This window comes from Cyanobacteria bacterium FACHB-DQ100, from assembly GCA_014695195.1.
Classification (GTDB): Bacteria; Cyanobacteriota; Cyanobacteriia; order Leptolyngbyales; family Leptolyngbyaceae; genus Leptolyngbya.
The window spans coordinates 171,289-228,959 of the sequence record JACJNW010000022.1; the positions used below are offsets into that span (position 1 = coordinate 171,289).

Genomic DNA, 57,671 nt, shown 5'->3' on the forward strand with positions numbered 1-57,671 from the left:
GATGATGGTTGCTTCCAGTCCTACAGGATCTGAGAAAGTCCCAGTTTGGAAAATGATGGTTCGATCGATTGTGCAAGCTCCATGGACGTGGCGCATCATGATCGGGTATCTCGCCGTGATGCTGTTTGTGCCTGTTACCGCAATGTTCTTAAGGGCATCGACGGTTGGCGTGGAGAGATTTTGGCAAATTGCAACCAGTCCGATCGCGCTTGCTACGTATGACATTACGTTTACAACTTCACTGATTGCAGCATTAATCAATGGTGTGTTTGGCACATTGATTGCTTGGGTGTTAGTTCGCTATGACTTTCCGCTCAAGCGATTTATTGATGCGTCGGTTGATTTACCGTTTGCGTTGCCCACTGCGGTAGCGGGGTTAACGTTAGCCACGGTTTACAGCGAGAATGGCTGGATCGGTTCGCTGCTTACACCCTTTGGAATCAAAGTCGCATTCACACGATTAGGAGTGGGAGTTGCGATGATCTTTATCTCATTACCGTTTGTGATTCGCACCGTGCAGCCTGTACTCGCTGAAATGGAAAAAGAAATCGAGGAAGCGGCTTGGAGCTTGGGCGCGTCAGATTGGCAAACGTTTCGGTATGTGATTCTGCCGCCGTTGTTGCCTGCAATCATAACGGGTGTGGCGCTAGGATTCTCGCGTGCAGTCGGTGAATATGGCTCAACGGTGATCATTGCTTCAAATACACCGTTTAAAGATCTAATTGCGCCTGTGTTAATTTTCCAGCGTCTTGAGCAATACGATTATGCGGGCGCAACTGTGATCGGAATTGTGTTGCTGTTTATTTCGTTAGTGATGCTGTTGGGCTTGAACCTCTTGCAAGCTTGGGGTCGTCGCTACGATACAGGTTCTTCAACTCGACGAGTAGGACATTAATCATGAGTACGATCGTTTCTTCGCCCCGCTCTAAATCAGGAGCGAAAAAGAAAACTGAGTGGGTGCCGATCGTGCTGATTACGATCGCGATCGGGTTTCTCGCTCTGATTATTTACATTCCTGCGATTAACGTTTTTTACCAAGCGTTTAGGAAGGGAATGGGGCCATTTCTGGCAAATATACGGCAGCCGAATTTTATTACTGCGGTGAGATTAACGATCGCACTGGCAGCCATCTCAGTCCCGCTGAATACCATTTTTGGACTGTGTGCAGCCTGGGCACTGGCGCGGAAACAGTTTCGCGGTCGTACACTGTTGCTTAGCATCATCGATTTGCCGTTTGCCATCTCGCCTGTGGTTGCTGGGTTAATGCTGGTGTTGCTGTATGGGCGAAATGGTTGGTTTGGACCTGCCCTGCAAGCGGCAGATATCAAGATTATCTTTGCGTTTCCGGGGATGGTGTTGGCGACGATGTTTGTGAGCTTGCCGTTTGTGGCGCGGGAAGTGATCCCGGTGCTAGAGGAAATTGGTCCAGAGCAAGAAGAAGCAGCAAGCACACTGGGAGCTAGTAACTGGCAGACTTTTTGGCGGGTCACATTACCCAGTATTCGTTGGGGATTGCTTTATGGGTTGATTTTGACCAACGCAAGGGCAATGGGCGAATTTGGTGCGGTGTCGGTTGTGTCTGGGAACTTAGCTGGAAAGACGCAGAGTTTGCCGTTGTTTGTGGAAGAAGAGTACAAGCAATATGCGACTGAATCAGCTTACTCGGCGGCGGTATTGTTGGCGCTGTTAGCAGTAGTAACGTTGGTGGTGAAGGAGATTATGCAGCGTAAAACGCGGGTTCAAGATGAGCAGGAATAGGAAATCATCGCGCTAAGTGTTCTTCAATCAAGCATTGGTGCTTCGTTTTAGGCGGTCTCAGCCCCCTGGATCTTTTATTCTGGGGGATTTTGAGAAAGATGAAGAAGGCTCGATCTCTAGAACGCTCTAATCGCAAAGTTGAGAAATGCTTTCTCAAGCAGAATCGAGCCAATGAAAGTCTTAATTAATCTCCTTAAAGTTCCCCACTCGTGGGGGATTTGGGGGTACAATCCACCCAAACCGAAGCAAAAAAAATCAGGGCGTAATACCCTGATCCATGTGAAGCGTTTATCAACGGAAACCTAAAAATCTATAAAAACATCCGAGAAGCGAACTTCTCAAAATTTGCTTGTGTTTGATGAAGGAGCTGTTCTCGACTATCTGGCGTATTCGTTAAGCTAGGAACTAGATTCCGGGCTTGAAGCGCCATATGCAATTGGAGATGAGCAACATACTCGCTGAATTCTTCTTGGGAAGCTGATTGTGTCAACGAGGTTTTTAATAACTCTGATGTGCGCGAATCCAAAGTGTTCTCTCCTAGACGATCGACAAATTACCGTCGGTGGTAGTCGAACGAAGCTGAATCATCCGACAGATTGATTATTCCAGCAAAGTTAGGGTTTGCGCCACACTTCTTCAAAGATGTTTACGTTATTCATTAAATTTTCTGATCAAACCTTCGATTCCTTCAACGATCAAGATCTTCGTGCTTAACTTTTGCTCAAGTTCTTCGACGCTCATATCGTCGAGAAATACAGCCTCACCCTGCTTGAGCATCACAGACGGCAACAGAATGCCATCGCCTAAATTCTGCCCCTGAAGCGCAATCAAGATGTCTCGACCCGTGAGCAATCCGGTTACAGTAATGCTTTGCCCCCAGTAATCGCTGTTGAGGGCAACCATGCGAACGGTTAAGCCTTCGACTTGATTGAAGCGATCGAGCAGTGGCATAAAGGCTTTCTCAACTGCATTTCCCAGAACCCAAATATAACTTCGACTACGTGTAACTTTCTTTGGCAATCGTTTTGCTGCCGTCTCAAATTCTTTTAAAAACAGACGAATGGAACCGACTCCGTTTCCAATCTGCGGATAGTCTCCGTAGTCTGCTTCAGGCGGTAAGTCCATTCCCGCGATCAAAAACCACTCGTCGGCTAACCAAACGATCGTCGCTCCGTATTCTTTCCGAAATCGGGCTTGCAGTGCTTGAACTTGGGCGATCACCTCTCGCGCCTTCTCTGGTGAAACGGGAATTAATTCATCTTCAGTTGGGCGAAATCGAGTTAAACCGACCGGGACAACCGCGATCGATGCCACCGCCGGAATTTCTTCTTTATGAAACTGGGCGAGATCTTCGATCGTCCGGGTGAGATGTTCGCCGTCATTAATTCCAGGACACAATACAACTTGAGCATGAACCTGTAAAAGCCGCTCTTGGAACCAGTGCAATTGCTCCAAGATTTGCCCTGCGCGGAGGTTCTTGAGCAAGCGAATTCTCACCTCTGGCTCCGTCGCATGAACCGAAACATAGAGCGGCGAAAGCCTCATGCGCTCAATTCGACTCCATTCGCGCTGAGTCAGGTTGGTTAGGGTGAGATAGCTTCCGTAGAGAAAGCTCAGTCGATAGTCATCATCTTTGAAGTAAAGACTTTCCCGCTTTCCGGGGGGCTGTTGGTCAATAAAGCAGAATGGACAGCGATTTGTACACTGCATCAAGCCATCAAACAAGGCTGTGTCGAACTCTAAGCCCAGATCCTCATCGTAATCTTTCTCGATCTCGATGTGATGGGTTTTGCCTTTCTGATCCAGCACTTCGAGTTCTATGAATTCGTCTGCACATAGAAACTGATAATCAATCAAATCGCGGGGCTTTTCACCGTTGATCGACACAACTCGATCGCCCGCTTCAAACCCAATTTCTTCTGCGATCGACCCTGATAATACACGGGTGATTAAAGCTGGACGGATAGAAAGCTCGCTCATGACTCGAAATTACACGGCTTTTCTAGTCTAAACTTCCTTCAAAACCTTTGTGGCGATCGCAAGCAACAACGTAATACCCAACGCCAAACGATACCAAACAAAGACCCAGGTACTCTGACGCTGAAGGAATTTCAACAACCAAGCGATCGATAAATACGAAAAGATAAACGCCGATACAACGCCCACAAGCAGCGGTAAACCTTTATCGGCTTCTTGTAGCACGTCTTGCGCTTGAACGAGAGTTGCAATTGCTAGCGTTGGAATGCCTAGTAAAAATGAAAATCGTGCGGCGGTCTCTCGACGCAATCCAAGAAATAACGCTGCGGTTAAAGTCGAACCCGATCGCGAAGCTCCGGGCAGCAAAGCAATCATTTGTCCTAAACCTACGAGAATTCCATCTTTAATCTCCAGTTCATCAAAGCCGCGTTTCCGAGTTCCAATTTTCTCTGCCAATCCAAGTAAAAGCGACATGACGATCGACATCGTGGCGATAATCATCACGCTTTCTGGCAGCATATTTAATTTCTTCAGCACAAAGCCCACTCCCAGTGCTGGAATTGTGCCGATCGCAATACCGACCAAAATTTTCCATTCCTCGCGATTCCAGTCTTTGCGCTTAAATGCCGTCAATGCGCCTGACAGAATTGCCCGGATATCTTTCCAGAAGTAAATCACTACGGCAATCACGCTGCCGAATTGAATCGCATCGATCGCGGCTTTATTCCATTGATTCTGCCAGCCGAAGATGTCTGTAAAAATAATCAAATGAGCGGTACTACTAATTGGCAAAAACTCTGTAATGCCTTGAACCAAGCCCAGCACAATGCCTTGAAACAAAGCAAAAAGACCATCGACCTGATTTGCGACGAGAAAAACTGGCATCATGCGCTTCCTTAAACCTACTGAGGGACAACACTCTCGCTGTGAGTTTACAGCCTTTCTAAAAAATGCTGATGATCAATTCCGAAATTCTTCAGCGATTTCCGTAAAATTCCACTACGATTAGAGGTATCCCCCCAGGGGGTATCCGCCGAAAGGAATGATTCAGCCTTTTCGATTGACAGCCTGAAGATTTCCTATGGTAGTGTTAAGTTAAGTTAACAAAATTAACAGGTTTAAGAATCCTTGCTTACCTATCCGCCCCATTCCAAAACCACCTACTCTCCAGAGGCTGAAGTGATTGCGGTTTCTGAATCTTCTTTCGTTGAGTGCTCTGCTCCCCCCCGTGGGCTTCTCATTTTCGGTGCATCGGTCTTTTTAGTTTCGGTTCCCGTTTTTTTTGAAGCTCCCCTTGTACGATCGCTCCCTCTCCTCTGCCTGATGCTAACTTCAGTCTGGGTTTGGCTCTCGATCGCACTTTCCGCAAAACCTCACACAAAGCACTGGGGCGAACTCCTCACAGGATTTACCTGGACTTGGTTGGCTGGATCGCTCTACTGGGGCTGGATGCGCTGGGAACCGACGCTGCACCTTCCGATCGAAGCGATTGGATTACCGATCGCGATTTGGGGTCTCAGACAAAATTGGTGCAAGCTGGGAAACTTCTTCTACTTAGGCTCGCTGTTTGGGACTGCACTCACCGATCTTTACTTTTATCTTACGGATCTAATTCCCTACTGGCGCAAACTCATGCAGGTTGAACCCGATGCCGTTCAGCCTGTCTTTCAGCAAGCTCTGATTCAGATGTACACACCGTCGGGTATCTTCTGGGTGATTGTACTAGCAGCTTCATTACTCATTGTTGGTATGGCTTCGCTACGAATGAAAACAGCACCTTGGATTGCGTTTGGTGGCGCGGTGCTGAGTACAATCTTGGTTGACAGCTTATTTTGGGTTGCAGCGACCCTGGCATAGCTACTTAGAGTTCATGAATTTCTTCTAAGTAGCTACGCCAGAATTGCGGAAATTACGGGCAAAAATAATTTACCTTACTTTCATATTCCAAGCGCTACTACTGAAACATTTCCGCGTTGAGCGTTGCATCATAAGGGAGGATGCACTCTTTCCTTGTTGAGCCTGTGGTCATTCTCCAACCCATTCCCCACCTTGTGCTGCACAGCAGCGATCTGAATAGCCGCCAGCTTCCGTTGGTGGGAAACAATTGCTGGACGATCGGACGGAGCGAAGACAATACCTTTGTGATTCCCGATCGCTGGATTTCTCGAAATCACGCAATGCTGCAATCGATGGAAACCGGGGAATTTTACCTGATCGATTTGGGCAGTCGGAATGGAACTTTTGTCAATGGGCGACGAGTGAGTATCCCGGTCACTTTGCGGAATGGCGATCGTTTAACCTTTGGGCAAACTGAACTGGATTTTGTTTGCCCCCAAAATCGCCCAACCGCCAACGCTGACGATTCTGACTCTAGAGACTTCACAGCGACCGCAACCCTTCATGTCCGCCGTTTAATCTCAGTTTTGGTGATTGATATTCGAGACTTTACGGTTCTGACGCGCCAACTCGACGAGAAGGTGCTGTCTGAAGTGATCGGGACTTGGTTTCGGCAAGCAGGCAATATTATTCGGGAGTATGGAAGCTGGGTTGACAAGTATATTGGCGATGCGGTGATGGCAGTCTGGACGCACGGAGCGCAGGGAGTCGATCGAGATGAAGCACTGCGGATTTGTCAGGCGATCGCTGCACTACACCAGATGACCAGTAATCTGTATCATCAATACCCGCTACCCTTTCCGTTAAAGATTGGGGCAGGGGTGAATACGGGATTTGCGATGGTGGGCAACACTGGAAGCGGCGATCGACCAGACTATACAGCATTAGGCGACACGGTAAACGCTGCATTTCGGCTGGAATCCGCGACCAAGCAGCTTGGACTAGATATTGCTTTAGGTGAGCGAACTTATCAACATCTCGCGGAACAAATCGGCAATGTGCAGTTTTTGGAGCGCTACTGCGTTGACCTCAAAGGATATGACACGCCGACTCCGACTCATGCTTGCTCGTTTGCCGATCTCGATCGCTTCCTCCGAGCAACGCTAGGGACTGTCCGTTGATTTCGATGCAGCAAGATTCTCCGATCGTATCCGCAAGATGATAGGCTCTAATAAAAGCTGTGTATTGCGTTTGCTCGATCCAGTTGGGAGGGACTAACAATGAAACGTTTGATTCGCTTTTTGGCGGTTTTTAGTTTGGTGGTGGGCTGTCTGGGTTGGTTATCCCAAACCGCAGTCGCAGCAAACTTGAATAGAGTGACGGTGTTAGCGGCAGACTACCGCAACGTCGTGGAAGATAAAATGGCGACCGAGTTCGGTAAGAAGCTCGATTTGAACAACACGAATGTTCGTGCTTTCCGCCAACTGCCGGGATTGTATCCGACTTTGGCAGGCTTGATTGTGAAAAATGCGCCTTATGAATCGGTAGAGGATGTACTCAACATTCCAGGCTTGAGCGACAAGCAAAAGGAACTTCTAGAAGCGAATTTAGATAACTTCGTGGCGACTGAAGTGTCTAAAGAGCTAGTGGAAGGGGGCGATCGCTATAACAACGGCATTTACCGCTAATATAGTTTTCACTTTGTAGGCTGACGCTCTATGCAGGGTTTAATCTGCATAGAGCGATTTTTTATTTCAGGGAAAGCGATGTTGCAATCTGCGTATGATGTGTTGGTGGTCGGGGCAGGCGCGGCAGGGTTATACACAGCGCTCTCGCTGCCCCAGCATTACCGAGTCGGTTTGATTACGAAAGATAGTGTGGCTCGCTCTGCCAGTGATTGGGCGCAGGGTGGGATTGCGGCGGTGATCGACCCACAAGACTCGGCTTCGCTCCATATTACCGATACATTAGTTGCGGGAGCGGGCTTATGTGACGAGGATGCGGTTAAGTTTTTAGTTGAAAATGCGGCGGAATGTATTCATCATCTGGTTGATTTGGGGGTGGCGTTCGATCGTCACAATCATCAACTAGCGCTGACCTTAGAAGCAGCTCATTCCCGGCGGCGAGTGCTTCATGCGGCAGATACGACTGGGCGAGCCGTAGTGAGTGTTTTAGCCGAACGGGTGCTAGAACGACAGAATATTCAGGTTTTAGACCAAACCTTTGTGCTGGATTTGTGGTTGGATTCGGAAAATCAGTGTCAAGGCGTTTGTTTGATTTACAAATCTGAGGTGCATTGGGTTCGTGCTCAGGCAGTGATTTTGGCAACTGGGGGAGGGGGACAGGTTTTTGCTCAGACGACCAATCCGGCGGTGAGTACCGGGGATGGAGTGGCGATCGCGCATCGAGCCGGAGCGATTCTGCGCGATTTAGAATTTATGCAGTTTCATCCGACGGCGTTGACCAAACCAGGTGCGCCAAGATTTTTGATTAGTGAAGCAGTGCGGGGAGAAGGGGCGCATTTGATCGATCGCTCCGGGTATCGGTTTGCGTTTGATTATCATCCTTCGGGTGAATTGGCTCCCCGTGATGTGGTGAGCCGCGCTATTTTCAATCACATTCAAAAAACTGAAGCCGATCCTGCGACTGCTACCGTTTGGCTGGATTTGCGCCCGATTCCCACCGAAACGATTCAGCATCGATTCCCAAACATTATTCAGGTTTGCCAAAAGTGGGGAGTCGATGTGTTCAAAGAGCCGATTCCTGTTGCACCCGCAGCACATTACTGGATGGGGGGAATTGGGACGGATTTAGAGAACCAGACTTCGATCGCGCATCTCTATGCCGTAGGTGAAACTGCAAGTACCGGAGTTCATGGAGCCAATCGCTTGGCAAGCAATTCGCTGTTGGAATGTTTGGTGTTTGGAGCGCAGTTCCGATCGCTATCGCTAGACCCGATTTCCGCAGCCCCTCTAAAAGCGGTTGAAACCTTATCAGTTGAGTTCGACCCGGAGCCAATTGAGCAATTCCGTGCTGCTTTACGTCGGTTGGTTTGGCAGAGTGCAGGAATTTCGCGAGAGCAGAAAACGCTAGATGCTGCGATCGCTCAAGTTCAATCTTGGCAGCAGGAATTTCTGCAACTGCCGCTGAGCCAGCTTTTATGCAATTTCAAGCTCGATCGCGCTCTTAAGCTGAATCTTTCTGCTCAAGATCTTCGATCTTGGGGTGAACTGTACAACTTATTCGATATTGCGGTGTTGATCCTAAAAAGTGCAGCGCTCAGAACGGAAAGTCGCGGCGGACATTACCGATCGGACTTTCCTCAAACGTCTGAAACTTGGCGAGTCCATACGATCGTCAAGCAAAATCACTGGACAACTGCGCCCGTTAGAGATATTTCTGCACCACCTGCCAACCCGTGATCGATACCCAGACGAGGCTCAAACACAGCAAGAAGTTTACGCCTACATGCACTGATCGCGCCCAAGGCTGGCTCGGAATTTGCACCGCGCTCCAAGCCGAGAGAAATATGAGTTCTACCACTGCCAGCCCTGACCAAAGATGGTTAGAATGCCCTAAACTGCCGTAGTGACCTAGCGTTCCAACGATCCCAATGCCAAGCAAAACTAGAACGAGAACCGCGATCGCAATTCCCACACCGATATGGATCGATCGCAGTCGTTTCGCTCCAAACAGCAATTCTGATCCAGTCGCAACTTGAACCAGATACGCGGCGATCGTTAGACCCATTGCCCAAGCTGCAATCCGCCACAGCCAAATAAAAGAAGGTAAATCCAAAGCCTTCACCGAACTTGTCTTCTTCATTGTGCAAAAAAACAGCCACGATCGGTCATGGCGATCGTGGCTATTGATTTGAAATCAGTCTTTTAACCCGTAAGCGGTACTCTTAAGCAATGACTAATCTTAAAGAAATGTAAGTATACAAAGCTTTATGAGTCTGTCGAAGCCATTGCTAATCCTAGAGGTTTGGAAAACGGTTCGTCCTCGCCCTCCTCGCTCACCATCAAGCTTGAACAGGGAATAGTGTCCGACAAGATCGCGCTTGCCATCATTCCTGTGTGAATCTCAAGTTGAGCGTTAGCCATCGCTTCAAAAAGCAACCGTTGCCCCGGAAAAACTACACGCTCAAAATACCAATTTGGCACATTTGTAATCCGAGCAATTTGAATTTGACTTGTTGCATTCACATAACAACAAAGAATGGGATCAGATCCACCCAATGGTAGAGGATCAAGAGTTTGAGGCATGGCAGTTAAAGACCCTACGTTAAATAACAGGCTGTTTCTGAACACTAACACTGGGTGATCCCTGACGACTGTAAACGCGATTACCAATGTTGCTTTTTAAGACGATTTGTGCGTTGAAATTGAGCCATATCAAGCGATTAACAAACAATTAAGTCTGCTTAATCTCTGAATACTGAATACAACAAACTTGCATTCAATATTTAGTGAGAAGAATTAATCATGATTGACGACTGCGCTCCTGGAGATAAAACTGGCGCTTAGCCATGCAGAGAACTGAAGTCAGTGATATCGTAAAGTTATGTGAAATAAATTCAGGATCTCGATGCGGGATCTTGCCTCGGGCGACTGTGAGTAAAATGCTATGGAAACTCGAATTCTCTACGTTCGACTGCCTTGTAATCCCATTTTTCCGATCGGTGTAGTTTATCTTGCCGATCACGTTCATAAACAGTTTCCAAACATTACGCAAAAGATTTTTGATTTAGGCACGGTTCCGCCCCTGGATTATGTCTCAGCGCTGGATGCTTGCATTGATGAGTTTCAGCCTACTTTGCTGGTGTACTCTTGGCGCGATATTCAGATTTACGCTCCGGTGGGTGGGCGGGGCGGCAACCCGCTTCAGTACACCTTTGAATACTATTACGCCCTGAATCCACTTCTGAAAGCGCGAGGCGCTCTGGGCTTACTCCGAATTGCGTCGGGCTATTACGGTGAACTGTGGCGCAATTCTAATCTGATTCGACGGGGGGTAAAACGCGCTAAACGATACAATCCCGATGCGAAAGTGGTTGTAGGTGGCGGTGCGGTGAGCGTGTTTTATGAGCAAGTGGCGAAAAGCTTGCCAAAGGGCACGATCGTCTCAGTCGGTGAAGATGAAACACTGCTAGAGAAATTGCTGCGGGGTCAGGATTTTCTCGATGAACGCTGCTATATCGTGGGTGAAACGAAGCCCCGCGATCGCATGATTCATGAGTTTCCAACTCCGATCGAAAAAACTGCCTGCAACTACGGTTACATCTCTCAGATTTGGAAAGAGTTTGAATATTACTTTCAGTCTCAGGATTTCTACATCGGAGTGCAAACGAAGCGCGGCTGTCCGCATAACTGCTGCTACTGCGTTTACACGGTAATTGAAGGGAAGCAAGTGCGGATCAATCCCGCCGATGAAGTTGTTAAAGAAATGAAGCAACTTTACGACAAAGGCATTCGTAATTTCTGGTTTACCGATGCTCAGTTTATTCCAGCTCGGAAATACATGGATGATGCGATCGAACTGCTGCAAAAAATTGTCGATGCAGGCATGACGGATATTCACTGGGCAGCCTACATTAGGGCGGACAATCTCACGCCGCAGCTTGCGGATTTGATGGTCAAAACCGGAATGAATTACTTTGAAATCGGCATCACGAGCGGATCTCAAGAACTCGTTCGTAAAATGAGAATGGGCTACAACCTCAGAACCGTTCTAGAGAATTGTCGCGATCTCAAAGCCGCCGGATTTAACGATCTCGTTTCGGTGAACTATTCGTTTAACGTAATCGATGAGCGACCGGAAACGATTCGACAAACGATCGCCTATCACCGTGAACTCGAACGCATTTTTGGAGCAGATAAAGTTGAGCCTGCAATCTTCTTTATCGGTCTGCAACCGCACACCCATCTAGAAGAGTACGCCTTCAAAAGCGGCATTCTTGAGCCAGGATACGACCCAATGAACGTCAAACCCTGGACAGTCCGAAAACTGCTTTGGAATCCAGAACCGCTCGGCTCATTCTTTGGGGAAGTGTGTTTGCAAGCATGGAAACGCAATCCCAATGATTTTGGGCGCGAAGTTATGGATATTCTAGAAGAAAGACTCGGATGCGCCGACCTTGAAGAAGCGTTAACCGCGCCGATCGACAAGCCCAACTCTCAACTCGTTACCGCCTCGTAATTCCCCCGCTTTCTTACTTCTCCCACTGATATGCTGGAAGGTTCGATTCTCAATGATCTCCGAGTGGCTCACCAACCGGGAGCGCTCGGCAAGCGCCCCCTTAATTTTGGTGTGTACTACAAAAACACGCTCGTTTCGCTCTGTCACGCGCTGGAAGACTGCATTCTCAGTTGCTCTAGTGCGCCGCTAGTGGTTACTGCCTTCCAACGGGGAAAATGGTACCTCGCAGAAGCCGATCGCTACGGTGAAATCGCCGATCATGCTCAACAGATTGTGATTATGGCTTCTGGAGATACAGGCTTTGCGGAACACCCCACTAGCCAGCGATCGAATGTGGCACTGGTTGAACTGGAAAAATCCGACCCGGTGGCGCAAGAATGGCACTTGATGATTCTGGCTCCTTCGTATACTGCGATGGTGCTGTGTCAGGAGCTGACACCGGAAGATTACGGGGTGCAAGGCGTTCCAACTGAAGATCTAGAGCGGAAATTTTACGGATTCTGGACATTCGAGGCGGGGTTAGTCGAGGAGACGGTTAATATTGCGATCGCTCATATCGAGCGGTACAATCCCAGCTTGGCAAATCAACTGCGATCGCGAGTGGCTGAAATTTCTGTTCAAACTAGCGAACAAGACGAGATTTATCAAGCCGTTTCGATGGTCGTGAACTATCTTCAGGTGGGACAGGAAGATTTGCGAGCGCGCTCAAAGCACGAAGCATTGGATAACAATCTGACTTCCAATGAGCTTCAAGCCTTTCTCCGACTGGCTCAACTGATCGATCAAACCGATATCAGCAATCCAAATGCGGCGGCTGAAGTGGCAACCTTGTCTGAGGCAATGGCGCAACTGCTCGATCTTCCCGCGTGGCAGTTGAATCGATTAAAACTCTCAGCCTTGCTGCACCGATTAGCATTCCTGCGGCGAGCGGATAGTGTTTTGAGCCCAGGAAGTTTTGGACGAATTTCTGAGCAGCAAACCGAAGAAGCGCCTTGCTGCCCGATCGTTCCCGGTGCTCAAATTTTGCGGAATATGGGACGAATGAACGCGATCGCCACGATCGTCACGCACCAATCTGAGCAATGGAACGGGCAAGGACAACCCGCCGGACTTGCAGGCGATGAGATTCCCCTAGAATCAAGAATTCTCGGGTTACTGGCAGAGTTTCAGCAGCGAGTCACCCAGGAGCAATCAACGAATCCTGAGACGGCTTTGAACCATGCCCTTGCTCAATGTCAGGCAGAAGCAGGCGATCGCTGGGATAGCAAGCTGGTTGAAGCTTTGGGTCTTTTAGTCAGTGCCATGCAGCAAGGATTGAGCTTACCGATTCAAACTCCCAAAATCGCGGCTGGAATGTGGCTTCTGGATTCACACTCGGATGACGAGCTGTTAGATTTGTCTGACAAAGTAACGGAGCAGGTGTGATGGACATTGGGGCAATTCGATCGGGGAAAGTCAAACAGCTTGCAGGTGCGGATCTCCAGGATGAAGATCTCTCGAAAGCTGAATTAAGTGGTGCGAATCTTGCAGGTGCAAAGCTCTCTGGCGTAGATTTCACAAACGCAAAGTTATCTGGTGCCGTACTAGACGGTGCGAACCTAGTCGGGTGTCAATTGATTGGCACAGATTTGCGGGCGACCTTGACAGGTGCGAACTTGATGCAGGCAGATTTAACCGAGGCGGATCTGCGCGGGAGTAACTTGCGGGGTGCGAACTTGATGCGATCGCGCCTCACTCGTGCCAACTTAGCGGGTGCATTCCTCAGTGGCACAAATTTAATGGGAGTCAGTTTACAAGGCGTTGATCTGCGTGGGGCTGACCTGCGGGGTGCGAACCTGAGCGGCGTTAACTTGCACGGAGCAAACTTGTGCCAAGCCGATCTGCAAGGCGCACAACTCACCGAAGCAAACTTAGAGGAAGCTGACTTACAGGGTGCGAACCTAGCAGGCGCAAACTTGGCAGGCGCAAATTTACTTTGTGCTGACCTCCAGGACGCAAATCTTGAAGGCGTGAACTTGATCGGAGCTTGTACGGTCGGAACAGCGATCGATCAAGCGAGCAATCAAGGCGCGATCGCCTCCAAGATCTCTTAGCTATCGGTTGGTAAGCTGGTTACAGGCTGCATACTTACGAGACCAAGGTGGAATAGCGCATCTTGAATAATTAGCTCCGGAGAGATTTCTGTAAACATCTGCACGCTTTGCCGAACTTGGTCGATCGCTTTGGGATTGTCGAGCAAATCGCGAATTTCTTCACAGAACGGGAGCGATCGCCGAATCTCGTAATTTCACCCCTAAGGTGGAATCGCTTAGATGGAACGGGAAGCTTAGAACAGTTGGCAACAGTTCAGAAATGTTTATGCCTATCTCTTCCCGTCTTTTATCGATTACAGGCTGGAGCTATTTGGTGAGTCTTTTGCTGTGGTTGAGCTTTCGTTTGCTGTTTTTCGATCGCTTCTGGTGGTTAGCGCTGCTCAATACAACTGCACCATATCTGTTCTTGCCGTTAGTCATCCTTCTGCCTTTGGCGCTTTGGCATCGAAGGCGAACACTATTTTTTGGGATGATTCTGGGTTGTCTGCTGTTTGTGATGTGGGTACAACCTCGACTGCACTTTTTCTCTAAGGCTGTACCCACAACTCCAGCAGGTTCACTGCTTAAAGTGATGACGTTTAACATACTGTGGAGCAATCAAGACTACGACAAGATTGCACAGATGATTCGTCAAACAAAACCAGATTTGATTGGGGTACAGGAGCTACAACCGAATCAGCTATCCAACTTGCTCAAAGCGATCGCTCCAGACTACCCGCATCACACAATTCATCCGGTCGATCGCTTTCATACCGTTGCATTGTTTAGTCGCTTGCCCATTGAAACCGCTAAACCCTTACCTGAACCGCCGATAGAACGCGGAATTCAAGCGATAGTCCGCATCGGGGATCAGCACCTCAATGTTTTAGTCACGCATCTTGCTCCGAATAATATGCCACTATTGCCGATCGATCAATTTATTGCTGAAACTCGCGATCGCTATGCACGCCGAGCCGCAGAAGCAACTTATCTCAAAGAACTGGTACAACAGCGCTCGCTGCCCACCCTGATGTTGTGCGACTGTAATCTAACCGACACTTCTGAGGCTTACCAACAGCTACGCAAGCACCTCAAAGATAGTTTTCAGGAGCGAGGTCAGGGATTAGGACACACACTCTTTATCAGGGGTGTACCCTTTCCAGTTCAACGAATTGATTACATTTGGCACAGTAAGGAGCTTGAAGCGATCAATGCCTCTGTTGCTCCCGACGGCGGCTCGGATCATCTCCCAGTCGTCGCGACCCTAAAGATTCGCTAGGGATTATTTCAAATCAGCGTGTCTGCTGAAATGAGTTCCAACTGATGCAGTTAGCTCGCTGATTGCTTGCTTCACTTCGTTTAAGAACAATGTTTGTCGATCGTAATACCACTGCTGAGCTTCTTGAGCGGCTTCTGGTGATTGTTCAGCGTTAATCGCTGCCATCAACTGTTGAGCAAAGCTTCGCGGCAGATCCGCGATCGCCACAGTTTGCGGCGGATTAGCAATGCCTCGCAGCGCGATCGCAGTCGCCACAATATGAGATCCCGAAGCGATCGCGTCCAACGTCTTGATTTGAATTCCACCGCCGCTCAAGGTCGGAATCGCCATCACTCGCGCCTGCATCATAAACACCTGCGAATCTTCGACAAATCCTTGATAGACCAGATTCGGATAGCGATCGCTCAGCCAATCTGCTCCTCGACCCGCGACGTGAATAGTGAGCGACTCTGGAAGCAGTGGATACACCGCCTCTAAAAACCATCGCAACCCTTCTTCGTTTGGCTTCCATGCCCAGCTACCAATAATGCCAATGTCAAACATCTTCGCAACAGTTTCAGTCTGTCTGCTGACAAACCCCGAAGGCAAGCTCAGCGTTCTTGCCTTTGTGAATTGAGCAAAATAGTTCGCATCATGCTGCGTCAACGCCCAGACTTCTGCGACTGAAGCTGCCGTTTTTGCTTCTAGCGCCTCAACGGTTGCAGCTTCACGTCCGTAAACCCACTTTGCCAGCCTATTGCTCGATCGCTGATAGTGTTGGCGATACATATCATGTTCTAGATTGTGAGCCACTAAAATCACTCTGGGATGATCAATTACATCGAGCAACCAGCCAAGCTGGGCGTGATCAATCACGATCGCATCATACACCTCAGCTGACAACAGCGACTGAACTTGCTTGATATAGCGGCGTGTGAGATATTTCGCGGCAGAATAAGGCATCTGCTTGATCAGGCTCAGCGCAAACCAGCCCATTGCTTTGAACTTTGCTTTTTTCGTCTCAACAGCACGATCGGCAACGAGTACCTCATGCGCTGCCTTATGTAATGCACCATCCTCTTTTCGACCATAGCCCAGCACAGTGACCATGCATCCCGCTTGCTGCAGCGCCTCGACGATGTTTTGAGACGCAATTTCACTGCCATGCAGCTTACGAGCAGGAAGTACAGTGGTGAGAAACAGAACGTTCATGATGATTTAGCTTGGTGAATATAAAGGACAGAAAAGACGGTCAAGGCAACTACGATCGCTGAGGATAAGGGTTCGGAGACAATGCAGCCTTCTGGTCAAAGTCCGAGGAAGGACTGCCTAAACGATCGTCGATCTTGAGGCGGCGATACTGCAGCGCGATCGCGATCGCAAAAGAGACAAAGATACTCCATTCTCCCCCGGCGCTCGCCACGCTGAAGCTATCCGCGGAATTAATGCAAGCTGCAAGAATGAGCGATTGAAACACCCAAAACAGTTCTACAGTTTTGAGCCGCAACAGCAAGTAAAACGTTCTGAAAAACAGCGTACACAAGCTAATGAGATAAAGCGTGAGTCCCACAATACCTAACTGTAGAAATAGTTCAAGAAAACCATTGTGAGCATTAAAGCGAACGCCAGCCCGAAAAGAATTCACTGCCCAGGTCTGCGTCAGAATTGGATAAGCTGCACCAGAAGTCCAAAATCCGGAGTATCCATGCCCCAGCCAAAAATGCTCTAATCCCTTCTCTAGCACCATATTCCAGATGGGAAGCCGCCCGTTAAATTCAAGGTTCTTACCCAATACATCGACCACAATGAACTGCAAATTCAAGAAGATTGATAGGGCGACACCTAGACTTACGGCGAGAACGATCGCCGTTGAAGCCACGCGCAGCCTGTAATCCTGCTTGAGAATGCTGTAAAGCGGAAAGAGATACATCGTGATCAAGAGCGCTGCCAAAGCAGTTCTGCCTCGACTCAATAACAACAGCGCCACTGCAATTGCACACACGCTCCAAATCAGCCAGCGCCATCTGGAGCGCTGCAACCCCAGCAGCGTCAGCAACAGAATGGCAGATGTCATTTGAGCCGCAAACAGGTTCTTGAACCCAAAAATACCCTTCCAGGCTCCGATAAATTCACCATCTGTTTGGATGCCATACGTGGGAAAGGCAACCCCTGCGATCAAGCTCAAGACAGCAGCGATACCAAGAACTTTAGCGAGTAGCCGCATTTCACCGCCCAGACCAAAGCGCACAGCAATGTAAACACCGAAAACTCCGGCTCTTATGAATGCTTTGGTTTCGTCGCCCGTGACCTCCGGAGCCATAGACCAAAACACGGAGACAAGCGCCATGACGTGTAGCAGCAGCAGAGGAATGTCTCTGGTCATCGCGAACAAGATTTTCTTCCAACAGCCTGAGACTAAAATCAGAAATGCCAGAATTGGATAGCTTATTAGGTTGGCGATGCTCACTGCTTGCGGGGGAAGCGCGATGCCTAAGAAGTACGCAAAGAAGAGTCCAGCGAGCCAGGGTTCTAATTTCTGGATGAGCAGTAGTAGATCTTTGAGTTTCAAGGGTCTGCCTCCGGTTCTAATCTGAGTAACGGGTTTTAGTGTCGCTTGCGATCGTTGCTCTGTAGGATATCTTCAAACAGAGACTGATAGCGATAGGCTTGCTGCGCTTGGGTAAATTCGTGCTCGACTTTTTCGCGAGCACGATCGCTTAATCGACGATGACGATCGCGGTTTTCAAGTGTCCAGGCAATCCCCAGCGCTAAATCGTCGATCCAATAAGGCTGCGCCAGATAGCCCGTTTTCTGATGCTCAATCAGGTCGGGCATTCCGCCAATTTCAAATGCAACACAAGGCGTTCCACAAGCCATCGCTTCCATGATCGTATTGGCAAGATTCTCCTGCGTCGATGGCAGGATAAACACATCTGCGGCGGAGTAAATCAAAGACAGCGATAAGTCATCGCGAAAGGAACCGAGGTAATGGGTTTTCATCCCGAATTCGGGCGGATGCTGCGGACGATCGGCACCGAACACTACTAATTCCAGCGATTCACTCCATCCTGCCTGTGCCAAACTCTGGAGAGCAGGCTGCAACAGATGAAAGCCTTTACGCCGATCGCTCGTCGCTGCCATCGCCCCAAACAGCGCTAGATGCTTGTCTTGGGGCAGACCCAAGGCTTCACGGGCAAGGGTGCGGCTGATCGGTCGGTACCGGGTGATATCTAAACCGTTGGGAATCACTTCAATCCGCGAGTTGCGAAACAGTGAACTCGATCGCGCACAGTCTGCCAGCCATTGGCTCAGCGCCACGATTGTCAAGTCGATCGATTGCCAACTACGGGCTTTGCGCTGCCAGATTGAGCGCGATAAGTCCCGCGCTTTGGAACTCTGCAACTGTGGACAACTGCCGCACGATTGCGTGTAGCGATCGCAGGACAAGCCCCCTGTTGAATCACTTACACCCGTATAGTGACAGCCGCCAGTGAACGCCCACATATCATGCAGCGACCAGACGATCGGACGATTGAATCGGGCGATCGATTCAATCTGAATAAACGCATCGTTAATCCAGTGCAAATTCACCAAATCTGGATTGATCCGATTCACACGAGCAGCGACGGTTTCTGGTAGCCACTGCACCGAAAAGGTCGTGGGCTGGCGCTGGCGATAGCGTTTTAAGGGCAGTGCATCAAAGGTCAACCTCGCTTTTGCGATGCCTTGTTCAAGCTGCGTTCGAGGCGCGACGATCGACTTGTCCCCGCTCGTCTTTGCCTGCACGAGCATCTGAGACGCTACCCCAATCTGGTGCAGCCCCTGATGCAGTCGATACGCCGCTCTTGCCGCACCGCCTTCGACATCATAACTACTTGCCAGTAAAATCTTCACGCTCCCTCCATGATTGTGGCGACTTCCTGAATCGCTCGTGCTACTGCTTATCTCGGTTATTGCTGCTTGCCCAACGAAAATCTGAGCGGATTCGGGATAATTTTCAGCGTTTGATAAGTGCGAGTGCTAAAAATGGCTCCCCGGATGATGAGGCTAGTGGCAGTGGCGATCGCGGCCCCCTCTAGCCCAAAGCTTGGAATCAATAGCGCGTTCAGCACCACGTTTAAGCCCGCCGTTATCCCTGTGCCGATCGCGGTTTCTCGCTCTCGTCCTGTCATCAGTAGGAGCAATCCAGATAGCTCAAGCGGTGAACTGATTAAGTAACCGAGGCAAAGAATCGTCAGCGCGGCTTGCCCTTGAAGAAATTCTGAACCAAAAATTAGTAAGAACCAATGTCCAAGTACAATCAGCGAGGTTGAGATTGCACCGCAGGCAAGAAACAGCATTCGAGCACCGCTGTGTGCCACCTGCTCCACTTGTGATAGATTTCGCAGTGCATAAGCTTGCGCGATCGCAGGCCCGGTTGCAGCAGAAACGGCTGCTAAGCTGAACTGGATCAACTGCGCTCCTCGCCCAACCACCGTGTAAATTCCTGCCGCACTGGTTCCTTTCATCGCGCCTAGCATCAGCACATCGATTTGCTGATTGATCGTAAACATGGCAACGATCGCTAAAAACGGCAAGCTGCCCTGAAACCAAGCGTTAGTGTGATAGACCGGGGAAGCTTGCTTTGTCTCAACAGGCAATGCGGCATGAAGCTGCTGTGAGCCAATCCAATAGGCCACGCCAACCGTAAGAACATAGATGCCCATGACGGAATACACCGTGATGAACGGGCGGTGAAAGACAAACAGCAGTCCGAGCAAAACTAGGAATAGAATCGGCTTGATCAACAACTCCGGGAAGTCGCTTTTGACGACCTGATTGAGTCCCCGCATACTGCCTTGCCGGAGTGCTGTTAATGTTCCCAAGGGCAGAGAAAACAGACAAAGCCAGAACACCACCAGCGTTTCAAAACTGGCGCGGTTGAGCCACCAAGCAGTGACAGCACCGATCGCGCCAATTGTAATCGACAGCAGCAGCACCATCTCGTTCGCTCGCCGCAGCAATCCCTTGAGTGCTCCCCAGTCTGAGTTCGCGTGATAAACCGCAACCTCACGCACAAGATATTCGGGTAAGCCTAAACAGGCGGGCACTCCGAGAAAGCCGACCCAGGTAATTGCATAAATATAGTCTCCATAGCCAGAAGCCCCCAAAGCTCTCGCTAGACAGACATTCGTGATGAAGGCGATGCCGAGCGAAATGACTTTTACAGCGAACGATCCAGCGGCTCGTTTTGCGATTGAATTACGAAGCGCGATCGTTTTAACTTTTCTCAAGCCTTTGATCAGTGAGCTTTGATTCAGCACTCGTGCATCCCCATATCAGTGTCGTCAGTCAATCTGTTTTGTGTGCAACCCAGATGCTCAATCCAAGCTGCTTTAGAATTTCTTTCAATCAACGCCCCGCTCTTACCGGAGCCGCGGGTTGGCTTGCACGATTGGTTTGTTCAAGCATTGCCTGGCTCAGTTGGTGGAGCTGAGTTTTTCGATGCTGCATCTGCGGTGTTGGCGGTAAACCAACCGTTGCAAGGATCTTCTCCCAGCGATAAACCCAATCGTGCTTCTGCAAGGCGTGAGCCGCATTGTTGACGTGAATTTGATTGAGGCGATCGGGCTGAGCCTCAAGCTCCGCTAGGAACTGGGCGATATCTGGCGCATGAAACGGCATCGGAATCACTGCATCCGGCCAATCAAAAAGCTGCTGGAATTCCTTGCTCTGGGGCGCACAGCCGATCATAATTGTTCCTGCTGCCGCGCCTTCATAAAAGCGGTAGCCAATTTCCTGAGCAGATGAGGATTTATCTGGCTCATCGGCACAGGCATAGTTCGTAATGAAATAGCGACTTCGTTTCAGCAGATTGGCGTACATGCTGCGATGCTCCTGCGGCACCATGGTTCTTAGGTTTGAGCCAGTATCGTAGTAGTAAAAGAAGTTTGCGCTTTGGCTGAGTTCGAGCAGTGCTGCATGAGTAATCTCCGATCGCCGTCCTAATGAGGCGAGATCAATACTGCGCTTTGGTAGACCCAGGGACGGGGAGAATTTTAGGGTATCGAGTCCGAAGGGCATCCAAGTGCAAGGACGGCGAGTATAGTAGCTCATCGGCTCAACGCTGTTTGTTGATCCCATCAAGATGGCATCAAATTGCTTCAGGGGTTCTAATAGATGACGGCGCTTGTGCAGCCATTCATCGTTAGGCCAGGATTCGGTGATGAAGCAAATCGCAGTCTTACATCTGCTGCGCCAGTTTTTTAGAGACTTTAGCGCTTGCAGTTCAAAGATGTTTCTAAGTACGACAAAGAATAAATCGTAATCTTGCTCAAGGGTCTGAACTGCGTTGAATGCAGGCGTGATCCACTGCGATAACCGTCGCGATCGCGTAATTTTGTACGCTGCCGTGTACATCCGGCGAGAGCGATCGGGAGCACGATCATAAGTGAGTAAGTCTGCTTGATCAAAGTCGCTAATGAGATCTTCAATCTCATAAATCATGGCATCGGTGACGCGATCGCGCACATTCCGTGCGGACAACAAACAGACGCGAGACTGTTGTTCAGAGGCGGGGTGGGACAGTTTGTTTTCTACAACAAAGTTCACTGTATTTATCCTATGCTTTAAAGTTGACAGCATTTCTAGATTTGCCCACAGCCGTTGGTGACTGCTCACGCTCAGCTAATAGGCACCCGTCTTTTGCAGGACAACACTAATAGTTTGTAAGATGATTTTTAAATCCAGCCAAAGCGACCAATCTTTGATGTAAACCATGTCTAATTGCAGCACATCATCAAAATTATCGACATCTGATCGCCCTGAAACCTGCCACATTCCGGTAATTCCAGGTAAAACCGCATGGCGAATGAAGCAGTGTTCTGAAAACTTTTCTACATCCCGCACAGGCAGCGGTCGCGGCCCCACAAAGCTCATCTCGCCAAGCAACACGTTAAAGATCTGCGGGAGTTCGTCTAGGCTATAGCGGCGCAAAAACTTACCAATGCGGGTGACACGCGGATCGTCTTTGATTTTGAAGAGAACGCCATCGCGGGTTTCGTTCTGGCTCTCTAGCTGCTTCTGTAGCTCAGGTGCATTCACGACCATCGTGCGGAACTTCCAGACGCGGAAGGGACGGTTGTGCAAGCCGATGCGAGTCTGACGAAAGAAAATCGGGCCTGGGGAATCCAGCTTGATCAGCAGCGCAATCACCAGATAAACGGGGAAAGTCAGGGCGAGAAACACAACCGAGGCAAGGAAATCAAAGCAGCGCTTCACCTGAAACTCAACGCCAGCGATCGCAGGTGGCGCAAATGTCGAGCAATAAAAGTCAGGCAATTGCCAAACCCGTGAATCAGAGCAACTTTCATCCCGACCCAGTAGCACACAAACATGAAGCGTTATTCCCGCGTTCCGTAGATCCCAGTAGAGCAGCATCAGCTCTCGCGCAGGCAACTGTGAACATAAATAGACTTCAGATACTCCCATCCGCGCCAACCTACGAATGGTTGCTTCTCGCTGCTCATCGCTTAACTGCTGCGAATCATTCCAGCCTGCCACAGTGTAGTAGGATTTCTGCCCCAAAAGCGGCACAATCCGCTTTGCTTGCTCTGGCTGACAGAAGATGAACACCGTGTGCCGCCCCGCTCCGGCTTGGCGCACGCATTGGATTAAAACGCTGGTTAAGCATCGCCCTAAAACGAGGAACACTGTGCCCAAAAGCGCAAACCAAGCGAAGGGAAGCAGTAAACGGGCATCTACCGAATCGGTGAATAGGGTAGTTACTCCGATCGCGCCATCGACCAGCAGTAGCGTTCTGCCTAGCTTGCCAAAGTCCCGCCAGCCGTTGCCTTCGCAATAAAGCCCCACAACTGCAAACACCCCGACCGTCAAAATGGCGGTGGGTGTAAACGAGATGATGCGCTCCTCAACTCGCAAGGAGACGCTGAGATCTGTGCCGCTGACTTGCGCGATTCGCCAAGCGACATACAAGAGCACAAAGTCAAGTGCCATCAAGACCGAAAAGCGAAGCCAATTCATTACGCTTCTTTGATGAATCTGAAGCGAGGCGGGAGAGCGCAAGTCCCTGACTCGTTGCTCAGGTAGAGGGCGCAGAGTGCGGAGGCGCGACTCTGGTGGACGAGAAACTTGAGAGGTCATAAGTGTCTGAATCGTGCAGGAATGAGGAGCAAGAACGGGGTTATAACGCCGGGGCTGTGCTGCTAAGCAGCGAAACAACCCTTCAACAACGATCGACAGCCTTCTCCGAAGCAGCCAGCCCAGCCAGACTAAATTCAGGCAGTCTCCTGCATCAAACATCAACTCAACATTCAGTCTGTTCAAACATCCGTATTCCTATGTAACAGTGTTTAGGAGGTAGGTGCTTGAACGCTGGATTGATGCTTGTATCATTACTGAAGACTTTGCATCAGCTTTGCCTCTCGTTGCCTGGACTGCATCTTAGTACAGCGAAGACAAAGTAGCCAAGCACACGCTAGGGTGACTTCACTTAAACTTTACGCAGTCATCCGTGATATGAGGGAGTGATTAGATAAATTTACGGAAGTCGATACGGTATTCCGCTCAAAATTCAAATCGTTTTGAACATCCTTGAGGAGGTAGCCCCTGAATAGAGCTGGAGGTAGGGTACTGCTCCTTATAGCGCAGGATGAGCCAATCCGACTTGGCGTACTGAATGTCATAGCGCTTCAAACCCTCTCCAGATGAGCAATTACCGACTTTTTAATGGCTTAAACTGTCGAAACTGTAGAGGTGGACCGATCGTTAACTCAGGGTGTTACGGCTTCAAGCGATAAGAAACGCCATATTTTTTGAGCCAGTTCTTCTATAGATTGCACTATTTTACTAACTTTAAAGAAACGGTGAAATTGCGGATATTTGCTTGATTCAGGCTGAGAAAATCATCTAGATTGCGTCCATCTAGCAACGTTATCAGCAAAACGAGAATTGATTACATGAAAGTACTGGTTACTGGCTCTAGTGGCTTGATTGGTTCGGAAGCAGTGGAATATTACGATCGCGCTGGTCATCAGGTCATCGGCGTAGACAACAACATGAGAGCCAAGTTCTTCGGCGCTCAGGGTGACACCCTCTGGAACCTCAAGCGACTGCAAGGTAATACTGCTCAGTTTCAACATTACAGCATCGACATTCGCGATCGCGATCGCTTATTTGAATTGTTCCAAGAACATACATTTGACTTGATTATTCACTGTGCGGCTCAGCCCTCACACGATAAAGCTTGCCAGATCCCCCTCTTGGACTTTGAAGTGAATGCGCTTGGAACGGTCAATCTGCTCGAAGCCACTCGCCAGTTCTCCCCAGAAGCGGTGTTCATTCACATGAGTACTAACAAAGTGTATGGCGATTCCCCCAATGAGATTCCCCGCGCAGAGCTTGAAAAGCGTTACGACTACGCCAACGCAGAGGATTATCACGGTGTGGCTGAAACCTGCCGCATCGATCGTACCCTGCACTCCCTGTTTGGTGCATCGAAGACGGCAGCCGACGTGGTAGCACAGGAATACGGACAGTATTTTGGCATGAAGGTTGGCGTGTTCCGGGGCGGCTGCTTAACGGGTCCGTCGCACTCAGGAGTTGAACTGCATGGATTTCTGTCGTATTTGGTGAAAGTTGCACTGACGGGCGGCACCTACAAAGTCTTTGGCTATAAAGGTAAGCAAGTCCGCGATAATATTCACAGTTACGATGTTATCCAAGCCTTTGAAGCTTTTCGCAATGATCCGAAACCGGGCGAGGTTTATAACTTGGGCGGCGGACGCGACAATAGCGTTTCGATCCTCGAAGCCTTTGACTGGGTGGAGTCGATCAGCGGCCGGAAAGTGAACTGGGTCTATGTGGATCAAAATCGTATTGGCGATCACATTTGCTACATCTCTGACCTGCGGAAAATGAAGTCGCATTTTCCCAACTGGACAATCACGCGCAGCTTGCCGAGCATCTTCGAGGAGATGGTTGCCGCAGAGTCTGATCGCTTAGCAGCACTGGTGTAGCCTTACACCGAAAAATCGTAATGATAAACAATTGGATGCTCCAGCTTCCAGAATTTCATTGCTAGAAAGCGGCAGAGTCGCTACAGGCTGGATCTGAATATCACACACGAAAGCTTGTCTAACTACATTTAGGGTTGCATTGATTTAGTCTTAGTCAGCGTGTCAGTTGACGGGGAATTTATGACAAAAGATTTGCTCAGGACAGACCTCGCGATCGCTGCGTCGCCCCGAAACATCTATTTAACCCTTTTTCGAGTTTGAGCGATGCGTTGAATTTGCATTGCAGTGACTCATGCTTCTTGCTAGGCTTCGTTGATCAAATTAAAACGCTACGGAACTTGAGGCGCTTGGTTATGTTAGAAACACAGGCAATGTACCCCATTGCAAATCGAGGGCGAAACGGGGATCAGGAGCGGTTCCTGCTGTTTGAACTCGATACTCGCGGACATCACCCTGGCTATATTCAGCATCTCGTCAGGTACTGGTGTCAGCACAATCTGCCTGGACAGCTAGACGTGCTAGTTTCGCCAAAGTTTATCCAGCAGCATCACAACATTGTCAAGCTGGCTGAATCCTCCTCAACAGTCCGATTTATATCGATTACCGAGGCTGAAGAAGCGGCGCTATTCAACAGCTTTGATTTAGCACATTCCTTTCGCGGTCGGATTGTTCGAGCATTTCAGGAGTGGCGCTTGTTACGTCAGTATGCACTCTCGCTAGGGACGACGCATATCTTTGTGATGTATTTGGATACAGTTTTACTGCGCTTGGCGCTGAAGGTGACCTTGCCTTGTCCGGTGAGTGCGATCTACTTTCGACCGATTCTGCATTATGGGACGTTTCCAAACTACGTTCCTGAAGGTAAAGAGAGTGCTTGGCAGTGGCGCGATCGCGTCTGCCTAGCTCGGTTTTTACTTTACCCGAATCTGCAAACCCTATTCTGCCTCGATCCGTTTGCGGTGGAGTATATCAATCAGGTCTATGGCACCACTAAGGCTGTGTATCTGCCTGATCCAGTTCAGCGATATACCTATGCTGAGAGTGAGTATGAGCAACTAAAAACGCGCCTAGGCATTCAACCGAATCGAACAGTATTTTTGCTGTTCGGAGCGCTAAGCAGCCGCAAAGGGTTAAGTCAAGTGCTTGACGCGATCGCGCTATTACCCCCCGCCTTGTGTCAGCGAATGACCCTGTTGTTAGTGGGGCCAATGGAAGAACCCCAACAGCTTGAAGCGCGAATTGCTGAATTATCTACAACCAAGCCGATTCAGATCATCACCGAGCATCGATTTGTGCCAGATGAAGCCATTCATCCCTATTTTCAAATTTCTGATGTCGTCTTAGTGCCTTACCAACGACATGTTGGTATGAGCGCGATCGTCGTCCGAGCGGCAGCGGCACAAAAGCCCGTGCTTGCCTCAGATTTCGGCTTAGTGGGAGAGCTGACTCGACGCTATCAGCTAGGCCTCACGGTTGATTCAACGCAGCCAGATGAAATTGCCAAGGGAATGACTCGCTATCTGCTGGAAATTCCTAGCGAGTTATGTGATCCGGCACAGCAAAAGCAGTTCGCCGATCGCAATACAGCGGAGCAGTTCGCTGGCCAAATCTTTCAATGTCTACAGCGCAGTCCTGCGCGTAGAGATCGCAGTTTTGCGAATCCAGCATCCGATTACTCGCAACTCAGCAACTCACAAATCTTATGAATTCTACAGTGTCACCCTACCAGCGCTTCGGGGAAGTCCGCCTCTTAAACACAAAATTTCACAAGCTTACGGTTAATGAGCTAATTGAGTATATTGTTGAAGCTGCTCAGTGGAATCAGAAAACAGTCGTTGCCCATACCAACGTGCGCGGCATGAACTTTGCATGTTCGCTGCCTTGGTACCGTCGCTTCATCAACCAGGCAAATTTGGTGTTTTGCGATGGTTTTGGAGTCATCCTCGGCGCAAAGCTCAATGGCTATGATCTTTGTTCGTGTCATCGCATGACTTGCCCAGATTACATTGAGTCGCTTGCCCAAGCTTGTGAGCGGCAAGGCGTGTCGCTATTTTTGCTGGCAGGCAAGCCAGGCGTGACCGATCAGGCGATCGCCAAGCTCAAGACGGTCGCACCGAATCTTAAAATTGAGGGACATCATGGCTACTTCAGCAAAGTCGGTGCGGAAAACGATGCGGTGATCGAGCAGATTAATCGCTTTCAGCCCGATGTTTTGTACATTGGGTTTGGGATGCCGCTACAGGAGCGCTGGATTGTTGATAACTACGATCGCGTCGATACCCGTGTGTTTCTGCCCCTCGGAGCCTGCCTTGATTTCTACACCGGCACAGTCTATCGCGGTCCGCGCTGGTTAACAGACATGGGATTTGAGTGGTTAACGCGACTGGTGACAAAACCAGGACAGCTTTGGCAGCGATATATTTTGGGGAATCCACTGTTTTTCTCGCGGGTTTTAGCTGAAGCCTTGAAAAGACGGTTAGGCATGAAGAAGTGATAGCGATATTGCATCAGAATTGATTCCTTATTGCCAAGCGATTCTTAGGAGAGCGTGTATGACCCTTTCAAGACGGCGCACTCTACAACTGGGTTTAGGAGCAGTTGCAGCAGCAGGATGCTCTGGAATTGAGCGACAACCCGTTCGCGCATCGGACAATCCGAAACAAACTTTTTCTATGGCCGGAGAGATGCAGCTCAAGCAACGGGCAGCTGCAAAAGGACTGATTTATGGTTCAGCCGCAAGCTATTCTTCATTGAAACAAGATCCGCAGTTCGCTAAGCTCTTTGCTGAGACTTGCGGCATTTTAGTCCCTGAGAACGAACTAAAGTGGGGAGCCTTGCGCCCTGCATCAGATCGCTATGACTTTACACAAGCAGATTGGATGGCAGAGTATGCTCAGCAGAACAACATACTGTTTCGGGGACATAACCTAGCTTGGAAACATTTCAATCCAGACTGGCTAGAAGGTGTAACTAGCCGGAATGCTGAGCAAGTCCTTACCCGACACATCACGACGGTTATGAAACGGTATGCGGGACGGATGCACTCTTGGGATGTCGTGAACGAAGCGATCGCGGGTATTCCAAGTTGGCGGTCAGATGGGCTTCAAACTTCTCCGTGGTTGACGATGCTCGACAAGGACTACATTGATATTGCATTTCGAGCAGCAGCAGCAGCCGATCCGAAAGCGATGCTAGTTTATAACGACACGGCACTCGAATATGAGAAGCCCGAAGATGAGCGGACGCGATCGGCGGTACTGGCTCTGCTGCGGGATCTCAAGTCGCGTAAGATTCCAGTCCATGCCCTCGGCATTCAGGCACACTTAGATGCTGCGGAAACGCGATTTAACGCCAACAAGTTGAGGCGGTTTCTCAGTGATGTGGCCAGCCTGGGTCTAAAAATTCTGATTACAGAGATGGACGTAAAAGATCAGAATCTTCCCCCAGATAGGGAACTGCGCGATCGTAGCGTTGCGCGTACTTATGAAGAATACTTGTCAGTGGTACTTGATGAACCTGCTGTGGTTGCCGTGATGACTTGGGGACTTAGCGATCGCTACACTTGGCTGGCTGAGACTAACCCCCGTAAGGATGGTTTAGCGATCCGTCCATTACCATACGATGAGAATTTAGGTCGGAAGCCAGCTTGGAATGCGATCGCTCGTGCCTTTGATGCCGCACCTAAACGGAGTTAGATCAAACCCCTTGTAGTGAATTCTGTCGAGGGCGAGAACACACGCTTGAGGTACCTGAAATTTTGGGATGTGCTGGTTCCCGCCTAATTCATACTCCTATTTAGCAACGCCCGTTTCCTCAGTACCTCTAACAAAGTTGTAAAATAAGCGGGAACAGGCGCGATCGCTTCGACCCACTTCTCAGTTACAGGATGAATTAATCGCAGCCGCCAAGCATGAAGGGCTTGTCCGGGAAGATTGACCCCAATCGATCGACCAGAGCTATAAACCGGATCGCCCACAACTGGATGCCCGATAAAAGCACTATGCACTCGAATTTGATGTGTTCTTCCGGTTTCTAGCTCGAATTGCAGCAGCGTATAGTTTCCTAAGCGCTCTTTGATTTGCCAATGGGTGATTGCGCGTCTTCCGCCTTTTTCTTCGGGAACGATCGCTTGTTTTTGTCGATCGACGGGATGCCGCCCAATTGGTTGATCAACGGTTCCGCTCTCTTGTTTTGGCGCACCGTAGACGATGGCGTAATAGTCTCGTCGAGCCGTTTTAGTACGGAATTGTTCTTGCAGGTGATGAAAGGCTTGCTCGGTTTTCGCGACAACGATCGCGCCTGTGGTGTCTTTATCTAATCGATGCACAATTCCAGGACGCTGTACCCCATTGATTCCTGGTAGCGTTTCGCAGTGTGCTAACAAGGCGTTTACTAATGTTCCTGATTCATGTCCGGCGGATGGATGCACGACCATTCCCGCAGCTTTATTTACAATGATCAATGAATCATCTTCATACAAAATGTCTAACGGAATTGGTTCTGGTTTTAGTTCAAGGGGTTGTGCGTCGGGTAGTTCAATCTGAATCAAATCACCGTCTTCGACTTCTGCTTTTTTTGATTTGCAAAGTGCGCCGTTGACTTGAACGTGACCGAGTTCGATTAATTTTTGAATGCGCGATCGTGACAGATCGGGAAGCTGATCCGCGAGATATCGGTCGATGCGCTCACCGCTTTCTTCAACATAAAACTGAATCAATTTTGTCTCACTCGCCTAGACAGTCATAATCTATCTTACGCTCTCAATCGAGGCTCCAGCTTTCACGGTTGTGGTTCCAGAATCTGAAAAATACTCTCGCGACTAACCTGTTCTGTTGTTTCACCTTCTGCGCTCGCTCGTTCTCCTCCCGTTTTAGCAAGTCCTAGCTCCTATCTAATCATTTTCCTTGCCTTTGATCGATTGCTTCTCATACTCTGAAATAATGCTCCGAATGTCGTCTGCGGCAATATCGACTTGCTCAGATTTTGTGTAAATGGTCAGCAAAATAATGCCCGTTACTGTTCTGAGGTAATAAATTAAGCGATAGCCACCACTTTTCCCTTTCTGAGTATCACTGTTCCGGACTCTGAGTTTGAAGACTGGATAGCCCACTCCCGGTATTTGATCTCCTGGTTGCTCTCCTTGCTGAAGTTTTTCGATGATGGGCTGAATATCTTTCTGAACGCTTCGATATTTCTTGGTTAAGTCCCGCAGATTTCGTTTGAGTGTAGATGAAGTTGAACTTGAATTAAGGGTTGCTCAGTCATCCTCAAGCCCTTCCCAAAGCTGGCTGACTGGAATTGTTTGTCCGGTCATTGCTTCATGCCAAGCTTGCCGAAAATCAGCTAACAGTTCTGCTTTAGATTTATCCTCTATGTCTGTCTCTTCTGGAATGAGAACAATTACTTCTACACGGCTGTTCTTTTCTTGTAGAAGTGGTTGATCTAAGGATAATTGTCCTTGATCATCGATCTTTGCCATGACTTTTAGTGCCTTCATTGCGCCTCCAGCTAGGTCAAGTTGATCTCTAATACTTCAATCTGCTGATTAATCCAGGTGATCGCGCTTTCTTCGTCGGTCTCGATCACTCGTTCTACTCCTGTTTTAGCAAGTTCTAGCAGTTGTTTCGATTGCGATCTCTTTTGATGGGATTCTTCAACCTTGTGACAAAAAGCTTATAAATCCCCTCAATTACGCAGGATTACTTTTCACAGCTAGAATTTCACATCTAGAAATTGTGGGCGACACTGCGACAGAATTTCATGCAGATTGACAACATTCCCGATCACCGCGATCGCAGGCGCACCAAAATTTGCAGACTCCATCTGAGCGCAGATCGTTTCCAGCGTTCCGATCAATTCTTCTTGCTCTGGACGAGTTCCCCAACGCACCATTGCGATCGGTGTTGCTAAACTCATCCCCGCTTGATGCAATTGTTCAATGATGTGCGGCAAATTGTGAACACCCATATAGATGACGATCGTTTCTGACCCCTGCGCGATCGCGCCCCAATTTACGGCAGGGCGATACTTTCCAGCTTCTTCGTGTCCGGTGACAAATGTCACCGATGAACTATACGATCGATGCGTCAGCGGAATGCCTGCATAAGCTGGAGCCGCAATCCCAGAGGTAATTCCGGGAACCATTTCCACAGAAACTCCTGCGGCAATGAGATCCGTCATCTCTTCGCCACCGCGCCCAAAGATAAACGGATCGCCTCCCTTCAACCGAACGACGATCGCCGCTTCTTGAGCTTTTTCGATTAATAACTGCGTAATCTCCTCTTGCGCCATCGAGTGCCGTCCGCGTCGTTTTCCTGCGTCAATGCGTTCGGCGATCGGATTAATCATTGCCAAAATTGGCTCACTCACCAAGGCATCATAAACGACCACATCAGCGCATTCTAGTAAAGCCTTTCCTTTTAGAGTCAGCAACCCCGGATCACCTGGCCCCGCACCGACGAGATAGACTTTACCGATGCAATCTGTGTTTGTTGTAGTCATCGTTAGGAAGATTAAGAAAACGAGTGAAGAATGAGTACCTCACAGTAATCAGTCTAGCCGCTTAAATTTGCTACTTTCGATACATGACGTTTGGAAAATTTGTAAATTTCGTCACGTTTCATCTCAGAATAGGGACTGATTTGTCGATCGCGCAATTGAATTCGGCTGGAGATTGCACCGTAATAAAATCTGTAATCAACCACAGCAAATCTTCACAGAAATCAAATGGAGCCAACCATTGCAGCGTGAGGTCAGGATGTTCTTCGGAAAAAGCCTGAATTGCTCGCTCGATCGCATCTGTAATCCCGCCTGAGAAGAGAAAATATGGCAAGATCGCAATTCTCTGACATCCTTGCTGGGTTAGCTCAAGCAAGCGTGTTTCTAATTTCGGCTCAACTGACCAGTAAGCAGAAACCGCACCGATCGCATTTGCAATTTCTTCAATGGGCGCATTCCCACCCGATCGACGACTGCCATGAGACATCAGAATTCGAGCATCAGCGGGAAACTCAGCCAATCTTGAAGCAAGAACCTCTGCCATTCCAGAATGAGTTCCTAGATGCGGCAGAATTTGAAGTTTGGTATCAATCCGAGACTGAGCGATCGCAATTTGTGTGGGAATATCTTCCATTACATGAACCCCCGGCAGCAGAAACAGCGGCACAATCTGAATCTGCGAAACGCTTTCATGCTGGCGACTAAATTCCTCGATTTGCTCATGCAGCGCAGTTGGGGCGCATTCTAAAACAGCCGCTCCTACCGGAACAGATAACCGTTGCTCTAAGCGATCGCGCAGTTGATCGATCGCCACTTGGGGACGAATATCTCGACTTCCATGCGTAACGAGAAGATAGGCAGAACGCAAAATGCAAGCCTCAATCTACAAATGTAAAGTTAAGTAACATTCTAACGGCTCCGCTGCACCCTCAACACAAGCAATCTTTAAACAGAGATAAAAAGTGAATTGATCAAGACGCTGCGTGCTACACTGACCGAAATTTTATCTTGTCGCTTGGGCATCTATGCGAGTTCAATTGAAACAAATCGGGATTAGAACTGCTGTACAGCTTAGCGTTGCCGTCGTGAGCCTATCAGTTGAATCTAGTTTTGCTCAAGCGCAGAGACTCCCCCCGCCGCCGAATGTCCCCCCCATTCCTACCACTCCTAGTGCGCCGCTTCCTTCAACTAGCCCAGACTTCCCACCGCAAGCCCCCATCAATGTTGCTCCCGATGAACGGATTTACACGGCTCCAGGCGTGAGTCCCGTCAATCCCGTTGCGCCTGTGAGCGGTCGATATCGCGTTTTCGTGGATAGCGATAGTCCATTTGTCTTGCAGCGGGTGCGGGTGATTCAGCCGGATGCTTTTCTTCAAAATGCCAGTGGACGCAGAGTGATTCAAGCAGGGATATTTAACAATGAGGTGAATGCTCGGCAGCAGGTTTCACGTTTATCTACTCAGGGAATTTATGCCCGAATTACAGGGGGACTTTCTCAGCCCGGAAACCCGCAACGGGGCTATTATGCGGTCGTCCCCGGCAATCAATTCGAGGTGCAGGAGCATCGCAATCGAGCCATTCGTCTAGGCATCTCTCAGTCTGCGGTCAGGATTCGCAATCGCCCGCTTGGATTGCATCTCGCAGTGGGTCCTTTCTCGGATGAGGGGGAAGCAGAACGAATGGTGCGAAATTTGCGCGATCGCGGCAGGATGGATGCTCGACTGTTTTATGCTCGCTAAGCAAACGTTGCGAACACCCAACCGAGTCCGAGTCCCAACCACGCGACAACCACGAGAATGATTAGAGCTTGGTGATGAGTATATTCAGCCGTTTGCAAGTCCAATCGCACCAGGGATTCTGCACTCAGCACCATAATGATCGGTACAAAAATCTTAAACCAGTTGAGCAGGATCGATGCAAACGCTGCGATTGCCAACAGTGAAGCAAAAGCAACCGTGTCTGACTTAAACCACTTGGTCAGCATTTTTTCCGAGCTAGTAATCGGGTGCATCAAGATCAGAGCCAGAATTACACCGATGCTCGCAGCAGAAGCAAGCGATGTCCAAAGGTGGGCAGTGGAGATGATTAATTTTCCGAATGTGGCATATGCCGCAAATAGCAGAGATGCAGACAACCAGGGAAATCTCTTCATACAGGCGCTAAACTATGCGGTTTTGGCGGATACACTCAGCGTACCAGTGATAGCTTGATTTCGGTATCCGTCGCTGGGTTTTGTAATCGATATAGGTAATGCCAAATCGCCGATCGTATCCCCATGCCCACTCAAAGTTATCCAGTAAGCTCCAGACAAAATAACCGCTGATCGGATAACCTTCGCTCGCAGCTCGATGAACGCCTTGAAGATGCTGACGCAGATAGAGAATGCGATCGGTGTCAAACACTTCACCAGAATTGGTTAATTCATCTTGAGCAGCACAGCCGTTCTCGGTAATGAAAAGTTTGAGATCCGGACGATTTAAGGTTTCGCTAACGTGCCGAATCCCCCAATACAAACACTCTGGAACAAGATGTAACCAAGGCATATGTAATAGCGGATAGCCTTTGGGAAAATTGATCCATTCACAGCCTTGTGAATTGTCCGCAGCACGAATGTAAGCGCCGGTGTAAATATTTAGACCAAGAAAATCTAAAGGTTGATGAATGATTTCTAAATCACCGGATTGAATGTCTGGAGCATCATTGCTTAACTGTTTTAGAAAGCCTGGATGGTATTCACCTGTTAATGCGGGATAAATCATTCCACCATTGCGAAAGTGATAGGGAAAGGCTTTTTTTGCAGCTTCGATGTGTTCCGGTGCTTCGATGATGGGCACAGTGACTCCAAAGTTATCGACTAAGCCGATCGACGATCTCGCTGAATTTGCTCGAATTGCCTGGCACGCTAATCCATGTGCTAACAACGCATGATACGAGGTTTGCCAGACTTCTTTCAGCGACTTTACCCGCGTTCCTGGAGCCATTTCCGGCTTCTTGTTCACCGCGTAGGCTAAGTGCGTAAAGCAAGTAATTTCATTCAGTGTCATCCAGTTCGTGATCCGATCGCTCAATCGAGCTACGATCGCACCGACATACTCTGCAAAATCCTGCGCCATTTCGCGACTGCGCCAAGATCCGTATCGGTCTTCCAACGCTTGGGGGCTATCCCAATGAAACAGCGTTGCCCAAGGGGTAATCCCGTGATCCAACAGGCAATCGACTAATCGACGGTAGAAATCGACTCCAGCTTCATTGACTGCACCGCGTCCATCCGGGACAATCCGACACCAAGAAATGCTGAAGCGATAGTTCTTGATGCCCAACTCTGCCATCAATTTAATGTCTTCTTCGTAGCGATCGTAATGTTCGCAAGCGATTGCGCCTGTTTGCCCTCGAAAGGTATTGCCCCGCTTGGCGCTAAAAGTATCCCATACGCTTGGTTTTCGTCCGTCTCGCTTAACCGCTCCTTCGATCTGATATGCCGAAGTTGCAGCACCCCATTCAAAGCCCGTTGGAAACCGATGGTTAACCATGATTGCGTGAGAACTTGAATAAAAGTACGGTTGCTAAAATCAATGCAGGAGATAACACAGCAAACAATACATTAAATAAGGTGGGTTCGATCGCTGCAAAAGGAGCTAGATACTTAATTGCGATCGACACCAGCAACGATACGCCCATCACTTTGAGAATTACATTGAGCGTGTCCATATTACTTCTCGTACTGCTCATAAGCTTCCACAATTCGCTGCACCAGTGGATGTCTGACTACATCAGCTTTGGAGAGCGTACAGAATGCGATCGTGTCGATCGATTGCAGAATCCGATTCGCCATTGCCAATCCTGATTCCTGATGCATTGGCAAATCTGTTTGCGTCAAATCTCCAGTGACAACCATTTTGGATTTAAACCCAAGCCGAGTCAGTAACATCTTCATTTGCGCTGGCGTTGTATTTTGTGCTTCGTCCACAATAATAAACGCATTATTCAAAGTGCGTCCTCGCATGTACGCGATCGGTGCCACTTCAATAATCCCACGCTCCATCAAGCCGCTAATTTTTTCTGGCTCAACAAACTCATACAGCGCATCGTACAGGGGACGCAGATAAGGATCGATCTTCTGCTGCAAATCTCCGGGCAGGAACCCTAGTCTTTCTCCGGCTTCCACCGCTGGACGAGTCAAAATCAAGCGCTCATACTGATTCGATAACAGCGCTTGAATTGCCAAAACCGCAGCGAGATAGGTTTTTCCAGTTCCCGCAGGCCCGATACAGAAGGTTAAATCGCGCGATCGTACCGCTTGAATATACTGCCGTTGCTTAAACGTCTTCGCCCGAATGGCTTCACCGCGCCGCGTCTTCCCCAACACGTCCTGCTGAATCGTCTGAAGTTCGCCTTCTTGATGCGTATCCAAGGCATGACGCGCCGTGAGAATATCGACGCTTGAAATCGCTTGTCCCTTGCTCCAAGAAGACTCTAGCGAACCGACTAACCCCTTGACTAGCTCAATCTGATTCGGCGTTCCCGTAATCATCAACTCCTGCCCGCGCAGCACAACCGTAGCTCCAGTCTGACGGGCAAGAATTTTCAGATTGTCTTCTCGATCGCCAGAGAGTGCGATCGCGCTTTCAGGACTTGGCAGGGGCAGCGTAAATGTTTCCATGCAGTACCAAATAAGGATTCTGCTTCTAGTCTAGGACATTCACAATTGTCCCAGCAAAAAAGGCATCTACAGATGAGATGCCTTAATCGATTAATTTCTGGTCGGTCGTCGGGGTGCATCTCCTCGCGGCGAGGGGCGACCTTGGGGACGGGGCGGACGTTCTGAGTCGCCATTCTCTCGCTGCTGACCGCTCCCGTGAATATCTAAATTCACCGTCTGTCCCGCAGCTTTGGCAACCCCCTCGATAGCGCTCCGAATTGCCTGAACATTTCGCCCACCGCGCCCAAACACGCGCCCTTTATCGGTTCCTTCAAACGCTAAACGCACCCAAATTCTCGAACCGTTGGCTAAGACTTCACAGTCGATTCGTAGAGCATCGGGCGTTTCTAGAAAAGGTTGAACAAGAAACCGGATGAGTCCGGCGTAGTCTGGAGTTACAGGTTTCACAAGTCTTAGACGGATTCAGATTTCAGTTGCTCAAGCACGTTGTTCTTGAAGAGGATGTCGCGAACGGTGTCGGTCGGCTGTGCGCCTTTCTTTAACCAATCGAGAATCACAGGCACATCCAGACGGACTTCATCCGATCGGGGGTTATAAAATCCGACTTCTGCCAAAGGGCGACCATCGCGACGGCTGGTGCTTTGAGCGACGACAATCCGATAGCTGGCTTCGCGCTTTTTACCGAAGCGCTTTAATCTCAATTTGAGCATGACTAGAACCGAGGACTCCTTATGAATAGTTACAAAGTGATATGGCGTTTTGCCATACTTCCCGGAATAGACATCCTAACACGGTGAGGGTAGATAAGCGCGATCGCGGCGGATTTCAACGAATATTTCTTGAGAGGAACTGAAAAACGCTTGAGAAGAAAATGACGATCGCGCCGGTCATCAGTGCAAGAATCACTAGAGCAGCAATCGTACTAAACACAACCAATACGCCATCGGCTTCGATTAATCCGAGACTAATCGCGACGATCGCGATCGCAGGCAAGATATTCCCAAACGGAATCGGTAGCACAATCACAAAGGCAAGCAGCAGGAACAGCAAGCCGAGCGATCGTTCTACGAACGGCGTTGTTGCAAAGTGCCAGCGCGGGCGAATCAACCGTTCAAACTTTTGAAGGTACCGCAAAATTTGCCGGACAATTTTCTCGAAATCTTTGCGCTTGAAGCTACGATTTGCCAGCCAGCGCGGAAGTCGCGGACTGGAAAAACCACACAGTAACTGAATTGAGAAAATGACCAGCGGCAGACCAATAATGGCAGAAACACCTGCGATCGGTAATGGCAAGGCTTCCGGTAACGCGCAAATTAACAATGTTGGCCCAAACGCCCGACTTCCTAAGCTCTCAATCAGTTCACCCAAACGAATTGTTTCGCGATCGTGCTGCTGCAATAAATTCTGCAACATTTCCGAAGTGTGTAACTGAGGCGGGGAGTTGTTTTGAAATTGGCTCATGTTGTATAGGGCGATCTCAGAACCTTTACTGTTGAGCTTGCGCTAGCAGAACAGGATTGAAACAGCAATGCTCAGCAAGTAACCCCCACTAAATTGATTCTTCAAGGAGCAAAACAATTCGATGTTCTCCAGGTGTAATGTCGCTAGGAAGTTGAATCGTAAGATTGCCATCCTCTGCAACGATCGCTCGAACTTCAACCGTTTTAATCTTGGCTTCTCTTACTCCGGCATCAGATTCAATTCTGACTGTTGGTGAAGTTAATCTCTGATGATTTACGTCGAGTTGCGCGGCTGAAATCATACTCAGCGCTTAATTCCTCGCCATCGGAATCCAAGGTTGGTTTAGAGCCCTTGGTCATACATTCTTTTTTCTAATGAGGTTGCGAGTCGAACGCTAAGAATGCAAATGAAATTTAGCTTTTTTCTCATCCCACTTTCCTCATCCCACTCGAACCCGACAGTCAGGGCTTCGCGTTAGTCTCTAACCTCACAAATTACCAAAGCCTTTCTTCTTCTTATCTTTGCCGCCTTTCTTCTTCTTGCCGCCGCCTTGATAGCCTCTATATCCAGGCTGAGGGGGACGCATTCCACCGCCCATGCCGCCGAACGGATTGCCGCCACCAAACGGATTGGGAAGTCCGCCCATTGGCATTCCACCCATACCGGGGAAGCCCATCTGGCCGGAACCCATTTGCTGCATCATCGATCTCATTCTCTGGAAATTCGTCACCAGTTCGCTGACTTCTTTATCCGAGTGACCTGAACCCCTAGCAATGCGCTTGCGGCGACTGGGGGAATTGGAGAGCAGATCGGGATTTTTGCGCTCTTCAACGGTCATCGAGCCGATCATCGCTTCAGCTTTTTTCAGTTGCTCTTCGCCTTTTTGAAGCTGTTCTTCGTTCACCATCTTGCCCATGCCCGGAATCAGCTTCATCACACCACCGAGCGATCCCATGTTTTTGAGCAGGCGGGTTTGTTTGAGAAAGTCTGTGAAGTCAAATTGTGCAGAGAGAATCTTCTCCTGCATTTTTTCGGCTTCTGCCATGTCTACTTCTTCGCGGGCTTTTTCCACCAGCGTCAAGACATCACCCATACCAAGAATCCGCGATGCCATGCGATCGGGGTAGAACGGCTGCAACGCATCCACTTTTTCCCCGATCCCGATAAACTTGATCGGCTGACCTGAAATCCGACGCACCGAGAGTGCTGCACCCCCGCGAGTATCGCCGTCCATCTTGGTCAGAATTGCACCTGTGACACCGATTTGCTCGTGGAACGTCCGAGTCAAGTTTGCAGCTTCCTGACCCGTCATGGCATCCACAACCAGCAGCGTTTCGTGCGGTTTAATTGTGTCTTTGATGCGCTTGAGTTCGCCCATCATCGATTCGTCAATCTGCAAACGCCCAGCCGTATCCACGATCACGACATCAAAGCCGTCGGCTCTCGCTTTTTCCACCCCTTGACGCGCAATCTCAACTGGATCAGCGTCTTTGCCCAACTCGAACACAGGCACATTGATTTGCTTGCCCAGCGCGACTAACTGGTCGATCGCTGCCGGTCGATAGACATCCGTGGCAACCAATAAAGCTTTACGATCTTCTTTCCGCAGGTGTAGCGCCAGCTTGGCAGTGGCAGTCGTTTTACCCGTTCCTTGCAGACCCGCCATGAGAACGATCGTTGGAGCCGTCTCTGCCTCAGCCAAGGGGACGTTGGCATCACCCATGACTTTGACAAGCTCGTTGTAGACGATCTCGATAAACTGCTGATCGGGTCGCACTCCAGCAATGACTTCTGCCCCAAGCGCGTTTTGTTCAACTTCTGCGACAAAATCTTTTACCACTTGCAGGTTGACATCGGCTTCGAGCAGCGCGCGACGAACTTCTCGCAAGGCATCTTTCACATTCGAATCTGTGATTTTGTCTTGACCGCGAACTTTTTTCCAGGCTTGTTCTAAGCGATCGGCAAGAGCGTCAAACATAGGAGGAACTGATCAGGAGTTATCTTTTCCAGAGTAGCGTGTTTCTGGACGTGAGGGGCGCGATCGTAGGGACGGAAATCCCTAATCACTAGGAATGCCCGCGCATTGGCGAAAGGAATAGGGAGTAGGGGGTTGAACAGAGGAACAACGTACCACTTCCCACTTCAATTATTGCTTCACCAGCCTGTAATATCTGTATTCCTCGGTGAGCGGGAAAGCTTCGAGTTTGTACCCTTGTTTTTGCACGTCTGACAACAGAGGCTCGTAAGCGTCGTATAAAAATACTTCAGTGAAGTTATCGGGGATTTTCGGAGCCGTACCCGGTTTTGCTAACAGAAACTTGGTTTTTGGATCAAGGGCGTAGCTCAAGGCGATGATCAGGTTGGGAAAGGGTGAGTTACTCACCACTAAAGGCCGAGCAGTTCGACCCAGGATTGTGGCGGTTTGCTGGGGATTGATTGGAATGGCTTTGTTCCACCAATAAGAGGCTTGTGAACTCGCTGCACCAGAAAATACGCCAGCTAACAAAACGCAAATCAGTGCGGCTTGCCATACTGTCGATTGCCAGCGGGGGTTAGAAGCAGAAGCGATTTTTTTAGTAAATAGATAGGCGATCGCAAATTGAATGCCCAAATAGATCAAAAACAAATAGCGAGTCTCACCGGAAAAGCGATATCTTCTCAAGATTAAGTCCGGCAGCATCAACATCACAACTTGAACGCCGATCAAGCTCAAAAGCAGCAGCGAAGTTTTCTTTTCAGTATGCGTCCACAAGTAATAAAGCGCGTAGCCAGAGAGCAGGAGAGCGGTCAGCGCAAAAGGAACGTGATAGGGAATATCAAACTTGGGGTACCCCAGCCCATAATCTAGAAAAACTCGCGTCATGTTGATTACCCAGCGGTTCACCAAATGCTGCAAGCTGACGCTGTTATTGAAGAAGCCTGCAATATGGCGTGGAGAAAAGTTGTTATAAATGGCGAATCCAATCCAACTCGCAAGCGCCAGTCCCCACATTAGCAGTGAGACCGCAAAGCGACGGACTGATTGATTCCACTGGAGCTTTTGTGTGAATAAAAAGTAGATTGAGTGCGCCACCAGCACTAAACCAAAATAGAGATACGAGTAAGCGCCAACGACTAGAGTGAGTCGATAAAGCCACCAGTGGCGATTCGAGGGGTATCGCAGGGCACGGAGCAGTGCAGCACTAGACACTAAGGTCAGAAAGATCCACAAAGTGTAAGGGCGTGCCTCTTGTGCATAAACGAGATGGGCTGGTGAAAGCGCGATCAGGGCTGTCGTAATCAAGCTTGCGATCGACGAGCCAAACAATTCCCAGGCTAACCAGTAAGCCGCAGGCAGCACCAGCAGACCAAAGAAGACCGATAGCCCTCTGGCAACTGCGATCGAGTCCTGGAACCGCATTCCCCAGTGGGTTAACACAAAATAAAATGGCGGGAGTTGCGGCTCTTCTTTTGCCAAACTTGTGACTACATCAGTGGTCGTTCGGCTTAAATCCATCCGCTGATACTTCATCAGGTCTTCGCGACCGATTACTTGCTCATTCACAATGTCCTGAAACATCTGCGCTTCAGTGTGACCTGTGCTGCGTAGAAGGGTGTAAGACTCATCAAAGGAGATAGATTTGAGATCAAGATTGACAAATCTAAAGCAGATTCCCACGACAAGCAGCAGGATTACTAGAAAACGAAGCTGTTTTGGGAAAGTCATAAACTACACCATTCGTCTTGAGAAAATATCGAATGCGCGAAGAACCCGCGATCGACGAGCTTACTGAAATTCGGCGACAGTCATGAGCAACCGCACACGATCGCACTTTCTAACAAGGTTGTAAAGCGGTTCAGAACACCTGTCTAGGCGATCGGATAGGAACCTTATCCGTACTACACAGAAGGAGATTTTTTATGAAACTCCCGTAAAATTACTGATTCAGAAATCTTCTTCCGATATATTGACAGAAGTGATTCCACAGCGATCTTCGCTTCGCCTATGCCTACCATTTCTGAAAACTCCTCGTTTCTTCCCACACCTTCTGGTGCGCTCAGGATCGATGGCCTTGCATCACTCAGTTCAATCGGGGTTGATCGCAACTCGGCAGATACACTGACTGAACAGGTTCAGCTTTCGTTGATCGTTCCGACCTACAACGAAAGCGGCAACATTCACCGGATTATTCGGATTCTGTGTAATCTTCTCGATCAGGCTTTGCCGAATGATTACGAGTTGATTGTAGTGGATGATAACAGCCCCGATCGCACCTGGGAACTGGCGCAAGCGTTGATGCCAGACTATCCGCATCTGCGCGTGATGCGTCGTCAAACCGAGCGAGGACTTTCAACCGCAGTCATTCGGGGGTGGCAAGCGTCGAGAGGGCGAGTGTTGGGTGTGATTGATGGGGACTTGCAGCACCCGCCAGAAGTGTTGATGAAGCTATTTGCGGCGATCGCTCAGGGTGCAGATGTGGCGGTTGCGAGTCGTCATGTTGAAGGAGGCGGAGTCAGTGACTGGAGCGCGGTGCGACGGTTTCTGTCACGAGGTGCTCAGACGCTGGGCTTGGTGATTTTACCCAATGTGCTTAGCCGAGTTTCAGATCCGATGAGCGGCTATTTTATGGTGAGACGCAGCGCGATCGCAGGACAAGTTCTCAATCCATTGGGCTACAAAATCCTGATCGAAGTGCTGGGGCGTGGTGATATTGCACAGGTTGCGGAAGTTGGATATGTCTTCCAAGAGCGAGAAGAAGGTGAAAGTAAAGTTACTTGGAAGCAATACAAAGACTACATTCACCATCTACTGCGGCTGCGCTTTTCAACTGGTCGGCTGGGGCGAATTTCACACAAATTGGATTTTCCACTGGGGCGCTTTATCCGCTTTGCGTTAGTCGGATTTAGCGGGCTTGCAGTGGATATGACGGCGCTATACTTGCTTTATGATGTCTTGGGATTTGGGCTGACTCGCAGTGCGATTTTGGCGGCGGAACTGGCGATCGTCAATAACTTTTTGTGGAACGATCTTTGGACATTTAGAGATTTTTCTAAGCAGCAGCGAAAACGGCGACAGATTGTTAAACGGTTTGTGAAGTTCAACATCATCTGTCTGATGGGGCTGATCCTGAAAATCTTGCTGTTGAATCTCCTGTTCAACGGTCTGCATCTCAACGCTTACGTCGCAAACTTCCTGGCAATCATCGCTGTAACCATCTGGAATTTCTGGATCAATCTGAAGCTAAGTTGGCGTGTGACTGAAGTGAAGTAGACTGAAGTTATTTTAGTTTTTCAGTAACGGATAATATAACTGTCCGGTTGCATTAATTAGCCCTGCTTCGTTCCCTGCTTGGGTTCCGGTTCCGGTGAAAATATCCACTCGTCCTGCGCCAATAATCGCGCCGCCTGTATCTTGATCCAACATAAAGCGACTGACCGATCGCGGCTCATACTGCCGATCCGCCTTCAAAATCGGTAGCTGTGTTTGAATCAACGCTAATGCTCCGGGCGGCATGAGTGATTTATCCGTTGCGATCGAGCGATCGGCAGTCACCGGAACTCCCAGACTTCCCAAGGCGGGCGCTCCGGAGGTATTTCTAAAAAACACAAACCGACGATTCCGAGGCAAATAGATATCTAGGTCTTTTGGATTCTGTTGAAAATACTTCAGCACGTTCGGGAGGTTGAGATCCTTTAGCTTCAGCTTGCCGTCTTTGACTAATTCGCGTCCGATTCCGGTGTAGGGCTGATCGGTTAATCCTGCAACGCCGATCGTCATTGTGGTTCCGTCAGTCAGCGTTAGGCGGGCGGAGCCTTGAACTTGAATCAAAAAGGCTTCTAGTCGATCGCGCATCCACACTAATTCCGAGCCGCGCAGCTTACCTTTACTACTCTGTAATCCGTCTGTACCTTCTAGCTCTAATCGGGTTGGGTGTGGCTTTTTCCACTGTGAGAAGTCAGCAGGAAGTGAGTATAGCGGGTAACGATAGGTAGCGGTTTGAGTGCGACTAGCGGTATGAACTGGCTCAAAATACCCCGTAAACGCAACCGTTCCTTGGTTGTCTTTGCCGATCGATTGATAAAACACAAATTCTCGTGCGATCGCTCTTGATAGCGCTCGGTTCGATTTCGCGGTTAACAGCAATTGTCGAAAGCGCTTCAAGCTGCGAATCACGCGATCGCGAGTAACGGTTTTGACCGGATATTTCTCATAGGCTTGAATTGCTTTCGGAGTTTCTAAGTATCGCAAGCTGTGATCAATCGCGCTTAGCATGGCTCGACGATCGCGCAAAATCTGATCATCAATTGCGACCGGAGATTTCACGAGCGGTTTGAGTGGTACTTGAACCGGAGCAGTAATCGGTTTGGGCTGTGCCAGCAGCGGAACAGTCGGCACCCCAAAAAGTAACAAACTGAGAATGAGCGATCGTTTCATGAATGATTCGGATAAGAACACGATCGGATTTGCCCCACCAGACGTTCATCAAACAATCAAAGTCCCCACTCGTGGGGGATTTAGGGGGATTTCCGCAGACTTCAACGCAAGCCAAAGGCTTTTATCAAACTTATGTCAATGCCATTTGACTCAGAAAATTCGTGCAAGTTCCTAATCGTCTGCGCCACGATGCACTGTTTTCACCCACTTCAAGCGCTTCGGGCGAATTGACATTCTCAACGTTGCCGTAGACACGATCGCAAACCAGTGCAGCATATAAATCGCACCCCGCAAACCCTGCACCATCAGCGTTGCCCAATCGAGCAACGATTGATGTTTTGCACTCTTGAGCCGTCGAACACGCCGCAAGCCCCCGATCGCGCTGAATAAAAACAGCAACATCATCATCGCGGAAATCGGACTGGTCAGCATCATTCGGTGACGCAACACTGCCATGAGAAAATCGGGAATTGCAGCAGTCGGCATCACATACTGAAGCGTCCAAAACATCGCCAGATCTAGCGTTTTGCGGGTTCCCATGCGGTTTTGCAAAATTAACCGCCAGTAGTCGAGATAGCGCTGATAGCCACCTTCCGCCCAGCGATTTCGTTGATGCCAAAGCGCGATCGCGCTCGTCACACCCTCTTCATACACCGCAGGCTCCGTCACCACTTCAATATCCCACTGATTCAGATGCAGCCGGAAAGTCAAGTCCAAATCATCGGTGATCGTTTCCTCGTTCCAGCCGCCGCAATCGATCAACGCTTCTCGGCGTACCAGTTGACCATTGCCGCGCAGTTCACCCAATCCACCGATCACAGAACGCTGCTGATGAATAAACGCATCCAGCGCCATTTCTGCCATTTGCCCTCGAATCCAGAAGTTATTTGCATCTTTTGAATGAAACCCTGGCTCGGCTTGAATAATGGCTTTTCTAACCTGGATTGCACCGACATCACCGCGATCGAACACAGGCAATACGCGCCGGAGAAAATCGGGTTCTACTTGAGCATCCGCATCAAACACAACAATGAATTCGCCTTGTGTGAGCGGCAATACCTGATTCAGCGCGCCGGATTTACCACCGCCTGCATTGGCGGGACGATGAAATACGTTTAACTGCGGGTACTGCGTTGCTAACTGATCGAGAATTTCAGCCGTTTGATCACTACTGTTGTCGTTGATGATCCAAACTTCGTAGCGATCGTTTGGATAATTCAATCCGCACAGCATTTCGACTAAGCGCCCAACGACCGCTTCTTCGTTTTTGGCTGCCACCATCAGCGACACCCTTGGGAAAGCATCATCATCTTCGAGCGGTTTAGGCAAGCTGCAAGGACGCGCCAGAATCAATCGAGCCGCGTGAAGGCTCATCAACGTGGTCACACCCAAAACCAACCAGTAGCCCCATGCCATCAGATGCAGCGCGATCGTACTGCCCCAAATCGCAGCAAACATGACCGCCGCTTTCTTCCTACGTCCTTGAAATCCGCGAAAGGTTTTCGGTTCTTCCGGATCGGGTAACTCCGTCATTAATGCGGTCAACGCCTCAAGCTCAAAAGAATCGTTTTCTTGCCAAGATTGCTCGGACATAGTTGCAGTGTCTAACGCCCAGTAAGTGTTTCGTGTCGCTAAAGTTTCGTGTCACTAAAGATTCAAATCGAATCGTAAAGTTTTCGCTACATTGACAGCTTACCGTGCGATCGCTCATTTGCGCGGATTTCTTCTAGCGCTCCTAATGGGCTTTTTCTTCCCACAAATCTGGCACAGACTTTCCACATTGCCGCAGTTCGGAGTCTAAAAACAGCCAGTAAAGAATTTCTTCTGCGCGATCGCGCTCTTCGCGAATTTCGTCTAACTGACGCTTGATCGCTTCATACTGGTTCTCATCAGCACATTCAAACGCCTGCTCAAACTGAACCCGATGTCGATCTTGAATTCTGAGAAATTGATAAGCATACTCATCGACACGCGGATCTTCAACCATCCAGCAGTGATCAATCACATACAAAATATCCGATCGCGACACAGATTGCAGGTTCACTCAGTATCCTTAAACACATGGGTATTCTGTCAGGCAACGCGAAAAATGACGCAGCAGTCGTTGGATCGTAAACAAATTAAGTACCATTGAAGTGTCATCTAGATTACAAAAGATAAAATTCTTTAAGCTTAAAGAAAACAGTTTTTAATATAGAGAATTGCAAAACCTCTTAAGGTTTGAGGATAAAATCCGTTAATTTAAGAGCATTAAAGCTCCTTAACCTCTCATTCCGCATATGAGAATTCAATTAGATCGAAAGTTAACAATCCGCCCTAAAAAACTGCTCTGCACTATCCGCAACACTCCCTTCGAGATGGGTAAAATTCGGCTCTTGCTCTACACCGATCGCGGATTGCTTCTCGGCGATATTTCTCCGGAGTGCCTCAAGCTTTCTTCTGCTGAAATTCGCGCTAAGCTGCGAGAAAGAGCCTGCATCCTGCTGCAAGAAGATGACACCTCACCGAATGACAGCATCAGAGAACGCGCTCTTGAACTTTTGCAAGCGACGCAAGAAGACGTGAAATTTCCAACAGCATTGGACTGGTGGTTTAAGAAGTTTGAGATTTTTTCCGAAGAATCACAAGAACTCGAAGCCACTCGCACAGGACTATCTGACTACTATTTGATGGAGCGATCGCGCTTACAAAAGATTCTTGACGACGATCGCGACTAACTCAAACCCGCAACCCAAACACACAACCCAAGCACACCACCCAAACCTAAAGCGATTTGCGCTAGTGTTGAGGAGTGGTGATGGACAGTTGATCGTGATACCGCTTCAGAAATTAACGGCTTCTTTGGGGTTGGCAATGCTGTGTGTGTTGCCCTTATCCAGTTGTTCTAACCTTCCCGGTGCAAACTCGCTGCGGGATTCACTTGCGGCTGACCCGCGACTGGATGGATCGCCGAGCCCGCAAGCTTCGAGTCAACCGCTCGTTCAGTTGCCCCCGAAGTTTCCGGCAGAAATTCCCAAGTATCCAAATGCCACGCTGATTGATGTTCAATCAACGGGTGAACTCCCCACTGAGCAAAGCGCTGATTTGGTGACGCGATGGAAAAGCTTGGACGCTCGCGATCGCGTCTTCAATTTCTACCGGGATGAACTGCAAAAGAACGGGTGGACGCTCGATCAGCAGAACGCGGATCAAGGACAGTTGATTGCATCGCGGCAGGGGTTGAAAGCCGCGATCGGCATTCAGGCAGCGCAGAATGGAACGAATTTTACGATCGAAACCAAGTCCGACGCGAATCAAGCTCCAAATACCGCACTAAAACCGAGTGATCCTAACTTTGTTGGGCCTGTGCCGCAGACTAATGCTGCTCCACCTGCGAATACTTCTAACGTCCAGTTTTCCGATCTCGACCAAGCACCACAGGAACTCCGCAGCTATCTCAAAGATTTAGCTCAGCTTGGCATCTTTGACACTCAAGCGAAGTCAAACAATAACCGCTTCGACCCGAATAAAAACATTACTCGCCGCGTTTATGCGCGATGGCTTGTGACAGCAAACAATCGGATTTACAGCGATCGTCCCGCTCGTCAAATTCGATTAGCGGTGAATACGGGGCAAGCTGCATTCCGGGATGTCAATGCCAAAGATCCAGATTTTGGGGCGATTCAAGGGTTGGCAGAAGCGGGGTTAATTCCGAGTCCGTTGTCTGGCAATAGTGGGGCTGCCTTATTTCGCCCGGATGCGCCCCTGAGTCGAGAAGACTTAATTTTGTGGAAGATTCCGGTGGATACGCGGCAAGCGTTACCGAATGCCACGATCGAATCTGTGAAGCAATCTTGGGGATTTCAGGATGCCAATCGGATTGATCCAAGAGCGCTCAGAGCCGTGTATGTTGATTTTCAAAATGGGGATCAATCCAACATTCGGCGTGCTTTTGGGTATACGACACTCTTTCAGCCGAAACGATCGGTGACTCGTGCGGAAGCAGCAGCGGTACTTTGGTACTTTGGATTTCAAGGCGATGGGATTTCTGCTCAAGAGGCGTTGAAAGGTGGGGCAAAGCCCGGATAATGTTTCTGGACAGAAAGTGATCTTACGATTATGAAGTTTCGCTCTTTTCTCAATGCCGTGGCTGCGATCGCGGTCGTTCTCCTGCTAGTGGCAACGATCGGGTTTAGCTGGATTTTCGCTCAAAGTCCGTTCAGTTTACTCAAGGGCAGCCCAAAGAGTACGCCGACTGCGGCGATGTTTGTTTCCAAGCAAGCGCCTCTGATGGCTTCGTTGTTAGTCAATCCAGACCGATTAGAGAGTTTGCGTCAAGTGGTGGCAAAACCGAGCGATCGTGCTGCGACGCGCCAGGAATTTGAGCGGTTTGAGCAAGGCATTTTGGGGGCGGAGCTGGATTATCAACGAGATGTGAAGCCGTGGTTAGGCGATGAGATTACCGCAGCGATTACCAGTCTGGATGTCGATCGCGATGACGAAAACGGCAAAGAAGCAGGTTACTTGCTGGCGTTGGCGACTAAGGATACCGAGCGATCGCGGGAGTTTCTTCAGCTTTTCTGGCAAAAACGTGCGATTGCTGGAGCCGATTTAGCGTTTGAGGACTACAAAGGTACGAAGATTATCTACGGCAAAGTAGAGACGGAATCTGTACCAATGACGATCGCAACCGCCGTGGTGGGTCGTCAGTTTGTGCTGTTTGCGAATAGTCCGAAAGTGCTGCGGAATGCGATTAATAATGTTCAAGCCGTAGAACTTAATTTGGAGAATTCAAGCGAATATCAGCAGGCGATCGCAGCGCTCGATCGTGGGCGAGTTGGCGTTGTGTTTGCAAATCTGCCGCAGTTGGCTGCGTTGAATGGCCAGGACATCAAAGAGGCTGGCTCTGCCGCGATCGCGCTCGGTCTGGATCGCAAAGGATTAGTTGCGGAGACTGCGCTGATTCGGAGCGGTACAGAGTCTCATTTATCGAAACAGGCGATCGATGCGCTGAAATACATTCCCGCGATCGCGCCCGTTTCAGCAGCCGGAGTGAATTTAGATCAGTTGTGGTCAGGATTATCAAGCGATCAGCTTGTCTCGAAATGGATAGATTCCCCGATCGCATCACTTGGAAAGCGATGGAATCTAAACTTACCGCAAGATATTTTTAGCTGGGTCAAAGGTGAATATGCGCTGGCATTGATTCCAAACGTGACATCATCGGAATGGGTGTTTGTGGCAGAGAAAACCGCAGATGCAGACAGCGCGATCGCACATCTTGACGACTTGGGTAAAGCACAAGGGATTACGGCAGGAACGCTGCAAGTTGGAGATCAACCTGTATCGGTTTGGACGCGATTGGATTCTACAAATGCCGCCAAGAAAATTGATGCTGAAGTGGTTGGAGTTCACACAACGATCGGAAACTACGAAGTTTTCGCAACTTCGATGAATGCGATGAATACGATTCTGAATGCGAAAAAGAACGTCTTAGCAAATAGCAAAACATTCGATCAAGCGATCGCAGCATTACAAAAAGAGAACACCGGATATCTATACGTTGATTGGGAAACGGCACAGCCGATTTTAGAGCAGCAATTACCGATTCTTAAAGTTGCAGAACTCGCAGCCGCGCCAATTTTTGAACATCTACGATCGCTGACCATTAGTAACTACGGCAATCGATCCGGGGTGCAGCGCGGTGGTGTATTTATCCGACTGAGCTAAAGCGATCGAGTGAAACCTGATTTAGCAGTGAATCAGGTTCACCTTTTGCTTGACGTGCAAAACGACGCGCTAGAGGCGGCACGATCGCCAGCGGATTACCAAACCCTGAGAAAACATGAAGATTTTCGCGCCCTGGAATCTTGCCCATCAGGGGGAGACGATCGCCGCTAAATGCTACTAAACAATGCTGCCAATTGCCCGCTAACGCTCCAACTTTCGGCAACACCCGACTAATCTTCTTTCGCAAGTCTGCTTCACTTTGAGTTGCATCGATCGCTGCATTCGGATCAGTTAAGGTGCGGCTGACTTGTCCAATCAGCAGCCGTCCATCGAGAAATTGTACGGCTCCAGCATCGAGAATAGCAGGTGCAGGTTCTGCTCCCGGTTGATCCCAAATCACATCATCTCGACTGGCATTCGCTTCGAGTTGAAATCGTTCCGCTTCAGCAGGCATCACTAAGGTACTGAGGCGTAAATCCGTGGCTGGGATCTCGATGATTTCAGCATGGGTGAAATATTGGGCGATCGCAATTCCCGCTTTTTTCAAGAATTGCCGCGTCACTCCACCCAGACAAAACACCACATTTTCTCCAAAGAATTCGCCTTCTGTAGTGTTGACTCCACCTTCAATTAAGTTTGTCACCGTAGCAATCTTGTAAGTTCCGCGCGGCGCAAGCACCGCGCTCCGCGTTCGCTGCATTGCTCCAATGTAAGCCTGTGCTGTTTTTCCCGCATCGATATGCCCATGTTTAACCGTGAGCGCTCCAGCAATTCCCGCCGGATCAAGTAAGGGTTCGAGGTCACAAGCAGCCTCAACGGTGAGGAATTGGGGTGGTGTCGCAAAATTGGCGTAGGCGGCGACCAGTTTTGCAGGATCGGATTCGGGGGCGATCGTCAGCAATAAATCAATTTCACGAAATTCTGTTTCGCCGTCCAATTCAGCCGAGAGTGTTGGGTAAATCGCTTTACTTTCAGCACAGAGTTGGCGAGTTAGATCGGTTGTGCCTGACCAGTAAGCAATGCCTCCGTAACTTAATCGAGTTGCAGATTGAGAATTCGGATCAGCCTCTAGGAGAAGCACCGAAAAGCCTTGCTGCGTCAGTTCATAGCTGAGCGATGCGCCAGTAATGCCAGCACCGATCACAATCCAATCGTAAGTCTGCATAAAAAGATGAGGAATGATAGGGCGAATTGATCTTCGGACTAACCCGCTTTTTGCAGTTCATCCAGTTTTGCAAGCACTTCGCGACTATGGATGATCGGGTTCACACCTGTAAAAGTGGCTCGAAGTGTTCCTTCTGGATCAATGATGAAGGTATGACGCGCCGATCTCGCTCCCATCCAAGATCCGTAAGCCTTGCTGACTTTTCCCTTGGCATCAGCAAGGAGCGGAAATCTCAAGCCTTCCGAATCGCAGAAATCTGCATGAGAGTTCACGTCATCTGCACTGATCCCCAGAATTTGAGCGTTGCGATCGAGATATTTCGGCATATCTTCCTGAAATTTCCGCGCTTCTAAGGTGCAACCCGGAGTAAAGTCAGCCGGATAAAAATAAGCAACGACCCATTTACCGCGATAGTCTGAAAGCGAAACCGCTCCGCTCCCTTCATTACTCGGTAGCGCGAATTCCGGTGCGGGCTGATCGATCGGTGGCAGTGTTCCACCCATTGCAAACGCAGGAATCGTTAGATTCAAGCTCATGACGATCGCACAGACACTCACAATCAAACCCTTAAGCAAATTTCGATGCAGCATAGAACTTATTGAAACAAAACTTAATTAGAGTCTACCGTGATTGATGACCGCTAGGATTTCGGGATAGGAGCGCAATCGTATCTATGTCTTACAGCAGAACTTTGTAAGACTGACCAATTCTGGGTATCTCGCAGGGTTTTGCATCTGTCATTGTAGAAGAAGCAATTACGAAAAAATGTAACGAAAGTAGATGGTTTTAGCTTCTAAAGTCAGTATCCGTAAGGAACTCAAAGCGTTTTTACAACTTGCAGTCCCACTCGCCAGCGCTCAAGTTGCCCAACTTGCAACTGGGTTTGTCGATACCGTGATGATGGGGCATTTGGGGCAAGAGACTCTAGCGGCGGGCGCATTAGCAACGATTACATTTTTTTCGTTTGTAGTCACTGCGAGTGGGATTGCAATGGGCGTAAGTCCACTGGTTGCAGAAGCATATGGCGCAGGAGACAAAGCGCGAATTGAGCAAGTCACGCGCCAAGGACTTTGGCTCTGTGCGGGGTTGACCATTCCGCTGATGATTGCGATCGCCCTATTCGATTCCGTGATGCAATTCTTGGGTCAAGAAGTGGCGATCGTCAAACTAGCAAATGTTTATCTCGATATTTTGCTGTGGAGTGTGTTTCCATTTTTGGGGTTTGCCATGCTGCGGGGTGTGGTTGCAGCAATTTCTGAAACCCGCCCGATTATGATCATTGTGATTGCTGGAACTTTGTTTAACATTGTTGGCAACTATGTGCTGGGGTTTGGTCAATTTGGGTTTCCGCGTTTAGGGTTAGCAGGACTCGCGATCGCAAGCGTGCTGAGCTTGTGGGGCATGTTTCTCGCGCTGGTCGGCTATGTCTTGAGCCATCCGAAGTTAAGGCAATATCGATTCTGCGATCGTATCTATCCGCCTCAACCGCAAAAGATTTACGAATTGCTCAAGATTGGCATTCCGATCGGTGTGTTCTCCGCGCTTGAGATTAGTGTTTACACCGCTTTGACCTATGCAATGGGACTTTGGGGTGCAACGGGTTTAGCAGCACATCAGATTGTGATGCAGACGATCAATCTGATCTTTATGGTTCCATTGGGAATGTCCTTTGCGACCACAGCGCGAATCGGACAATGGTTGGGACAGCGTAACCCTGTGGGCATTTGGCAGGCAGGAAAAGTAAGCCTCAGCGTCGGAGCGATTTGGACAGGATTGATTGCACTGTTGCTGGTACTCTTTCCGCGCCCGATCGTCGGACTATATCTTGATGTTCAGTCCCAAGAAAATGCGGAAGTCATTGGATTAGCGGTCTCAATGTTGCGGATTGGAGCGATCGCGCACTTCTTTGATGGGGTGCAAAAGATTGCGTATGGTGCGCTGCAAGGTTTGAAAGACACTCGTGTTCCGATGATCGTGAGTTTGCTGTGCTATTGGTGCGTGGGATTGTTTACGGCTTATGTGCTGGCGTTTCCGTTGCAGCTAGGCGGAGTCGGATTGTGGCTGGGGATTTTGCTTTCGGTTGCGATCGCGGCTGTTGCGTTTGTATGGCGATTTCAACGATTGACCTCGAATCGAATTGCGAATGCGAGTTGATAGGTTAATACCAAATTGATTTTTGAGTGCTACAGATCTTGGAAGCCCCCTACATCCCCCACGAGTGGGGGACTTCAAGCCAAATCTGTTTCGGATTCTCAAAGTCCCCCAGTATGGGGGATTTAGGGGGCGAAGGATCTGTCGCATCACAAATTGATTCGGTATAAAACGTTAATGGGTTAAAACAATGAGACATCCAGAATCTCCTCCAGATGTCTCATTGTTTTAGCGATAGTTCACACCTAAACTTTCTCAGCAATCTGATACGGATTGGTTAGTTTCTCAAGCTGTTGAATCAACAAGCTTAGGAACAATCCTACATCTGTCACCACGCCGATCGATTCGATCGAACCTCGATCGCTCAGCTTCGTCACAACGGCTGGATTGATATCCACACAGACCATCTTCACACCAGAAGGAGTCATGTTCCCAACTCCGATCGAGTGCAGCATCGAAGACAGCATCAAAATCATGTCTGCCCCTTCAATCAAACGAGCATAATCCTGCTGTGCTTCGATCAAATCCATTTTCGTATCGGGTAACGGGCCATCATCTCGGATTGATCCCGCTAACGAGAACGGGATGTTATTACGAACGCACTCATAGAGAATACCGTTCTTGAGAACACCTGCTTCAACCGTTTTGGCAATGCTACCGTAACGGCGCACCATGTTAATCACCTTCAAGTGATGGCGATGTCCACCCCGCACTGAAACGCCGCGCTTCATATCCACCCCGAGCGATGTTCCTAGCAGCGATTGTTCCATGTCGTGAACCGCGATCGCATTTCCACCCAAAAGCGCCTGAACATAGCCTTCCCGAATCAGTTTTGCTAGATGTTCACCACCGCCTGTATGAATCACAACAGGCCCTGCTGTCACAACTACACGACCGCCTTGATCTCGAATTTGCCGCAGTTCCCAAGCGATTTGCTCGACGACTAATTCAACCCGCCGCTCGCTCGATACACCTGCACCCATAAAGCTGAATTCCTGAGTGTTGCGTTGTTCACGCGAGGATGACTTACGGATTGTGCGAATGCCTTCGACTCCGACCACGACACGATCGCTCGTCGTCAAATCTCGCAGCAATTTACATTGTGCGGATTGACCATCCGGAGAAACCGCGATCGCGCCGTCCATGCGTTGACGATCGACTTTTACCCATTCGCCGTTGACTCGAACTTCAGTTGGGTAAATCGTGGTCACATAGAAATCATCGGGCGCAACGCCATTTTGAATGACAGGTTCAAGCTCGGCATCACAGACTTCTTGAGGACGCGGCAATGCACCCAGATCAATCAACTGCGACATAATCGTTTCCATCACTTCATGCGATGGAGCCGTGACTTTCACTTCTGCCGATGAGGTACTTTGACGCTGAGTCCCTAAGTTGAAGTTCAAGACTTGGAAGCTACCGCCTGCTTCGACAATGATATCGAGCGTGCGATTGATCACACCCGAATCGAGCAAGTGACCATCAAGTTGCACAACTCGGCTTTCGATCGTCGCACTCGCATGGAGTTCCACACGGACGGGTTCTGTCACGCGCAACGTTAAGCATTTCGCGGCACCCCCGGCTTTAAGAAATTCGGTTAGCGGGGTTTCTAGTACCTGAAATCCTGCATCTGCCAAGCGCTGTTTCAGGTCGGCGCTGGCTTTGTTCATAATCACAATGTGATCCACGTTTACCGCATTACAAGCAAAGTTGACGGCATCTGGCTCAGAGATTGCAATGCGCTTTTCAGCCGGAACCCGCATTTCGATCAACCGATTAGAATACGCATCAAACGCAGGCGGATAGTACAGCAGATAGCCATTGTTCAACGGGCAGAAGCAAGTATCGAGATGATAAAACCGATCGTCCATTAATCGCAGCGATAGCACCTCGACATCGAGCCATTTTGCTAAATAAGGATGCGAATCGAGTTCTGACCGAAAGCCATATCCCGCCCAAAGCCAGCGACCTTCGCGATCGAACAGTGCATCGCCCGCGCCTTCAAACGGCAATTCTGGCGGCAGTTCGTGAACCGTAAAGCCATTCTCCTCAAACCACGCTTTGAAATACGGTTCTTCGCCTTGGCGCTCTTTGTGGTAGAAGCGACTGAGAACAGCAGTTTCACCGAGAACTAAGCCTGCATTTGCTGTGAACACCATGTCTGGAACGCCTTTCTGAGGCGGCACCAAATCAACGATCGCGTGTTCCTTGATCAAGCGATGCAGTCCTTGCCATTGCTCCACCGCGCGATCACGTGAAGACTTGTGAATGTTGCCTTCCATCCACGGATTAATCACATAATCCACATCGTAATGGTCAGGCGCACACATCAGAATCCGAATCGAGGAGGTCATAGAAAAATCTGGGTAATGGGATAATCTAGGCAATCTACAAGAGTGAACGTGAGTTTGATCCGCGAAGTTGTATCGGTCAATACGGAAGCTCTAGGACACGGTTCGTGTTAGAAAGCGTGAATCCAATCCATTCTATGAACAAAAGGGAGTGGTTCTCGACAAATTTTAGGGAATAGTTTGAAAGGCGTTATTCACAAATCAAACCACATCAAATTGGGATACAAAAAATTGGCATACAAAAAACCCAGTGGCGCGACACCACTGGGCTGGTAGCTGTGAAAGTTGATACTCTCTAATGAAATGACTTATGCGCTAATCATCGCAGCGCCGATGCAATTCCTCATCTGTAGAATCACCGAAATCTGGTCTGCAAAACGCTGGAAGCTTCGAGAATCATGTCAGAGAATCCGTATTCACACGGTATATTTTTGTGCTGCGTTTGAAGATGATTAGAAATTTTTCGATCGTTCATTATGCAACGGCGTGCAACTCTGTCGCATTTTGAGTAACCTTACCCGTCTTTAACCAAGCTTCTAGTTCAGCAGGCGGTTGTACTCGACTTAACTCAGCCCGCAATGCTTCACCTTCAAGCACTTCTCGCTCCAGCAAGGATTGAGATAGTTCTTCCAGCAGCGATCGATTGTTCTTCAGAATCGCTAAGGCAATGTGATGCGCGTTATCGACGATCGCTTTGACTTCGCGATCGATCTCTTCAGTCACTTTCGCGCTGATCTGACGACGCGAGGGAGCGTATCCTTCGATGAACTGCTGCTGCATTTTCTCAAAGGCAACCGGGCCTAACTCCTCGCTCATACCGTAGATAGTCACAGTGCGTTCTGCAAGATCCGTGGCTTTTTGAATGTCGTCACTGGCTCCGGTTGAAACCTTACCGAAAATGACTTCTTCTGCCGATCGACCGCCCAGCAAAGTGGCAATCCGTCCCCGAATTTCGTCTTCTGCCATGAGGAAGCGATCTTCTTCTGGTAATTGCAGCGTGTAGCCTAATGCACCTACACCACGCGGGACGATCGAGATTTTCTCAACCTTACCCGCACCGGGCATCAATACCCCAATCAGCGCGTGTCCCACTTCATGATGGGCGACAATCTTCTTCTCAGTTTCGTTCAGGATGCGCGATCTCTTCTCAAGTCCTGCGATCACACGCTCGATCGCCTCATTGAAGTCTGCCATCACCACAGAATCGCGATTGTTTCGAGCCGCAAGCAGCGCTGCTTCATTCACCAAGTTGGCTAAGTCTGCACCTGCAAATCCGGGAGTGCGAACCGCGATCGTTGAAAGATCAACATCGCTTGCTAATTTGACGTTGCGAGCGTGAACATTGAGAATCGCTTCACGCCCAATCTTGTCAGGACGATCGACGACTACTTGACGATCGAACCGTCCAGGACGACGCAGCGCTGGATCTAACACTTCTGGGCGGTTGGTTGCTGCCAGCAGAATCACACCCGTATTCGCATCAAAGCCATCCATCTCAGTCAGCAACTGGTTTAGCGTTTGTTCGCGTTCATCGTTGCCACCGGCGAAGTTTCCAGAACCGCGAGACTTACCAAGCGCATCTAACTCATCGATAAACACGATACAAGGCGCTTGTTGTTTCGCTTGTTCAAACAAGTCACGAACGCGAGAAGCACCAACCCCGACGAATAGTTCAATAAACTCAGAACCTGAGATCGAGAAGAATGGAACCCCTGCTTCTCCAGCGATCGCTTTGGCTAACATCGTTTTCCCGGTTCCAGGAGGCCCAACCAGCAAGACTCCTTTCGGGATCTTTGCCCCTAAGCGTGAATATTTCTCCGCATTCTTGAGAAAATCAACAATCTCTTGCAGTTCGGCTTTAGCTTCGTCTACCCCTGCCACATCAGTAAACTTAACGCCCGTTGTGCCTTCTGAGTAGATGCGGGCTTTACTTTTTCCAACGGTAAGCGCTGCGGCTCCGCCTCCTTGACGGTTAATAAAGAAGCTGTAGATTCCAAAGAAAATCAGCGGCGGTAACACCCAGCTAAAAATTGTACCAATCCAGCTGTAAGGACTTGGCGTAGGCGCGCTAAATTCAACATTGTTATCGCGCAGAATCTTCGGCAAATCGAGGTCGATCGCCACCGGAGCTGTGGTATACACC

Annotated in this window: 53 protein-coding genes (1 of these 53 running past the window's edge); 21 read left to right on the forward strand and 32 right to left on the reverse strand. The window is 49.3% G+C overall.

The window, feature by feature from the left end; translation table 11 throughout:
- The first annotated feature begins 1 nt into the window (after position 1).
- Both cysT and cysW read left to right on the forward strand, forming a co-directional pair.
- On the forward strand, positions 2-895 hold the full coding sequence (gene cysT, locus H6F51_07635; GenBank protein ID MBD1822366.1) for a sulfate ABC transporter permease subunit CysT: 894 nt from the start codon (positions 2-4) through the stop codon (positions 893-895).
- Between the two features lie 2 nt (positions 896-897).
- The gene (gene cysW, locus H6F51_07640) at positions 898-1,758 is read left to right on the forward strand and encodes a sulfate ABC transporter permease subunit CysW (GenBank protein MBD1822367.1); all 861 of its coding nucleotides are present in this window, start codon (positions 898-900) and stop codon (positions 1,756-1,758) included.
- Between the two features lie 651 nt (positions 1,759-2,409).
- Here the strand turns inward: cysW and H6F51_07645 are convergent.
- Both H6F51_07645 and H6F51_07650 read right to left on the reverse strand, forming a co-directional pair.
- Positions 2,410-3,738, reverse strand: a complete 1,329-nt coding sequence (locus H6F51_07645) for a TIGR03279 family radical SAM protein (GenBank protein MBD1822368.1) — start codon at positions 3,736-3,738, stop codon at positions 2,410-2,412.
- Between the two features lie 27 nt (positions 3,739-3,765).
- Positions 3,766-4,623, reverse strand: coding sequence for an undecaprenyl-diphosphate phosphatase (locus H6F51_07650; protein ID MBD1822369.1), 858 nt, complete (start codon positions 4,621-4,623; stop codon positions 3,766-3,768).
- Between the two features lie 240 nt (positions 4,624-4,863).
- Here H6F51_07650 and H6F51_07655 point away from each other — a divergent pair, with 240 nt between their 5' ends.
- The 4 genes from H6F51_07655 (at position 4,864) to nadB (ending at position 8,993) form a co-directional block, all read left to right on the forward strand.
- Positions 4,864-5,592 carry a DUF3120 domain-containing protein gene (locus H6F51_07655; GenBank protein ID MBD1822370.1) on the forward strand — a complete coding sequence of 243 codons (729 nt, stop codon included), beginning with the start codon at positions 4,864-4,866 and terminating at the stop codon, positions 5,590-5,592.
- Between the two features lie 164 nt (positions 5,593-5,756).
- Positions 5,757-6,752: an adenylate/guanylate cyclase domain-containing protein gene (locus H6F51_07660; protein ID MBD1822371.1), complete on the forward strand. Its 996-nt coding sequence runs from the start codon at positions 5,757-5,759 to the stop codon at positions 6,750-6,752.
- Positions 6,753-6,851: 99 nt separating this feature from the next.
- Positions 6,852-7,259, forward strand: coding sequence for a photosystem II complex extrinsic protein PsbU (gene psbU / locus H6F51_07665; GenBank protein MBD1822372.1), 408 nt, complete (start codon positions 6,852-6,854; stop codon positions 7,257-7,259).
- A 78-nt stretch (positions 7,260-7,337) separates the two neighbouring features.
- Entirely contained in the window at positions 7,338-8,993 is a 1,656-nt protein-coding gene (gene nadB / locus H6F51_07670) for an L-aspartate oxidase (GenBank protein MBD1822373.1), read from the forward strand.
- Here the strand turns inward: nadB and H6F51_07675 are convergent.
- Both H6F51_07675 and H6F51_07680 read right to left on the reverse strand, forming a co-directional pair.
- Positions 8,959-9,369: a DUF4079 domain-containing protein gene (locus tag H6F51_07675; protein ID MBD1822374.1), complete on the reverse strand. Its 411-nt coding sequence runs from the start codon at positions 9,367-9,369 to the stop codon at positions 8,959-8,961. The genes nadB and H6F51_07675 overlap by 35 nt on opposite strands.
- A 152-nt stretch (positions 9,370-9,521) precedes the next feature.
- Positions 9,522-9,926: a DUF1830 domain-containing protein gene (locus H6F51_07680; protein ID MBD1822375.1), complete on the reverse strand. Its 405-nt coding sequence runs from the start codon at positions 9,924-9,926 to the stop codon at positions 9,522-9,524.
- Between the two features lie 274 nt (positions 9,927-10,200).
- On the opposite strand from H6F51_07680, the gene H6F51_07685 reads away from it, so the two are divergent.
- The 5 genes from H6F51_07685 to H6F51_07705 all read left to right on the forward strand — a co-directional run bounded on the left by H6F51_07685 (position 10,201) and on the right by H6F51_07705 (position 15,123).
- Complete coding sequence (locus H6F51_07685) at positions 10,201-11,772, forward strand: B12-binding domain-containing radical SAM protein (GenBank protein ID MBD1822376.1); 1,572 nt, start codon at positions 10,201-10,203, stop codon at positions 11,770-11,772.
- Positions 11,773-11,802: 30 nt separating this feature from the next.
- Positions 11,803-13,197: a metal-dependent phosphohydrolase gene (locus tag H6F51_07690; GenBank protein ID MBD1822377.1), complete on the forward strand. Its 1,395-nt coding sequence runs from the start codon at positions 11,803-11,805 to the stop codon at positions 13,195-13,197.
- A complete protein-coding gene (locus H6F51_07695; protein MBD1822378.1) occupies positions 13,197-13,865 on the forward strand; it encodes a pentapeptide repeat-containing protein in 669 nt (222 codons plus the stop codon). Before H6F51_07690 ends, H6F51_07695 begins: the two co-directional genes overlap by 1 nt.
- Before the next feature lie 107 nt (positions 13,866-13,972).
- Positions 13,973-14,182, forward strand: coding sequence for a hypothetical protein (locus H6F51_07700; GenBank protein MBD1822379.1), 210 nt, complete (start codon positions 13,973-13,975; stop codon positions 14,180-14,182).
- On the forward strand, positions 14,131-15,123 hold the full coding sequence (locus tag H6F51_07705) for an endonuclease/exonuclease/phosphatase family protein (GenBank protein MBD1822380.1): 993 nt from the start codon (positions 14,131-14,133) through the stop codon (positions 15,121-15,123). The genes H6F51_07700 and H6F51_07705 overlap by 52 nt, the downstream gene beginning before the upstream one ends.
- A gap of 3 nt (positions 15,124-15,126) precedes the next feature.
- Here the strand turns inward: H6F51_07705 and H6F51_07710 are convergent, their stop codons facing one another.
- The 6 genes from H6F51_07710 to H6F51_07735 form a co-directional block, all read right to left on the reverse strand.
- Entirely contained in the window at positions 15,127-16,314 is a 1,188-nt protein-coding gene (locus tag H6F51_07710) for a glycosyltransferase (GenBank protein MBD1822381.1), read from the reverse strand.
- Between the two features lie 49 nt (positions 16,315-16,363).
- Entirely contained in the window at positions 16,364-17,671 is a 1,308-nt protein-coding gene (locus tag H6F51_07715) for an O-antigen ligase family protein (GenBank protein MBD1822382.1), read from the reverse strand.
- 35 nt (positions 17,672-17,706) lie between these two features.
- On the reverse strand, positions 17,707-18,996 hold the full coding sequence (locus H6F51_07720) for a glycosyltransferase family 4 protein (GenBank protein MBD1822383.1): 1,290 nt from the start codon (positions 18,994-18,996) through the stop codon (positions 17,707-17,709).
- Between the two features lie 56 nt (positions 18,997-19,052).
- The gene (locus H6F51_07725) at positions 19,053-20,405 is read right to left on the reverse strand and encodes a flippase (GenBank protein ID MBD1822384.1); all 1,353 of its coding nucleotides are present in this window, start codon (positions 20,403-20,405) and stop codon (positions 19,053-19,055) included.
- An 88-nt stretch (positions 20,406-20,493) separates the two neighbouring features.
- Entirely contained in the window at positions 20,494-21,693 is a 1,200-nt protein-coding gene (locus H6F51_07730; protein MBD1822385.1) for a glycosyltransferase family 1 protein, read from the reverse strand.
- Between the two features lie 75 nt (positions 21,694-21,768).
- Positions 21,769-23,427: a sugar transferase gene (locus tag H6F51_07735; protein ID MBD1822386.1), complete on the reverse strand. Its 1,659-nt coding sequence runs from the start codon at positions 23,425-23,427 to the stop codon at positions 21,769-21,771.
- 632 nt (positions 23,428-24,059) lie between these two features.
- Between H6F51_07735 and H6F51_07740 the strand changes: the two genes are divergently transcribed.
- The 4 genes from H6F51_07740 to H6F51_07755 all read left to right on the forward strand — a co-directional run bounded on the left by H6F51_07740 (position 24,060) and on the right by H6F51_07755 (position 28,813).
- The gene (locus H6F51_07740) at positions 24,060-25,118 is read left to right on the forward strand and encodes an NAD-dependent epimerase/dehydratase family protein (protein ID MBD1822387.1); all 1,059 of its coding nucleotides are present in this window, start codon (positions 24,060-24,062) and stop codon (positions 25,116-25,118) included.
- A gap of 371 nt (positions 25,119-25,489) precedes the next feature.
- Positions 25,490-26,824 (forward strand): glycosyltransferase, encoded by a 1,335-nt coding sequence (locus tag H6F51_07745; GenBank protein MBD1822388.1) that lies wholly within the window; start codon positions 25,490-25,492, stop codon positions 26,822-26,824.
- A complete protein-coding gene (locus H6F51_07750) occupies positions 26,821-27,612 on the forward strand; it encodes a WecB/TagA/CpsF family glycosyltransferase (GenBank protein MBD1822389.1) in 792 nt (263 codons plus the stop codon). Before H6F51_07745 ends, H6F51_07750 begins: the two co-directional genes overlap by 4 nt.
- A gap of 58 nt (positions 27,613-27,670) precedes the next feature.
- Entirely contained in the window at positions 27,671-28,813 is a 1,143-nt protein-coding gene (locus H6F51_07755) for an endo-1,4-beta-xylanase (GenBank protein ID MBD1822390.1), read from the forward strand.
- A gap of 83 nt (positions 28,814-28,896) precedes the next feature.
- Here H6F51_07755 and H6F51_07760 read toward each other — a convergent pair whose 3' ends face one another.
- The 5 genes from H6F51_07760 to H6F51_07780 form a co-directional block, all read right to left on the reverse strand.
- A complete protein-coding gene (locus H6F51_07760; protein MBD1822391.1) occupies positions 28,897-29,835 on the reverse strand; it encodes an RluA family pseudouridine synthase in 939 nt (312 codons plus the stop codon).
- A 174-nt stretch (positions 29,836-30,009) separates the two neighbouring features.
- Complete coding sequence (locus H6F51_07765; GenBank protein MBD1822392.1) at positions 30,010-30,330, reverse strand: type II toxin-antitoxin system RelE/ParE family toxin; 321 nt, start codon at positions 30,328-30,330, stop codon at positions 30,010-30,012.
- A gap of 45 nt (positions 30,331-30,375) precedes the next feature.
- Positions 30,376-30,615 carry a hypothetical protein gene (locus tag H6F51_07770; GenBank protein ID MBD1822393.1) on the reverse strand — a complete coding sequence of 80 codons (240 nt, stop codon included), beginning with the start codon at positions 30,613-30,615 and terminating at the stop codon, positions 30,376-30,378.
- A gap of 215 nt (positions 30,616-30,830) precedes the next feature.
- On the reverse strand, positions 30,831-31,619 hold the full coding sequence (cobA, locus tag H6F51_07775; protein MBD1822394.1) for a uroporphyrinogen-III C-methyltransferase: 789 nt from the start codon (positions 31,617-31,619) through the stop codon (positions 30,831-30,833).
- A 118-nt stretch (positions 31,620-31,737) separates the two neighbouring features.
- Entirely contained in the window at positions 31,738-32,484 is a 747-nt protein-coding gene (locus H6F51_07780; GenBank protein ID MBD1822395.1) for a sirohydrochlorin chelatase, read from the reverse strand.
- A gap of 157 nt (positions 32,485-32,641) precedes the next feature.
- Between H6F51_07780 and H6F51_07785 the strand changes: the two genes are divergently transcribed.
- Entirely contained in the window at positions 32,642-33,355 is a 714-nt protein-coding gene (locus H6F51_07785) for a hypothetical protein (protein ID MBD1822396.1), read from the forward strand.
- Here H6F51_07785 and H6F51_07790 read toward each other — a convergent pair.
- The 10 genes from H6F51_07790 to H6F51_07835 form a co-directional block, all read right to left on the reverse strand.
- Entirely contained in the window at positions 33,352-33,768 is a 417-nt protein-coding gene (locus H6F51_07790) for a hypothetical protein (GenBank protein ID MBD1822397.1), read from the reverse strand. The genes H6F51_07785 and H6F51_07790 overlap by 4 nt on opposite strands.
- 7 nt (positions 33,769-33,775) lie before the next feature.
- On the reverse strand, positions 33,776-35,146 hold the full coding sequence (locus H6F51_07795) for a beta-glucosidase (protein ID MBD1822398.1): 1,371 nt from the start codon (positions 35,144-35,146) through the stop codon (positions 33,776-33,778).
- Complete coding sequence (locus tag H6F51_07800; protein MBD1822399.1) at positions 35,139-35,345, reverse strand: hypothetical protein; 207 nt, start codon at positions 35,343-35,345, stop codon at positions 35,139-35,141. The genes H6F51_07795 and H6F51_07800 overlap by 8 nt, the downstream gene beginning before the upstream one ends.
- Entirely contained in the window at positions 35,326-36,276 is a 951-nt protein-coding gene (locus H6F51_07805) for a PhoH family protein (GenBank protein MBD1822400.1), read from the reverse strand. Before H6F51_07805 ends, H6F51_07800 begins: the two co-directional genes overlap by 20 nt.
- Positions 36,277-36,366: 90 nt before the next feature.
- Positions 36,367-36,723, reverse strand: coding sequence for a KH domain-containing protein (locus H6F51_07810; GenBank protein MBD1822401.1), 357 nt, complete (start codon positions 36,721-36,723; stop codon positions 36,367-36,369).
- A gap of 5 nt (positions 36,724-36,728) precedes the next feature.
- Positions 36,729-36,986 carry a 30S ribosomal protein S16 gene (rpsP, locus tag H6F51_07815; protein ID MBD1822402.1) on the reverse strand — a complete coding sequence of 86 codons (258 nt, stop codon included), beginning with the start codon at positions 36,984-36,986 and terminating at the stop codon, positions 36,729-36,731.
- A 115-nt stretch (positions 36,987-37,101) separates the two neighbouring features.
- On the reverse strand, positions 37,102-37,737 hold the full coding sequence (locus H6F51_07820; protein ID MBD1822403.1) for an exopolysaccharide biosynthesis protein: 636 nt from the start codon (positions 37,735-37,737) through the stop codon (positions 37,102-37,104).
- 88 nt (positions 37,738-37,825) lie between these two features.
- Positions 37,826-38,038, reverse strand: coding sequence for a hypothetical protein (locus H6F51_07825; GenBank protein MBD1822404.1), 213 nt, complete (start codon positions 38,036-38,038; stop codon positions 37,826-37,828).
- Positions 38,039-38,224: 186 nt separating this feature from the next.
- On the reverse strand, positions 38,225-39,715 hold the full coding sequence (ffh, locus tag H6F51_07830) for a signal recognition particle protein (GenBank protein ID MBD1822405.1): 1,491 nt from the start codon (positions 39,713-39,715) through the stop codon (positions 38,225-38,227).
- Between the two features lie 168 nt (positions 39,716-39,883).
- The gene (locus H6F51_07835; protein MBD1822406.1) at positions 39,884-41,443 is read right to left on the reverse strand and encodes a glycosyltransferase family 39 protein; all 1,560 of its coding nucleotides are present in this window, start codon (positions 41,441-41,443) and stop codon (positions 39,884-39,886) included.
- 279 nt (positions 41,444-41,722) lie between these two features.
- On the opposite strand from H6F51_07835, the gene H6F51_07840 reads away from it, so the two are divergent.
- Positions 41,723-42,988: a glycosyltransferase gene (locus H6F51_07840; protein ID MBD1822407.1), complete on the forward strand. Its 1,266-nt coding sequence runs from the start codon at positions 41,723-41,725 to the stop codon at positions 42,986-42,988.
- 12 nt (positions 42,989-43,000) lie between these two features.
- Here H6F51_07840 and H6F51_07845 read toward each other — a convergent pair whose 3' ends face one another.
- From H6F51_07845 to H6F51_07855, 3 genes are all read right to left on the reverse strand, one after another.
- Positions 43,001-44,152, reverse strand: coding sequence for an MltA domain-containing protein (locus tag H6F51_07845; protein ID MBD1822408.1), 1,152 nt, complete (start codon positions 44,150-44,152; stop codon positions 43,001-43,003).
- 171 nt (positions 44,153-44,323) lie between these two features.
- Entirely contained in the window at positions 44,324-45,745 is a 1,422-nt protein-coding gene (locus tag H6F51_07850) for a glycosyltransferase family 2 protein (GenBank protein MBD1822409.1), read from the reverse strand.
- Positions 45,746-45,887: 142 nt separating this feature from the next.
- On the reverse strand, positions 45,888-46,196 hold the full coding sequence (locus H6F51_07855) for a hypothetical protein (GenBank protein ID MBD1822410.1): 309 nt from the start codon (positions 46,194-46,196) through the stop codon (positions 45,888-45,890).
- A gap of 235 nt (positions 46,197-46,431) precedes the next feature.
- Here H6F51_07855 and H6F51_07860 point away from each other — a divergent pair, with 235 nt between their 5' ends.
- The 3 genes from H6F51_07860 to H6F51_07870 all read left to right on the forward strand — a co-directional run bounded on the left by H6F51_07860 (position 46,432) and on the right by H6F51_07870 (position 49,861).
- Positions 46,432-46,869 carry a hypothetical protein gene (locus H6F51_07860; GenBank protein ID MBD1822411.1) on the forward strand — a complete coding sequence of 146 codons (438 nt, stop codon included), beginning with the start codon at positions 46,432-46,434 and terminating at the stop codon, positions 46,867-46,869.
- 136 nt (positions 46,870-47,005) lie between these two features.
- Positions 47,006-48,220: an S-layer homology domain-containing protein gene (locus tag H6F51_07865; protein ID MBD1822412.1), complete on the forward strand. Its 1,215-nt coding sequence runs from the start codon at positions 47,006-47,008 to the stop codon at positions 48,218-48,220.
- 30 nt (positions 48,221-48,250) lie between these two features.
- A complete protein-coding gene (locus H6F51_07870) occupies positions 48,251-49,861 on the forward strand; it encodes a DUF3352 domain-containing protein (protein ID MBD1822413.1) in 1,611 nt (536 codons plus the stop codon).
- Here H6F51_07870 and H6F51_07875 read toward each other — a convergent pair.
- Together H6F51_07875 and H6F51_07880 are read right to left on the reverse strand one after the other, a co-directional pair.
- A complete protein-coding gene (locus tag H6F51_07875; protein MBD1822414.1) occupies positions 49,845-51,026 on the reverse strand; it encodes an FAD-binding oxidoreductase in 1,182 nt (393 codons plus the stop codon). The genes H6F51_07870 and H6F51_07875 overlap by 17 nt on opposite strands.
- A 38-nt stretch (positions 51,027-51,064) precedes the next feature.
- Complete coding sequence (locus tag H6F51_07880; protein ID MBD1822415.1) at positions 51,065-51,616, reverse strand: peroxiredoxin; 552 nt, start codon at positions 51,614-51,616, stop codon at positions 51,065-51,067.
- Between the two features lie 190 nt (positions 51,617-51,806).
- On the opposite strand from H6F51_07880, the gene H6F51_07885 reads away from it, so the two are divergent.
- Entirely contained in the window at positions 51,807-53,180 is a 1,374-nt protein-coding gene (locus H6F51_07885; GenBank protein ID MBD1822416.1) for an MATE family efflux transporter, read from the forward strand.
- Positions 53,181-53,422: 242 nt separating this feature from the next.
- Here H6F51_07885 and H6F51_07890 read toward each other — a convergent pair whose 3' ends face one another.
- Together H6F51_07890 and H6F51_07895 are read right to left on the reverse strand one after the other, a co-directional pair.
- Entirely contained in the window at positions 53,423-55,531 is a 2,109-nt protein-coding gene (locus tag H6F51_07890; protein ID MBD1822417.1) for a TIGR00300 family protein, read from the reverse strand.
- A 471-nt stretch (positions 55,532-56,002) separates the two neighbouring features.
- On the reverse strand, positions 56,003-57,671 hold the 3' portion of the coding sequence (locus H6F51_07895) for an ATP-dependent metallopeptidase FtsH/Yme1/Tma family protein (protein ID MBD1822418.1). 254 nt of this gene lie beyond the right edge of the window; only the last 1,669 of its 1,923 coding nucleotides appear in the window; its start codon lies off the right edge, out of view; the stop codon is at positions 56,003-56,005.

Coding starts and splice junctions, on each gene's coding strand:
- cysT (MBD1822366.1), top strand. CDS start 2: ATGATGGTTGCTTCCAGTCCTACAGGATCTGAGAAAGTCCCAGTTTGG.
- cysW (MBD1822367.1), top strand. CDS start 898: ATGAGTACGATCGTTTCTTCGCCCCGCTCTAAATCAGGAGCGAAAAAG.
- H6F51_07645 (MBD1822368.1), bottom strand. CDS start 3,738: ATGAGCGAGCTTTCTATCCGTCCAGCTTTAATCACCCGTGTATTATCA.
- H6F51_07650 (MBD1822369.1), bottom strand. CDS start 4,623: ATGATGCCAGTTTTTCTCGTCGCAAATCAGGTCGATGGTCTTTTTGCT.
- psbU (MBD1822372.1), top strand. CDS start 6,852: ATGAAACGTTTGATTCGCTTTTTGGCGGTTTTTAGTTTGGTGGTGGGC.
- nadB (MBD1822373.1), top strand. CDS start 7,338: ATGTTGCAATCTGCGTATGATGTGTTGGTGGTCGGGGCAGGCGCGGCA.
- H6F51_07685 (MBD1822376.1), top strand. CDS start 10,201: ATGGAAACTCGAATTCTCTACGTTCGACTGCCTTGTAATCCCATTTTT.
- H6F51_07690 (MBD1822377.1), top strand. CDS start 11,803: ATGCTGGAAGGTTCGATTCTCAATGATCTCCGAGTGGCTCACCAACCG.
- H6F51_07695 (MBD1822378.1), top strand. CDS start 13,197: ATGGACATTGGGGCAATTCGATCGGGGAAAGTCAAACAGCTTGCAGGT.
- H6F51_07705 (MBD1822380.1), top strand. CDS start 14,131: ATGCCTATCTCTTCCCGTCTTTTATCGATTACAGGCTGGAGCTATTTG.
- H6F51_07710 (MBD1822381.1), bottom strand. CDS start 16,314: ATGAACGTTCTGTTTCTCACCACTGTACTTCCTGCTCGTAAGCTGCAT.
- H6F51_07740 (MBD1822387.1), top strand. CDS start 24,060: ATGAAAGTACTGGTTACTGGCTCTAGTGGCTTGATTGGTTCGGAAGCA.
- H6F51_07745 (MBD1822388.1), top strand. CDS start 25,490: ATGTACCCCATTGCAAATCGAGGGCGAAACGGGGATCAGGAGCGGTTC.
- H6F51_07750 (MBD1822389.1), top strand. CDS start 26,821: ATGAATTCTACAGTGTCACCCTACCAGCGCTTCGGGGAAGTCCGCCTC.
- H6F51_07755 (MBD1822390.1), top strand. CDS start 27,671: ATGACCCTTTCAAGACGGCGCACTCTACAACTGGGTTTAGGAGCAGTT.
- H6F51_07770 (MBD1822393.1), bottom strand. CDS start 30,615: ATGAAGGCACTAAAAGTCATGGCAAAGATCGATGATCAAGGACAATTA.
- cobA (MBD1822394.1), bottom strand. CDS start 31,619: ATGACTACAACAAACACAGATTGCATCGGTAAAGTCTATCTCGTCGGT.
- H6F51_07785 (MBD1822396.1), top strand. CDS start 32,642: ATGCGAGTTCAATTGAAACAAATCGGGATTAGAACTGCTGTACAGCTT.
- H6F51_07790 (MBD1822397.1), bottom strand. CDS start 33,768: ATGAAGAGATTTCCCTGGTTGTCTGCATCTCTGCTATTTGCGGCATAT.
- H6F51_07795 (MBD1822398.1), bottom strand. CDS start 35,146: ATGGTTAACCATCGGTTTCCAACGGGCTTTGAATGGGGTGCTGCAACT.
- H6F51_07800 (MBD1822399.1), bottom strand. CDS start 35,345: ATGAGCAGTACGAGAAGTAATATGGACACGCTCAATGTAATTCTCAAA.
- H6F51_07805 (MBD1822400.1), bottom strand. CDS start 36,276: ATGGAAACATTTACGCTGCCCCTGCCAAGTCCTGAAAGCGCGATCGCA.
- rpsP (MBD1822402.1), bottom strand. CDS start 36,986: ATGCTCAAATTGAGATTAAAGCGCTTCGGTAAAAAGCGCGAAGCCAGC.
- H6F51_07820 (MBD1822403.1), bottom strand. CDS start 37,737: ATGAGCCAATTTCAAAACAACTCCCCGCCTCAGTTACACACTTCGGAA.
- H6F51_07825 (MBD1822404.1), bottom strand. CDS start 38,038: ATGATTTCAGCCGCGCAACTCGACGTAAATCATCAGAGATTAACTTCA.
- ffh (MBD1822405.1), bottom strand. CDS start 39,715: ATGTTTGACGCTCTTGCCGATCGCTTAGAACAAGCCTGGAAAAAAGTT.
- H6F51_07835 (MBD1822406.1), bottom strand. CDS start 41,443: ATGACTTTCCCAAAACAGCTTCGTTTTCTAGTAATCCTGCTGCTTGTC.
- H6F51_07840 (MBD1822407.1), top strand. CDS start 41,723: ATGCCTACCATTTCTGAAAACTCCTCGTTTCTTCCCACACCTTCTGGT.
- H6F51_07845 (MBD1822408.1), bottom strand. CDS start 44,152: ATGAAACGATCGCTCATTCTCAGTTTGTTACTTTTTGGGGTGCCGACT.
- H6F51_07850 (MBD1822409.1), bottom strand. CDS start 45,745: ATGTCCGAGCAATCTTGGCAAGAAAACGATTCTTTTGAGCTTGAGGCG.
- H6F51_07860 (MBD1822411.1), top strand. CDS start 46,432: ATGAGAATTCAATTAGATCGAAAGTTAACAATCCGCCCTAAAAAACTG.
- H6F51_07865 (MBD1822412.1), top strand. CDS start 47,006: ATGCTGTGTGTGTTGCCCTTATCCAGTTGTTCTAACCTTCCCGGTGCA.
- H6F51_07870 (MBD1822413.1), top strand. CDS start 48,251: ATGAAGTTTCGCTCTTTTCTCAATGCCGTGGCTGCGATCGCGGTCGTT.
- H6F51_07875 (MBD1822414.1), bottom strand. CDS start 51,026: ATGCAGACTTACGATTGGATTGTGATCGGTGCTGGCATTACTGGCGCA.
- H6F51_07880 (MBD1822415.1), bottom strand. CDS start 51,616: ATGCTGCATCGAAATTTGCTTAAGGGTTTGATTGTGAGTGTCTGTGCG.
- H6F51_07885 (MBD1822416.1), top strand. CDS start 51,807: ATGGTTTTAGCTTCTAAAGTCAGTATCCGTAAGGAACTCAAAGCGTTT.
- H6F51_07890 (MBD1822417.1), bottom strand. CDS start 55,531: ATGACCTCCTCGATTCGGATTCTGATGTGTGCGCCTGACCATTACGAT.